Annotated in this window: 50 protein-coding genes (1 of these 50 only partly in view); 39 read left to right on the forward strand and 11 right to left on the reverse strand. The window is 53.1% G+C overall.

From position 1 onward, the window contains the following. Window positions 1-142: the 3' portion of a magnesium transporter gene (gene mgtE, locus IM313_RS17920; protein WP_028013894.1), read on the forward strand. The gene continues 1,295 nt to the left of window position 1, outside the view; only the last 142 of its 1,437 coding nucleotides appear in the window; its start codon lies beyond the left edge, outside the window; it ends in the stop codon at window positions 140-142. Here the strand turns inward: mgtE and IM313_RS17925 are convergent. Then, a complete protein-coding gene (locus IM313_RS17925) occupies window positions 105-1,394 on the reverse strand; it encodes a SulP family inorganic anion transporter (protein WP_192971380.1) in 1,290 nt (429 codons plus the stop codon). The genes mgtE and IM313_RS17925 overlap by 38 nt on opposite strands. 188 nt (window positions 1,395-1,582) lie before the next feature. Between IM313_RS17925 and mqo the strand changes: the two genes are divergently transcribed. Beyond that, window positions 1,583-3,232, forward strand: a complete 1,650-nt coding sequence (mqo, locus tag IM313_RS17930) for a malate dehydrogenase (quinone) (RefSeq protein ID WP_028013892.1) — start codon at window positions 1,583-1,585, stop codon at window positions 3,230-3,232. Between the two features lie 80 nt (window positions 3,233-3,312). On the opposite strand, the gene eco is transcribed toward mqo, so the two are convergent. Beyond that, complete coding sequence (gene eco, locus IM313_RS17935; RefSeq protein ID WP_028013891.1) at window positions 3,313-3,816, reverse strand: serine protease inhibitor ecotin; 504 nt, start codon at window positions 3,814-3,816, stop codon at window positions 3,313-3,315. 209 nt (window positions 3,817-4,025) lie between these two features. Here eco and IM313_RS17940 point away from each other — a divergent pair, with 209 nt between their 5' ends. The 3 genes from IM313_RS17940 to IM313_RS17950 all read left to right on the forward strand — a co-directional run bounded on the left by IM313_RS17940 (window position 4,026) and on the right by IM313_RS17950 (window position 6,505). Next, the gene (locus tag IM313_RS17940; protein ID WP_008500962.1) at window positions 4,026-4,286 is read left to right on the forward strand and encodes a DUF2534 family protein; all 261 of its coding nucleotides are present in this window, start codon (window positions 4,026-4,028) and stop codon (window positions 4,284-4,286) included. A gap of 123 nt (window positions 4,287-4,409) precedes the next feature. After that, entirely contained in the window at window positions 4,410-5,597 is a 1,188-nt protein-coding gene (locus tag IM313_RS17945; RefSeq protein WP_192971278.1) for an MFS transporter, read from the forward strand. Window positions 5,598-5,827: 230 nt separating this feature from the next. Next, on the forward strand, window positions 5,828-6,505 hold the full coding sequence (locus tag IM313_RS17950; protein WP_193045077.1) for a hypothetical protein: 678 nt from the start codon (window positions 5,828-5,830) through the stop codon (window positions 6,503-6,505). Here the strand turns inward: IM313_RS17950 and IM313_RS17955 are convergent. The 9 genes from IM313_RS17955 to IM313_RS17990 form a co-directional block, all read right to left on the reverse strand. After that, window positions 6,498-7,679 (reverse strand): phage integrase Arm DNA-binding domain-containing protein, encoded by a 1,182-nt coding sequence (locus tag IM313_RS17955; protein ID WP_193045079.1) that lies wholly within the window; start codon window positions 7,677-7,679, stop codon window positions 6,498-6,500. The two genes, IM313_RS17950 and IM313_RS17955, sit on opposite strands and share 8 nt — an antisense overlap. 2 nt (window positions 7,680-7,681) lie before the next feature. Further along, entirely contained in the window at window positions 7,682-7,891 is a 210-nt protein-coding gene (locus IM313_RS17960; RefSeq protein ID WP_047055370.1) for a hypothetical protein, read from the reverse strand. A 47-nt stretch (window positions 7,892-7,938) separates the two neighbouring features. Next, window positions 7,939-8,508, reverse strand: a complete 570-nt coding sequence (locus IM313_RS17965) for a 3'-5' exonuclease (RefSeq protein ID WP_193045081.1) — start codon at window positions 8,506-8,508, stop codon at window positions 7,939-7,941. Continuing rightward, window positions 8,505-8,789, reverse strand: a complete 285-nt coding sequence (locus tag IM313_RS17970) for a hypothetical protein (RefSeq protein WP_193045083.1) — start codon at window positions 8,787-8,789, stop codon at window positions 8,505-8,507. Before IM313_RS17970 ends, IM313_RS17965 begins: the two co-directional genes overlap by 4 nt. Next, the gene (locus IM313_RS22620; protein WP_016247400.1) at window positions 8,786-8,983 is read right to left on the reverse strand and encodes a hypothetical protein; all 198 of its coding nucleotides are present in this window, start codon (window positions 8,981-8,983) and stop codon (window positions 8,786-8,788) included. The genes IM313_RS17970 and IM313_RS22620 overlap by 4 nt, the downstream gene beginning before the upstream one ends. Next, window positions 8,971-9,510 (reverse strand): HD family hydrolase, encoded by a 540-nt coding sequence (locus IM313_RS17975; RefSeq protein ID WP_193045085.1) that lies wholly within the window; start codon window positions 9,508-9,510, stop codon window positions 8,971-8,973. The genes IM313_RS22620 and IM313_RS17975 overlap by 13 nt, the downstream gene beginning before the upstream one ends. Window positions 9,511-9,645: 135 nt before the next feature. Further along, window positions 9,646-10,476 (reverse strand): YfdQ family protein, encoded by an 831-nt coding sequence (locus tag IM313_RS17980; protein WP_193045087.1) that lies wholly within the window; start codon window positions 10,474-10,476, stop codon window positions 9,646-9,648. A 53-nt stretch (window positions 10,477-10,529) separates the two neighbouring features. Further along, window positions 10,530-10,901 (reverse strand): hypothetical protein, encoded by a 372-nt coding sequence (locus IM313_RS17985; protein ID WP_016247397.1) that lies wholly within the window; start codon window positions 10,899-10,901, stop codon window positions 10,530-10,532. Between the two features lie 628 nt (window positions 10,902-11,529). Next, the gene (locus IM313_RS17990; protein WP_193045089.1) at window positions 11,530-12,156 is read right to left on the reverse strand and encodes a LexA family transcriptional regulator; all 627 of its coding nucleotides are present in this window, start codon (window positions 12,154-12,156) and stop codon (window positions 11,530-11,532) included. 99 nt (window positions 12,157-12,255) lie between these two features. Between IM313_RS17990 and IM313_RS17995 the strand changes: the two genes are divergently transcribed. From IM313_RS17995 to IM313_RS18160, 34 genes are all read left to right on the forward strand, one after another. Further along, entirely contained in the window at window positions 12,256-12,471 is a 216-nt protein-coding gene (locus IM313_RS17995) for a Cro/CI family transcriptional regulator (protein ID WP_193045091.1), read from the forward strand. A gap of 22 nt (window positions 12,472-12,493) precedes the next feature. Next, window positions 12,494-13,042, forward strand: coding sequence for a YmfL family putative regulatory protein (locus IM313_RS18000; protein WP_193045094.1), 549 nt, complete (start codon window positions 12,494-12,496; stop codon window positions 13,040-13,042). 172 nt (window positions 13,043-13,214) lie between these two features. Next, the gene (locus IM313_RS18005; protein WP_193045096.1) at window positions 13,215-13,394 is read left to right on the forward strand and encodes a DUF4222 domain-containing protein; all 180 of its coding nucleotides are present in this window, start codon (window positions 13,215-13,217) and stop codon (window positions 13,392-13,394) included. Further along, a complete protein-coding gene (locus IM313_RS18010; protein WP_193045098.1) occupies window positions 13,384-14,247 on the forward strand; it encodes a conserved phage C-terminal domain-containing protein in 864 nt (287 codons plus the stop codon). The genes IM313_RS18005 and IM313_RS18010 overlap by 11 nt, the downstream gene beginning before the upstream one ends. After that, window positions 14,244-15,143: a phage N-6-adenine-methyltransferase gene (locus IM313_RS18015; protein ID WP_370528619.1), complete on the forward strand. Its 900-nt coding sequence runs from the start codon at window positions 14,244-14,246 to the stop codon at window positions 15,141-15,143. Before IM313_RS18010 ends, IM313_RS18015 begins: the two co-directional genes overlap by 4 nt. Next, complete coding sequence (locus IM313_RS18020; protein ID WP_193045100.1) at window positions 15,136-17,073, forward strand: DNA cytosine methyltransferase; 1,938 nt, start codon at window positions 15,136-15,138, stop codon at window positions 17,071-17,073. The genes IM313_RS18015 and IM313_RS18020 overlap by 8 nt, the downstream gene beginning before the upstream one ends. Before the next feature lie 14 nt (window positions 17,074-17,087). Beyond that, entirely contained in the window at window positions 17,088-17,780 is a 693-nt protein-coding gene (locus IM313_RS18025) for a phage antirepressor KilAC domain-containing protein (RefSeq protein WP_110915309.1), read from the forward strand. Next, window positions 17,777-18,838 (forward strand): DUF968 domain-containing protein, encoded by a 1,062-nt coding sequence (locus tag IM313_RS18030; protein WP_193045102.1) that lies wholly within the window; start codon window positions 17,777-17,779, stop codon window positions 18,836-18,838. The genes IM313_RS18025 and IM313_RS18030 overlap by 4 nt, the downstream gene beginning before the upstream one ends. Before the next feature lie 21 nt (window positions 18,839-18,859). Beyond that, a complete protein-coding gene (locus tag IM313_RS18035; RefSeq protein WP_193045104.1) occupies window positions 18,860-19,552 on the forward strand; it encodes a bacteriophage antitermination protein Q in 693 nt (230 codons plus the stop codon). A gap of 147 nt (window positions 19,553-19,699) precedes the next feature. Further along, window positions 19,700-20,302, forward strand: a complete 603-nt coding sequence (locus IM313_RS18040; RefSeq protein WP_193045106.1) for a hypothetical protein — start codon at window positions 19,700-19,702, stop codon at window positions 20,300-20,302. A gap of 170 nt (window positions 20,303-20,472) precedes the next feature. Next, window positions 20,473-21,525 carry a DNA methyltransferase gene (locus IM313_RS18045; RefSeq protein WP_193045108.1) on the forward strand — a complete coding sequence of 351 codons (1,053 nt, stop codon included), beginning with the start codon at window positions 20,473-20,475 and terminating at the stop codon, window positions 21,523-21,525. Between the two features lie 70 nt (window positions 21,526-21,595). Continuing rightward, on the forward strand, window positions 21,596-21,811 hold the full coding sequence (locus tag IM313_RS18050; protein WP_000286102.1) for a class II holin family protein: 216 nt from the start codon (window positions 21,596-21,598) through the stop codon (window positions 21,809-21,811). Further along, on the forward strand, window positions 21,811-22,347 hold the full coding sequence (locus tag IM313_RS18055; RefSeq protein WP_193045134.1) for a lysozyme: 537 nt from the start codon (window positions 21,811-21,813) through the stop codon (window positions 22,345-22,347). The genes IM313_RS18050 and IM313_RS18055 overlap by 1 nt, the downstream gene beginning before the upstream one ends. Next, complete coding sequence (locus tag IM313_RS18060; RefSeq protein WP_193045110.1) at window positions 22,344-22,859, forward strand: hypothetical protein; 516 nt, start codon at window positions 22,344-22,346, stop codon at window positions 22,857-22,859. Before IM313_RS18055 ends, IM313_RS18060 begins: the two co-directional genes overlap by 4 nt. Window positions 22,860-22,969: 110 nt before the next feature. Further along, entirely contained in the window at window positions 22,970-23,512 is a 543-nt protein-coding gene (locus tag IM313_RS18065) for a hypothetical protein (RefSeq protein WP_097534552.1), read from the forward strand. Between the two features lie 196 nt (window positions 23,513-23,708). Continuing rightward, complete coding sequence (locus IM313_RS18070) at window positions 23,709-24,197, forward strand: DUF1441 family protein (RefSeq protein ID WP_020884621.1); 489 nt, start codon at window positions 23,709-23,711, stop codon at window positions 24,195-24,197. Further along, complete coding sequence (locus tag IM313_RS18075) at window positions 24,197-26,299, forward strand: phage terminase large subunit family protein (RefSeq protein ID WP_193045112.1); 2,103 nt, start codon at window positions 24,197-24,199, stop codon at window positions 26,297-26,299. Before IM313_RS18070 ends, IM313_RS18075 begins: the two co-directional genes overlap by 1 nt. After that, window positions 26,296-26,511, forward strand: coding sequence for a hypothetical protein (locus IM313_RS18080; RefSeq protein WP_001704123.1), 216 nt, complete (start codon window positions 26,296-26,298; stop codon window positions 26,509-26,511). Before IM313_RS18075 ends, IM313_RS18080 begins: the two co-directional genes overlap by 4 nt. Next, window positions 26,508-28,007, forward strand: coding sequence for a phage portal protein (locus IM313_RS18085; protein ID WP_193045114.1), 1,500 nt, complete (start codon window positions 26,508-26,510; stop codon window positions 28,005-28,007). Before IM313_RS18080 ends, IM313_RS18085 begins: the two co-directional genes overlap by 4 nt. After that, window positions 27,934-29,967: a ClpP-like prohead protease/major capsid protein fusion protein gene (locus tag IM313_RS18090; RefSeq protein WP_193045116.1), complete on the forward strand. Its 2,034-nt coding sequence runs from the start codon at window positions 27,934-27,936 to the stop codon at window positions 29,965-29,967. Before IM313_RS18085 ends, IM313_RS18090 begins: the two co-directional genes overlap by 74 nt. Window positions 29,968-30,049: 82 nt before the next feature. Beyond that, window positions 30,050-30,376, forward strand: coding sequence for a DUF2190 family protein (locus tag IM313_RS18095; protein WP_193045118.1), 327 nt, complete (start codon window positions 30,050-30,052; stop codon window positions 30,374-30,376). 25 nt (window positions 30,377-30,401) lie between these two features. After that, window positions 30,402-30,644, forward strand: a complete 243-nt coding sequence (locus IM313_RS18100; RefSeq protein WP_230852446.1) for a DNA breaking-rejoining protein — start codon at window positions 30,402-30,404, stop codon at window positions 30,642-30,644. 9 nt (window positions 30,645-30,653) lie between these two features. Next, complete coding sequence (locus tag IM313_RS18105) at window positions 30,654-31,232, forward strand: phage tail protein (protein ID WP_193045120.1); 579 nt, start codon at window positions 30,654-30,656, stop codon at window positions 31,230-31,232. Next, entirely contained in the window at window positions 31,229-31,630 is a 402-nt protein-coding gene (locus IM313_RS18110; protein ID WP_001704117.1) for a phage minor tail U family protein, read from the forward strand. Before IM313_RS18105 ends, IM313_RS18110 begins: the two co-directional genes overlap by 4 nt. A gap of 9 nt (window positions 31,631-31,639) precedes the next feature. Further along, window positions 31,640-32,383, forward strand: coding sequence for a phage tail protein (locus tag IM313_RS18115; protein ID WP_193045122.1), 744 nt, complete (start codon window positions 31,640-31,642; stop codon window positions 32,381-32,383). Between the two features lie 10 nt (window positions 32,384-32,393). Then, the gene (gene gpG, locus IM313_RS18120) at window positions 32,394-32,825 is read left to right on the forward strand and encodes a phage tail assembly chaperone G (protein WP_193045124.1); all 432 of its coding nucleotides are present in this window, start codon (window positions 32,394-32,396) and stop codon (window positions 32,823-32,825) included. A gap of 50 nt (window positions 32,826-32,875) precedes the next feature. Next, window positions 32,876-33,148, forward strand: a complete 273-nt coding sequence (locus tag IM313_RS18125) for a phage tail assembly protein T (protein WP_010429901.1) — start codon at window positions 32,876-32,878, stop codon at window positions 33,146-33,148. Next, window positions 33,132-36,269: a phage tail tape measure protein gene (locus IM313_RS18130; RefSeq protein ID WP_193045126.1), complete on the forward strand. Its 3,138-nt coding sequence runs from the start codon at window positions 33,132-33,134 to the stop codon at window positions 36,267-36,269. The genes IM313_RS18125 and IM313_RS18130 overlap by 17 nt, the downstream gene beginning before the upstream one ends. Next, window positions 36,266-36,604, forward strand: a complete 339-nt coding sequence (locus tag IM313_RS18135; RefSeq protein WP_032620574.1) for a phage tail protein — start codon at window positions 36,266-36,268, stop codon at window positions 36,602-36,604. The genes IM313_RS18130 and IM313_RS18135 overlap by 4 nt, the downstream gene beginning before the upstream one ends. 55 nt (window positions 36,605-36,659) lie before the next feature. Beyond that, window positions 36,660-37,397 carry a phage minor tail protein L gene (locus IM313_RS18140; RefSeq protein WP_016063063.1) on the forward strand — a complete coding sequence of 246 codons (738 nt, stop codon included), beginning with the start codon at window positions 36,660-36,662 and terminating at the stop codon, window positions 37,395-37,397. Between the two features lie 2 nt (window positions 37,398-37,399). Next, entirely contained in the window at window positions 37,400-38,119 is a 720-nt protein-coding gene (locus tag IM313_RS18145) for a C40 family peptidase (protein ID WP_193045128.1), read from the forward strand. Beyond that, window positions 38,112-38,729 (forward strand): tail assembly protein, encoded by a 618-nt coding sequence (locus IM313_RS18150; RefSeq protein ID WP_032623287.1) that lies wholly within the window; start codon window positions 38,112-38,114, stop codon window positions 38,727-38,729. Before IM313_RS18145 ends, IM313_RS18150 begins: the two co-directional genes overlap by 8 nt. A gap of 84 nt (window positions 38,730-38,813) precedes the next feature. Continuing rightward, entirely contained in the window at window positions 38,814-39,293 is a 480-nt protein-coding gene (locus IM313_RS18155) for a hypothetical protein (protein ID WP_128755120.1), read from the forward strand. Between the two features lie 64 nt (window positions 39,294-39,357). Beyond that, on the forward strand, window positions 39,358-42,590 hold a 3,233-nt coding region (locus IM313_RS18160; RefSeq protein WP_193056103.1), incomplete at its 3' end, for a host specificity protein J.

The following is a 42,590-nucleotide window of genomic DNA, read 5'->3' on the forward strand; positions in this document are numbered from 1 at the left end:
GATGATGGGCGTCATTATCCCGCTGACGATGACCAAACTGGGGCGCGACCCCGCGGTGGGGTCGAGCGTGATGATCACCGCCATCACCGATACCGGCGGTTTCTTTATTTTCCTTGGGCTGGCAACGATTTTTCTGCTTTAACCCGACGCTTAATGCGGGCGGGGATCAGTGTCATGACGATAATCCCGCCCAGCACGCCAACCGCCAGATTGCCGGTTGATACCGTGGCGGCTACCGTCACCAGCATCACCACCGTTTCGGCAACCGGGGCATTTTTTATCGTGGCGGGCTGAAGGCTGTGCCAGCTGAAGGTTTTGACGGCAACAATCGCCATAATCCCCGCCAGCACCGCCATAGGGATTTTGGCCATCACTTCGCTGAGCGCCGTTACCAGGAGCAGCAGCACGATGCCCGCCGCAATGGTTGAAATGCGGCTTCGTCCTTTCCCCATCTCCACGTTAACGATGGTTTGTCCGATCATCGCGCAGCCCGCAATGCCACCGTAGAGCCCGGCCATGATATTCCCCACGCCCAGTCCGATGCTCTCGCGACGCTTGCTGGAGGGCGTAACCGTCAGTTCATCCACGAGTTTTGCCGTCAGCAGGGACTCCAGCAGACCGACGAAGGCAATACTCAACGCGCACGGCCAGATAATGTTCAGCGTCTGTAAATTAAGCGGCACCAGCAGCTCGGTAAATCCAGGCAGACCGCCAGTCATTGAGCCTTCATCACCGACAGTCGGCAGGATCTGACCGGTGGTGACGGTGAAAAGGGTTAACAGCACAATCGCAATCAGCGGGGAAGGGACGCTTTTAATATAGCGCGGCACCCACAGCACAATCAGCAGCGTCAGCACGAACAGGCCCACAATCAGCGGGCTTCGGCTCCAGAAATGCGGCACCTGAGCGAAGAAAATCAAAATGCCAAGGGCGTTAACAAATCCGGTCATCACCGACTGGGGAATAAAGCGCATCAGCCTTGCCATGCCCAGCACGCCAAACAGAATCTGGATCACGCCAGCCATCAGCACGGCGGGAAGAATGTATTGCACCCCGTGCTGATGCACCATCGGGCCAATCACCAGCGCTACGGAACCGGCCGCAGCCGTGACCATCGCCGGACGACCGCCCAGCACGGAGAGAGCAAGACACAGCACCACGGAGGCGATCAGGCTGACCTTAGGGTCAACGCCCGCCACCACGGAAAATGAGATCACTTCGGGGATCAGCGCCAGAGCGGTAATCACGCCCGCCAGCGTTTCACGCGCCAGTTGTTTAGGGGAGTGCAGCACGCTGGCTACACTGTCTTCAGGGGATACGGCAGAATGAGGTAAGGACATAACAGTTCGCTGGTTAGGGCAGGCTTCCGTGCGCGCGATCACAAAGTGCAGCATAGTAGCCATAAATTCCTCCTTATACCAGTTGCGCGCCGCAATCCCCTACAAACAATCCATCATTAAATTTCACAATTACAATAATTTCGTAACCTTTAAACAATATTTAAAAGTTGTTACCGTGCCCACGCAGCTTTTTTCACCTGCAATTTCCACGCATCAAGCACTTTTACACTAAGGCATAAATTATGAAAAAAATGACTGCCATGCTCTTTTCTCTGGCCGTCGGGCTCAACGCCGTCTCAATGGCAGCGAAAGCAGACGCACCAAAAGAGCAGGAAACGGACGTCCTTTTAATTGGTGGCGGCATCATGAGCGCCACGCTGGGAACCTATCTGCAAGAACTGCAGCCGGACTGGTCCATGACCATGGTCGAGCGCCTCGATGGCGTGGCGCAGGAGAGTTCGAACGGCTGGAATAACGCTGGTACGGGCCATTCGGCACTCATGGAACTGAACTATACGCCGCAGAAAAAGGACGGTTCCATTAGTATCGAGAAGGCGGTAGAGATCAACGAAGCGTTCCAGATCTCGCGTCAGTTCTGGTCTCACCAGGTCAACAGCGGCGTGATGCACGACCCGCACTCCTTCATCAATACCGTGCCGCACATGAGCTTTGTGTGGGGCGAGCAAAACGTGAATTTCCTGCGCGCGCGCTACGCTGCGCTGCAGCAGAGCACCCTGTTCCGCGGGATGAAATACTCCGAAGACCACGCGCAGATTAAAGAATGGGCGCCGCTGGTCATGGAAGGCCGTGACCCGAACCAGAAAGTGGCGGCGACCCGTACCGAAATTGGCACCGACGTGAACTACGGCGAAATTACCCGTCAGCTGGTGGCGTCCCTGAAGAAGAAAGATAACTTCAATTTGCAGCTCAGCACCGAAGTGCGCGGCTTTAAGCGCAATGCGGACAACAGCTGGAGCGTGACGGTTGCCGATCTGAAAAACAATGAAGCCGAGCACGTCATTAAGGCGAAATTTGTCTTCATCGGTGCGGGCGGCGCGGCGCTGAAGCTGCTGCAGGAGTCCGGTATTCCTGAAGCTGACGACTACGCGGGCTTCCCGGTCGGCGGCCAGTTCCTGGTGTCCGAGAACCCGGAAGTGGTGAACCGTCACCTGGCAAAAGTGTACGGTCAGGCTTCCGTCGGTGCGCCACCGATGTCCGTCCCGCATATCGATACCCGTATGCTTGACGGTAAACGCGTGGTGCTGTTCGGACCGTTCGCGACCTTCTCAACCAAGTTCCTGAAAAACGGCTCCCTCTGGGATCTGCTGAGCGCGACCACCACCTCTAACGTCAAACCGATGATGGACGTGGGCCTGGATAATTTCGACCTGGTGAAATACCTGATTAGCCAGGTGATGCTTTCTGATGAAGAACGCTTCGAGGCGCTGAAAGAGTACTATCCGCAGGCGAAGAAAGAAGACTGGCGTCTGTGGCAGGCGGGTCAGCGCGTGCAGATCATCAAGCGCGATCCGAAAGAGGGCGGCGTGCTGCGTCTGGGTACCGAAGTGGTGAGCGATAAGGATGGCACGATTGCCGCGCTGCTGGGTGCGTCACCGGGTGCATCTACCGCTGCGCCAATTATGCTGCACCTGATGGAAAAAGTGTTTAAAGACAAAGTCGCCAGCCCGGAATGGCAGGCGAAGCTGAAAACCATTATTCCATCCTACGGCACGAAGCTGAACGGTAACGTGGATGCGACGGAACAAGAGCTGGAGTACACCAGCCGTGTGCTCCAGCTGCAGTACGTGAAGCCGCAGGCTGCGGATGCTGCGCCGAAGGCGGAGCTGAAGCCTCAGCCGGAAAACAAGCCGGTTGCGGATATCGCGCTGTAAGGTAAAAGCAAAACGGTAACATCTGTTACCGTTTTTAGTTTAGCAGGTCGGGTAAGGCGAAGCCGCCACCCGACTTGTTTTTAACGTACTACCGCTTGTCCGACCGTCTCTTCTGCCTTCCACACGCGATATTTTACTTCCACGTTTTCAGGCGTATATACCACGATCGGCAACTTGCTGTTGTAGCGCAGCAGGCTGTTGTCGCCCAGATAGGCCGTCACAAATTTCTTCTCTTTCTTGCCGTCCGGGCAGGCCATCATGGTAGAGACCGGAGAGGTCACTTTATCAAAGACGTAATAGTCATAACCCCAGCCTTCCAGGGTTTTGCTTTCCAGCTGGCCGCCCAGACGATGCTGATTGCAGTCCACTTCCAGCGTCTTGCCAATTAACAGTTCGACTTTGTAATTCGCTTCGTCCTGCTGAACCGGCAGTTGAATCACCTGACGCTTCATGCCTTTTTCCGCTTGCGGATAGGGTGCAACTTTTTCCAGCGGCTGCGCTTTTTGGGCGTCGCTGGCGAAAGCGCTGGTGCTGACGCACGCGGCGGCGAGAAGCGCGATGGCAAATTTAGGTGCGTTTTTCATTGTCATTCCTTTATGTCAAAACGGTCCTGAACAGACTAACATAACGAGTATGAATGATTGGTGTGATTTACTTACATTTTCATTATATGCAGCGTAATAAACTTAGAATTAACCTTTTTGGCAGGTGTTTGTACTGGTGTGGAGTGTGACGGGCGTTCGTGTTATTTTAGTCCATCGATAATGTTATTCATCTGTGAAAGGGAAGAGAGATGGTTCGTGCAAAACTGAAAACACCTGAAGGCCGCAAGTTCCTCCTGGCGCTACTCGTCGTGTTTATGATTGCTGCCGCGTGCGTCGGGCGGGCCACCATTGTTGGCGTCATTGAACAGTACAACATTCCTCTCTCCGCCTGGACTACCAGCATGTATGTGCTGCAGTCGGCGATGATCTTCGTTTACAGCCTTGTCTTCACCGTTCTGCTGGCCATCCCGCTGGGCATTTTCTTCCTGGGCGGACGTGAAAAACACTGAGCATTCACCTGCTATAAGAAGCCAGCCTGCGGGCTGGCTTTTTTATATGTGATGATATTTATTCGCATTTCCAGGGTATTCTGTGTCGAACAAGGTCGTTCGACATAAAGCAGGAGATGTTCAATGTTATCCCGGTTTGCAACGCTTAGTCGGATCCCGAAAGGCGTCTGGGTTGTGGGTGGGGTCAGTATGCTGATGGATATCTCCTCGGAGATCGTTCACAGCCTGCTGCCGCTGTTTATGGTCACGACGCTGGGAGCCAGCGTGATTTTCATTGGCTTGATTGAAGGCCTGGCTGAAGCCACCGCGCTGTTTATCAAAGTTTTTTCCGGTGCCATCAGTGACTACCTGGGTAAACGTAAAGGACTGGCGGTGCTGGGCTACGGTCTTGGCGCGCTGAGTAAGCCGCTGTTCGCTATCGCCTCTTCGTCGGGCATGATTCTGGGGGCACGCTTAATCGACCGGGTAGGGAAGGGGATCCGGGGCGCACCGCGCGATGCGCTGGTCGCTGACGTTACGCCGCCGGAACTTCGCGGCGCGGCCTTTGGGCTGCGTCAGTCGATGGATACCGTCGGCGCATTTCTCGGGCCGCTGCTGGCCGTAGGCTTAATGCTGCTGTGGAACGATGATTTCCGTACTATCTTCTGGATCGCAGTGATCCCCGGCGTCCTCGCCGTTGCACTGCTTTTTTTCGGCCTGCATGAGCCGAAAACGCCCGTCGAACATAAACGCACGAACCCCATCAAAAAAGAGAACCTCAGGCGCCTCGGGAAAGGCTGCTGGTGGGTTATTGGCCTGGGCGCCATCTTCACGCTCGCACGTTTCAGTGAAGCCTTTCTTGTCCTGCGCGCACAGCAGTCGGGGGTGCCGCTGGCGCTGATCCCGCTGGTGATGGTGGCCATGAATTTGCTCTATTTTCTGTCAGCCTATCCGTTTGGCAAGTTATCGGACGGGATAAGCCACACCCGACTACTGCAGTGGGGCCTGGTGATGCTGATTGGGGCAGATATTGTGCTGGCGCTAAGCACCCACTGGGCTGGAATGCTTCTGGGCGTTGCGCTTTGGGGAGTGCATATGGGGATGACGCAGGGGCTGCTGGCGGCAATGATCGCAAAAACGGCACCTGCGGATCTGCGCGGTACCGCCTACGGCATTTTTAGTCTGGTCAGCGGCGTGGGATTGTTAGTCGCCAGCCTGGGCGCCGGGGCCATCTGGGAAAGGTTTGGCGCGGAATATACGTTTTATGCCGGAGCCGTGATTTGTCTGGTTACACTGATGTACCTGCGCAAAACACCGGACGAGGCAAAATAAAAAACCAGCCGTAATAGGCTGGTTTTCAATGTGTTTTTGGTCGGCACGAGAGGATTTGAACCTCCGACCCCCGACACCCCATGACACCAGTGTAAAATGCTTCTAAGCCGCGCCAATTCTGGGATGTAGCTTATTAGACTGTGTATGCAAACAGGGAAATTTTTACATAATATGCACTTTATACATCAATGAGTTATGATGTGTTTTACCCCGAGTGAAGAGGAAGTTGAGTGGATCAGAATCTTAGAAACATTCATGAAAACATGATTAATTTGGGATGCGGATCTTTAAGGCATGCCAATTATCTGGGTCATTTTTACGATATGGTTAATGATTATTGGGAGGAATTATCTGTACTCCAAGCTGCACACGCCTGCGAAATATTCATGAAAGCTAGACTAGCCCAAGAGCATCCATTATTAATTTTCGATACCATTCCAAAATCAACCAGTAAGCATGTTGATAGTGCTGGCCTGCTTAATTTCGAAAGTTTACTACAAGATGGCAGAACGATTGATTATTCTGACTTACCAGAGAAAGTATGGGCTGCAACAGGTTTGAAATTTACACCTGAACAATTACGGATTTATAGGGAGTTCGGTTATCTTCGTAACAAAATACAACATTTCGCCTCTCCCAAGGGTGACATTCAAAGTCAAATTACAAACTATATCTATGGTTTCATAGACCCGTTCATAAATTCGCAATGGGGTTTGTATGCAATTGATTTTTGCGACGATACCGAACCGTATGAAAACCTTGTTCCTACACTGGCTTGCGACGATGTGGAGTTTTTGATCTCTCCAGGTTTAGGGGGGAATGTCATGCAATTAATAGAGGCTGGATCGCCTGCCTACATTCGTAAAATGAGAAAGCAGGCGATCGAAAAGGGTTATATTACTAGTTGATGGCTTTGATCTCTCCATGGGGAACCATAACCCAGTCGATATGGTTACTGGTGTATATTTTGGTTGATTTGGCGTCACTGTGCGCCATCCTACCTTGTGGATCGATACCTTGGCTATCAAATAGGTATGCAGCAAGAGCTCTTATCTCGTGGAATGTTGGTCTTTCTTCCATGCTAAGATGATTGTACAACCCAAGCTTATCACGTAGCGAAGAAAACGAGCGGCTCAGATAATCAGGTGCAATTTGAGTTGGATGAGAAACCTCTTTGCTACGTTTGTTGTTTCGTTCAGGCAGTCGATGGACAATGTATGGACTGGCTACATTGTCTCTGCTGTCTTCAATTATTCTCTTTAGCTCTTCTCCAATAGGGATCGCAACATGTGAGGCCTCTTTTTTTTGCACCTTCTGACGATGAATGTACAAAGTGCCGTAAATTCCATTCACAGGTTGCTCGAACCATACACATCCACATACTCCATTTTTCGGTTCCTTGATAGAATATCTTATTCGCGAAACCTCTAAGCGAGCATGTGTCGTCTGTAAGGCTAAGTCCATCGCGGTTCTTAACCACGGCGTCGCAGCACGACGTATAGCCATGAAATACTCTAGCGACAGTCGTTGCCTTTTCTTCTCTTCGGTTCTGCGCATTTTCTTCCTGGTCGCTGGATTGTCGAGCATCAAGGATTCATCGACCGCATACGAAAAAAGCTTTTTTAGAAAGCTGACTTTTCTGTTTTGCACGTTGGCGGACGCGCCGGCATGGTATTTGTTGATGTAGGCGTTCACGTGCTCCAGTTCGATATCGCAAGCTGGAATACTAGTGAAGAACTCTTTCACGCGTAATGCGTCATTATTCCAATCATCCAATGTACTCTGAGAAGGGCGTTCGTCTTCAACAGCCCGAGCCATGATGTGATCCACGTGATCTGCAAATGGTTTGGCTTCTCCAGTAACCCCGCCGGATTCTCTAATGAGATTATCAACGGATGGAGAAAGTTCAGGTCTCATTCTAAGGTTGTACTCACGGGCAATAGCTATGGCCATGGCCCGATCCTTACCTATATTCTTCTTCTTGCCTGTTACAAGCGTGAATTTATAAACACCGCGATCTTTATCAAAAAATAAATAATCTGGCAGGTGTCGGTATTCTCTTTTTCTTGGTCTTGCCGCCATGGTTAGCCCTCATTAATCAACTGGCGAACTGCTTGACTAACCATTGAGTCGACGCCCCATTTTTCTGTTTCGCAGACAAAAACAGATCCGTCCACGATACGCCCCATGAGTAAACCATTCTCGACCCAACGTTTAATCGTTCGGTTATCAGGAACAGAGTCATCGGTGAACTCTCGGCGTCCCCATTGACTCGCTTTCATCAGCTTTGCCATGGTTTCCTTCTCCATAAAGCCCGGCTGCACCCGGGCTGACTGGTTTACTATTCGGTACTGGTGGCAGGGATCAGTTTCTGCCAAATTGCTGACACATATTTTGCCTGATGGCGCGCATCAGCTAGTGCATTGTGCACATCGCCAATGAAAAGCATGTCACGCTTTGGATCGAAACCGACATTGCGTCCGAGGGTAACAATCGTGCGTACATCATGATCGTTCCAGAATTCCCACGGGCAAATGTGTCCGGCGCGTTCGTAAGCTCCGCGCAGAATTACATTGTCAAAGGTGGCCCCGTTACCCCAGACCTTCATGTATTTGAGATTATATGCATGCCGGTGAATGAAATGGCTAAGTTCCGACAGTGCATCAGTGATAGGCATCGTGTCATCAACACAAATAGCTGAGCGTGCTTCAGGGCTTTGTTTTAGCCACCAAAGAATCGTATCTCCATCCGGTACGGCGCCTTGATCCATTGCGCTTTCAAGCGAGACGGCCGTGTAGAACTCTTGGCCAAGTTCACCTGTTTGAGGGTTAAAAAAGACGGCACCAATTGAGACAATCGGCGCGTTTGGCTTTTTGCCCATTGATTCGAGGTCAATCATTAAGTCGTTCAATTGCTTTCTCCATTGTTGATTCTGGGCTTTTGATTCACTGGGCTGCTGTAGCGCGTGTTGGCGTTGACATGGCAATAATGAGCCCCATCAGGACGAGTGCAAATTGTCCCGCACCTATCACATGCCAATACTGCTTCCAGCTTTGCGATCCGCTCTTCTGCTTTGGCCAGCTGATTGAGAAGTTCTTCAGCTAACGTCACACGCATCACTACCTTCTGACATTCATGGCGTTTGGCTCTGGCGATTGTGGTGCGCAGAGTCGCATATTTGTTGGGCGTCATTGGACTGACTCCTGACGAAGATGGTTTATTTCAGCGTCAAGGCTCATTCGCTGGTCCATCGATTCCGTCAAGGCGGCAAATGTAACGTCCAGGCGAGTGGCTACCTCACGCATCAGAGAGGCTTCTGCTGGTGGCAGTTTCCCCGCCGCAGCATGGGCTGCGGCTACCAGTTCTTTTATCTTCATGCGAGGCATGCGCGTGATTCCGTAAGCTCATTGAAACGGTTAATGAACAAGCCATATGCCTGGCCTGGGCGAAGTGGAACGATCTGGATAATGTCGCTGGCCGGAATACCTTCGAGGCATGGCCAGAGTGAGCCGTCGTCGATATCAAGATCGCGGCGTTCCGTGGCAAGCATCACTAGATCGGCGTATTTCACTACCGCTGACATATCAGGGGTGATGCTGAATTTGGACCGAATCAGCTGTTCTACCCGCTCTTCAATGCGACGGTAATCTGGGAGCAATGCTTTCAGGGGGGCAGGGATGTCCTGGCAATAGGCTTCAGCTGCGTCATGCATCAGGGCTTCAAAGGCAAACTCTGGCGGCACAATTTGGCTGCACAGTACCGAGTGCTGGGCCACGCTGTAAAATTCCGGCAGATGACCACTGAAGCGGCAGATGTGGGAAAGTGCGGTCGCAATATCCTCGATCTCTACGTCGTCAGTGGTTGAATTGAGGTAATCGAATTTCTTACCTGAAAGTGTCTGGATATAACTCATCGTATTTTCTTCTCCATATTTGGCAGCTGCACCTGCGCCAGTTTTTGGTTGTACGAATCCCTCGCCATTGGCGATTAATAAAGGGAATTACGCTTCAATAAATCCCCGCGGCGCCGGGGATTTAATGCAGAGAAATTACGCTTTAAAGTTACCGATAAAGGTTTCAACCGGCTTGTCTGTGAACTTCTCGATCAGCAGGTCACGGAACTCGTTGGCGATAGCTTCTTCCTGGGCTTCCAGTTGAACGATGCGGAGTACAAACACCGGTTCCCCGCTTTTAAGCAGGCTGTTACGCAGGCTAAAGCGGCGTTCGCCTAGGCCTTCATATGGCACGCATTTGAACTCGAAGGCGACAGGCATCACGTCTTTACTGCTGGCTTCAACGCTCTGCATCAGGGACTTTCTGCCGCCAAAATCTTCGTCTTCATGAGCTGCTTCCGAGACTTGTTTGATATTGACGCGACGAACGGCACCAGCTGCCTGCGCGATGGACAACACTTTCCCGTCGGCATCAAATGCGGTCAGGAAGTCGGCCCAGTCCTCCAGCCATTCAGCAATTTCTTTCTGGCCCAGACGATCACCGTTCACCTGAAGCAGGGCTCGGAATGGTGCTGTCTTTTTGAGGGTGATTGAAGCGACGTTATCAGCATGGCCAGGGTTAGCCAGCGTACCGATATTGAAGACGGAGCGTGCGGTCATGTTGTCAGCATCGATAAAACATCGCGCTGGTTCGGCTTCGTTGGCATAGCCAGCTGCATAACGCACAAAGTCAGGAATGCTGGTTGTGGTCATGGCACCGCGGAAACGAAAACGCTCCAGGTCGAAACGCTCAAGGCTTTCTACGTTTACACCACCAGGGAGCAGGGCAGTAGGGCATGCCGTTTCTTTAACTGCAGTAAGGTGGTAACCGGACAGAATAAGGTCTTTTACCTGCTGCAGGGCATTGCCGTCTAAAATCTGGGACATAAAATTTCCTTAATATGTGGTCATAGGGATGTCAGTGATTTGTCTGCTGCGGATCACTGTGCCGCTTTAAGCTTTCCGTCAACGCCGCCGTTGATCCCGAACAGCTGCCCCTGATCTTCCTGCAGGATGGTCAGCTTGCCGCCTTTGTTAACCCACATTGGTGTTTCGGTGGTGTCTTCTTCGGAGGCTTTACCGCGCGGAGTTGGGGTGACGTAGTTCAGCTTGTGCTTGATCTTGACGCGCTTCTCTTCGACGGAGTTACCCATACGCTCAATATCAAAGGTGAGGACTACTTTGCCTTTGGTACCGTTGTTCAGAACGCCAAGCGCGGTCGTGTTTAAAGCTGCCGCGATCTTGTTCATGAACACGCCGGCATCCAGTTCGCCCAGGAAATCGGGCACTACGGTCATGCGGTCATTACTCATGGTTTAACCCTCTGTGAGGCGGCTGCCACCGCCAGTGGAACTTCTCCATACACAACAGAAAAGGGCACCTGCGCTTCGGCTATGGGTAGGAGGTCCATTTCCATAGCGCCCGGGTGGATTGGGGAATGAGCCCGTCGCCCGGTGATGCCCTTGTCTCTTGTGTAAAAAAGGTGCCCACCGATGTGATGGGCAAAGACTACACACAGCAATGAATTTGTTGTGGCGGTGGTGCCTCCACCTGCCGGACCGGCCAGAACCGGCGACGCTACACCTCAAGAAACGTATTCATTTCAAAAGTTGAAATAAAAACTTGTTGGCCTCGTCACGTGCGCAGAGCCGCATTACCACAACTGGAAGCGCACTACTTCGGTAACAAACCTGCCCCCGCAGTGAAAGAGAGAAGGAGTGCGCTTTCACGCTATGCCCTTAAAAAGCTGGCTGTCACCCTCAAGGGGAAAGTGAGCAGCCAGAACAGGGAACACGTCTTATTGCTTTGGCCTGCTTTTAACCACATCAGGCGCGGTGGTTTGGTGTCGACAGAAAAAAATCTAACTTAACTTAGTTTATTGGTCAAGTGAAAACATCAAACTAAACTTAGCTTGATGCTTAGAGGAAGAGCGGGAAGGGATTAGAGTTCGTACTGAACGCCTTTAACTACGCCAATAATGAGGCAGTTACCATTGATCGGGATGTTGGGGTAGCGAGGATTTAGTGGGACTAAAAATTTTTGTGGGCCATCAATGACCAGTTTTTTAACAGTCGCTTCGTTAGTGCCATTAATACGCGCAACAACAATCTTGCCATGAAGGGGTTCGGCATCTGGATCAACAATAACGGTTGCCCCTTCAGGGATTGTTGGGAGGCCATTTGGATTGGTCATTGAATCCCCTTTGACCTCTAAAGCGAACGAGCTATCCCCAATGCGTAGTGATGTTTCAACCCATTTATCAACATCACTGAATAACTCAGCGGCCTTACATTCCGTAAACTGCCCAGCTTGAACCCAGGAAATCACGGGTACACGCCTCATTTTAGTTATGAGGGTACCTTCAAATTCAGTGCCGTAAAGAATGTAATCTATTGATGTATTGAAGAATTTAGCCAGCTTAACCAGCGATTCTCCGTTTGGGATATTCACATCCTTTTCCCAATAACCCACCGCTACGTCACTAACCCCGCAGAACTTACCCAGTTCTTTTTGAGAGGTTTTTGTAACCCTGCGTAGGGCTTTAATGCGCTGACCAACCGTTTCCATGAAAGCACCAAATTTAAAAAAGACTAAGTAATCTTAGTTTTTATTGACCAAAGTTAGATTGGTTATTAATATCTAACCAAACTTAGCTAAGGAGGCTTCATGACAACCGACGAGATTGAACAACATTTCGGCAGCACTGAGAAAGTTGCCGAATTTTTTGGCATCACCAGTGAGGCCGTTTACCAGTGGCGTAATCGCCCCGGACGCTTAATCCCTAAAGGACGAGCTGCTGAAGCTGCGTATCGAACTGCTGGTGAACTGGAATTCAACCCAGAACGTTATGGCAAGAATACATTGCCTAACGATCAGAAATAACCACAGAAGGGAGGACCTAGCCGTGGGTATAGAACCTGAATGGAAAGTAGATAAGCAGCCAGCCTGGCTGGTGGCCGCAATCAAAAAAACGATCACCGAACTGCCTGGCGGATATTCAGAAGCTGCTGAGTGGTTGGGTGTGACCGAGAACGCGCTGTTTAACCGGCTGCGTACCGATGGTGATCAGATCTTCCCGCTCGGTTGGGCGATGGTGCTTCAACGTGCTGGTGGTTCAAACCACATAGCGAACGCTATTGCACTTCACTCGAACGGTGTTTTTGTGCCATTGGCTGATGTTGAAGAGATTGAGAACGGCGATATCAACCAGCGTCTCATGGAGTCAGTTGAGTGGATCGGCAGGCATTCACAATACGTTCGTAAAGCTACCGCTGACGGCGTTATTGATGCTCAGGAACGCGCCCAGATCGAAGAGAACAGCTATCAGGTGATGGCTAAGTGGCAGGAACATTTGACGCTGCTTTTCCGTGTGTTTTGTGCGCCGGAAAACAATGACGCCCGCGAGTGTGCAGCTCCGGGCGTCGTGGCAGACAAATCTTGTATGGAGAAGTAATCCGCATGACCAGTTTAACGGCTTTTAACCGTTTGCCGCAACTCAGGATGATCCCGGTACCGGGCGCTCCGTTGTTTCGGTATGAACGCAGAATAGCAAACCGCTGGGTGCCATGTAACCACAGTCGGGCGATCGCAATTGTGGGGGTTTACTACAGGAAGGCGAAACGCTTATGGGCGAAGTTAACCGAAGGTTCAAAGACCACAGAGGGATCCCCGTTCGGGTTATCAGGTGGGAGCCAGAGACTCAAAGAGTTATCTACCTGCGGGATGGTTATAACCACGAATGTTTCAGCCCGCTCGAACAATTCAAGCGCAAGTTTACAGAGTTAAAGGACGACCATGAGCACTAAATTAACGGGTTACGTTTGGGACGCTTGTGCCGCTTCTGGCATGAAGCTGTCCAGCGTTGCCATCATGGCGCGTCTGGCAGACTTCAGCAGTGATGAAGGGGTTAGCTGGCCTTCCATCGCTACCATCGCGCGCCAGATTGGTGCCGGTGAGAGCACGGTTCGAACAGCCATATCTCAACTGGAAAAAGCCGGGTGGTTAACCCGCCAGCAGCGTCGTAAAGGCAACCGCAATGCATCGAACGTTTACCAGCTCAATGTTGCGAAATTACAGGCTGCTGCCTTTTCTCACCTGTCAGATTCTGACGCATCAAAATCTGATGCCTCAAAAACCGACGCGTCAAAATCTGAGGCATCAAAAAACGATGAAAAAGGCGGTTTTCACCCGTCAGAATCTGGGGGGGATCCGTCAGTAAATACAACTAATGATCCATCAGATAAAAAACATTCTTGTCCGGTTGCTGCGCAACCCGACCCTGTGGTGGTTATCACCGATCAGGCGAAGCAGGTTTTATCACATCTGAACAAGACCACCGGATCACGGTATCAAGTCTGCAAATCATCCTTGGAAAACATCCGGGCTCGCCTGGCTGACGGGTTTACGCCCGATGAGCTGCTGTTGGTGGTGGATTACAGCGTCGAGAAGTGGGGCGAGGATCTGAAAATGGCCGAATATCTGCGCCCAACAACGTTGTTTCTGCCATCAAAATTCCCAGGTTACCTGCAGTCCGCAAATAAGTGGGACGCAGCAGGACGTCCAGAACGACAGTACTGGGGCTCAATCCGTAAGCATGATCCGATGAAATTTGGTGGACCAGATAAAGCCATTCCAGCTGGCTTCAGGGGAGCGAAATGATGAGCATGAATGCTGATAACAAATATTGCCGCGCGCTGGCTCAACTGCGCTCTAAACCAACCCACGAGTTGAAAGAGGTCGGCGATCAATGGCGCACTCCGGATCTGTTGTTTTGGGGGATCAATGCGATGTTCGGCCCTCTGGTGTTGGACCTTTTTGCCGACGACAGCAACGCGAAGTGTCCTGCATGGTATACCGCAGAAGATAACGCGCTTACTCAGGATTGGTCTGAGCGTCTGGCAGAGCTCGGTGGCGCCGCGTTTGCTAACCCTCCATACAGCCGATCGCAGTACCATCAAAAGCAGGCTGTTACGGGGATGACCCACATCATTAACCATGCTATGGCAATGCGAGAAAAGGGTGGTCGGTACGTTTTTCTCATTAAGTCTGCGACGAGTGAGACGTGGTGGCCTGAAGAGGCAGATCACGTCACATTTATCCGTGGCCGCATTGGTTTCGATCTTCCTGAATGGTTCGTTCCCCTGGATGAAAAGCAGCAGCCTACCAGCGCGTTCTTTGCTGGTGCAATTGTGGTGTTCGACAAGGCTTGGCGCGGTGAGCGCTTCAGTTACATCAATCGCACCGAGTTGGAAGAAAAAGGGCGTGCCGCGATGGCACTGGCAAAATTTGCCGCGGCAAAATTTTCTCCACCTGCAACATCGAAAGAAGCCACACCTGCCCCTGTTGATCAGCCTGAGGAAGAATCGCGTATCTGGCCGCTTGAAGTCAGTCTGGTATTTAGTCAGGTAGAGGGCGCGGATTCTCTGGCGCTGGGTCAGCAAAATAAGTTGAAGGCAAATATCAATCAGCTCTGGCTTGAGCGGATGTCCACAACCGAAATCATCACAATCGCTGGTGGTTTGGTTAGCAGCATGCAGGGGGCCGCCAATGCGTGAGATCATCGTTGATAACTTTGCTGGTGGCGGCGGCGCGAGTACTGGCATTGAGCTGGCGATCGGGCGTAGCGTGGATATCGCTATTAACCACGACGAAAACGCTATTGCGATGCATAAGACGAATCACCCGGACACGCTGCATTATTGCGAGTCGGTATTTGATGTTGACCCAATCGCAGCCACCAGCGGTAAACCTGTCGGCCTGGCCTGGTTTAGCCCTGACTGCCGCCATTTTTCCAAAGCGAAGGGCGCTAAGCCAGTTAAGAAAGAGATTCGCGGGCTGGCGTGGATTGTTCTGCGCTGGGCGCTGGCGGTACGTCCCCGCGTCATGATGCTGGAGAACGTCGAAGAATTTAAAACATGGGGCCCGCTGCTGAATGAAGAATTACGCCCGGATCCTGAGCGTGCTGGTGAAACATTCGAGGCATTTGTCGGCATGCTGTCGACTGGTATCGCGGCGAATCACCCTGCACTGGCTGAGGTTTGTGAATTCCTTGCCATTGAGCCGCACGGCCAGCAGGCGCAACAGCTAATCGCCGGGCTTGGTTATGAGGTTGATTATCGGGAGCTGCGCGCATGTGACTACGGCGCGCCGACGATCAGAAAGCGTTTCTTCATGGTCATGCGCTGTGACGGCCGCAAGATTCATTGGCCTAAAGCGACTCATGGGGATCCAAAATCACTGGAAGTACAAAGCGGCAAGCTGGCGCCATGGCGTACCGCGGCGGAGTGCATTGACTGGAACATCTCGGCCCGTTCCATCTTCGACCGCAAAAAGCCACTGGCGGAAAATACGCTCAAACGTATCGCGCGCGGCATCCAGCGCTTTGTTATCGAAAGCGCATCACCTTTCATCGTGAAGTGTAACCACACCACGACGAAAGGAGGTTATGACTGTTTCCGCGGGCAATCGTTGTTAGAGCCATTGCAGACCATCACTAAAAAGCATGGCTACGCGCTGGCGGTACCGCATCTTACTAAATTCCGCACCGGGGCCACCGGGCAGCCAGTGACCGAGCCGGTTCCAACTGTCACCGCTGGTACGTCGGCGCGCCCGGGCGGGAATGGGCATGCGCTTGGCGTAGTTGAGGCCGCCCTGACACCGTTCCTGGCTGGCAATGGCGGCAGTGAGTACCAGGCAAAGCCACGCCCGCTGGATAAACCCGCTCATACAATCCTCAAGCAGTCCCGCGCGTGCGTGGTTGCGCCGGTCATCGCCCGCCAGTTTGGCGCCAGTGTTGGGCACAGGGCTGACGAACCGAGCGCGACGATTACTGCAGGTGGTGGCGGTAAGTCGCAGTTGGTAACCCCAACACTGATCCAGATGGGGTACGGCGAACGCCCAGGGCAAGAACCGCGTGTTCTTCAACTGAATAACCCGCTCGGCACGGTCACTGCTGGTGGTAATAAGTTCGCAACAGTGAGCGCGTTCCTGGCGAAGCACTATGGTGGGAATTACACGGGGCCGGGTGTTGGCATGGATGAGCCTGCCCACTCAGTCACTACTGTTGATCATCACGCGGTAGTTGCGTCGCACCTGGTGAAGCTGCGCGGAACCTGCCGCGACGGTCAGACCATGGATACACCTATGCCGACGATTACCGCTGGTGGCCAGCACGTTGGCGAGGTCCGGACATTCCTCGAAACCTACTGCGGTGATAGCGAGGATGAATGGCTGGTGACGATCGAGGGGGTTAAGTACCAGATCGTCGATATCGGAATGCGCATGCTGCAACCGCATGAGCTTTATAAGGCGCAGGGCTTCCCTGACGGCTACGTTATCGATCAGGACTATCGCGGCAATCGTTACGCCAAAGACAAGCAGGTAGCGCGCTGTGGTAACGCAGTACCGCCGCCGTTCGCTCGTGCGCTGGTAGAAGCAAATCTTCCTGAATTATGTGCAAATCAAAAGGCGGGTGCAGCCGCCTGATATGGAGAAATAGCATGAATCAGTTAACCGCAAAGGGTGTTGTGACAATGTCCAGCCGTGAAATTGCCAGGCTGGTGCAGAGCAAACATGGTGATGTAAAGCGCTCAGCTGAGCGCCTTGCATCTGCTGGTATTTTAACCGCGCCGTTGGCGCACACCCCCTACACACACCCGCAAAACGGGCAAACCTACGAGGAGTATTGGTTCAACAAACGTGATTCTCTGGTGATCGTCGCCAGGCTATCGCCAGAATTTACCGCCGCTGTTGTCGATCGCTGGCAAGAGCTGGAGAATAGCCAGGCCGTAAGTGTCCCGCAAACATTGCCGGAGGCACTACGTCTCGCCGCGGATCTGGCCGAGCAGAAAGAACAACTCAGCCAGCAGTTAGCCGCTGCCGCGCCGAAAATTGAGTTTGTCGATCGGTATTGTACTGCCAAAGGCTCAATGTCTTTCCGCCAGGTGGCAAAGTTGTTGCAGGCCAAAGAGACCGATTTCCGCCTGTTCCTCATTGAGAGCGACATTATGTACCGGCTCGGCGGAGTGCTGACACCGCGGCACCAGCACATTGCAGCCGGGCGGTTTGAAGTTAAAACTGGCACTTCGAGCGAAACTAATTACGCCTTTAGCCAGGCACGCTTTACACCCAAAGGCATCGAGTGGATCGGTGGCCTGTGGACGGCACACATCGCTAAGGGGCATGCCGCGTGAGAGGACTGTTTACAGCCGAGACTGTTCCGCGCCTGGGGCTTGTGGTGTTAAAGCCGGGTAGCGAACTGATGTCTCTCTTTCAACAGGGGCGTGTGCTGGTGGAGCCTCAGCCAAAAAGCATGGCTGGACTTCCGTCGGGGCTCGTCCCTGATGCCAGGCAGCCGCTGGCAGAAGATGAGTCCCTCGAGGGGTTCTTCACCGACGAGAGAGTTATCCGTGCAGCAGGCGGTTTGAACGCGTTGGAATCCTGGTTAGAGCGTAACGTGAAGGAATGCCAGTACCCGCACACTGATTATCACCATCATGAGCTGGTAACGATGCGACATCCCCCTGGATCAATGTTGCTCTGTTGGCATTGCGATAACCAGTTGCGCGATCAAACCACCGCGGCGCTGGCAGAACTGGCCCGGCGTAATCTCATTAACTGGCTGATCAGTTCCATCCTGTCATCGCTTGGCTATAACAACGAGCGTGAATTATCCCTCGGTGAATTGTGCTGGTGGGCCGTTTATTCAGGCATTGCTGATGCAATCACGGAAAGGATGGCCCAGCGTGCGCTTCGCTTACCGGACGAGCCGTTTTTATCCGTATATCGAGAAAGTGACATTGTGCCGATGCCCCCCGCAAAAAGCATTTTGCAGAAGAAGGTCACCCCTGCGGTCACGGCTGCGAAATTAAAGCATGGAGCAAAGCAGGAAGCGGTCTATGACCAGCCAAAGGTTCTGGCTCTGCATGCGGATCCTGAATCCCCTGAATCATTCATGTTGCGCCCAAAACACCGCAGGTGGGTGAATGAGGACTATACCCGGTGGATTAAAACCCAGCCCTGTGAAGGTTGCCGGCGGCCAGCGGATGATCCACACCATGTCATTGGTCACGGCATGGGCGGTACCGCCACTAAAGCCCACGATTTGTTCGTGATCCCTCTGTGCAGAGAGTGTCACGACAAATTACATGCTGATGTTGCAGCGTTCGAGAAAAAACACGGTACCCAGCTGGAGCTGCTATTCCGGTTTATGAATCGAGCGCTGGCGATCGGCGTAATAACAAAAGCGTAATTGTATGGAGCGCTGAGCATAATGAATTTACAAGAACTGGAATTTACGCGGATTGAACTGCGCCGCGCGCTGGCGGATTTATCAGGATCGTCCAAAGGCCAGCTGCAGGCGTTTAGTGAGCATCCACCAGCAGATAAGAACAAATACCCCCGGCGCCATCCTGAAATCGTTATGGAGGGTGGGGAAGGTTGTGGATCCAAGGTTGTGAAAACGATGGCCACTCCACTTTATGTTCTTGAGACAAGGAGCCGTCGCCGACCTTTACCGCCTATTAAGGATGCGGAGTTCGCTTGTTCAGCATGGCGTCGTTCGGTCAATGATCTGGGGGAGCATCTGCAGGCATGGGTGCGGTACTGCTATGGGCATGACCTTGCTTTCCGGTACCAAAGGTTAATGTGCCAACACGTATGGGAAGAGTTTCAGCGTCAGCATAGTGGCAAAAAAATCCAGGACCGTGTCACTAAAAAACTGATAGGGCTTGTCTGGCTTGCGGCGCAAGAAGTTGCTGCCTCGCGTAATAACGATACCTATCAGGAGTATGCTGGTGCAGCTCTGGCGCGCATGGTCAGTGTTGAGCGTTCAACCTGGCTCAGAGTGTATTCAGGACATTGGGCGGCTTTCAAAGCGTCGTTTGCTGAAATGGACAGTGAGGCACTAAGTGAAATTTTGTCACGGTATGAAGAGTACCAAGAACTGAAAGTGGCGAAAATGTGAGATAACTTTCACTAACTCCCTCAATTAGGCTTGCAAAATGCAACAAAATGAGCCATATTTGAGGCTAATTTGATACGTTGCCAAAATTTTAATGACCCGCTGAGTGGCGGGTTTTTGTTATTATAGCCTGTCAAAAAAGGGGGCTATATGTGGCAAGGTATACCATTCAAATTCATGTCCAGTGATTTACTGGAGTCTTCTAATTTAATTATTCAAAAAATTCCACATATTTTTGTCGAAACATCGCCAGATTACATTGGGGCAATAGCAACTGCTTCAGGTACATTAGTTGCCGGGTGTTTATCAGCATTTGTCGCTTGGTATGCTATTAAAGCTAACAGAAAACAAATGCTACAACAGCAAATGATTATCGATAAGCAAACATTTACTAATGAACTAAGAACTAGAATGTCCACTTTTCTAGCAGATTTAGAAAAATTGTCATTGATGTTAAAGCCAGATATTTTTGGGCATAAACTGTCAATAGCTACTATGAGTATAGAAAGAAGGGTGGCCCTTGATAAGTTGGCTTATGACCTTGATTTGTGCCGTTATCACTTATTGCTAATGATTGATGAGAAACCACAGTTTTCAAGAGTTAGAAGTCTAATTGATCAAGTTACTGAGGATATAGAATTATCGATTAGTAATGTTGAGTATTATGGAACAGATGAAGTAATAAAGGAGTTAATCAAAGCGACAATAAGTTGTATTGATTCAGAATGGAAGTCAGTGACCAAAAATATATAAATCATCAACGTGCCTCTAACGTGAGGTGTTCTTGCTGTGAAATGGGCGGCTGGTGGGTGTTGTAGCACCCAACCAGCCATTAGCTCATGCTTTCAGGTCACAAGCTAACCAAGGCCCACTGCTTTAGCGCAAAAGCATAGTGAGCCTATCAGAGTTACGCTTACGGATCTATGAAAAATACTGTAAATATAAACAGTGTTGAGCTTGTCAACGCTGACTGCCTGCAATACCTCGCAACCGTCCCAGATAACACCATTGACCTTATTGTTACGGATCCGCCGTACTTCAAAGTGAAACCCAACGGCTGGGACAATCAATGGAAAGGGGATGAGGATTATCTTCGCTGGCTTGATATGTGCCTCGCACAATTCTGGCGAGTGCTTAAACCTGCTGGCAGTCTTTATCTTTTCTCCGGTCACCGCCTGGCGGCAGACATTGAGATCATGATGCGTGAGCGGTTCAACATCCTGAACCACATCATCTGGGCTAAACCGTCGGGTCGCTGGAATGGCTGTAATAAAGAGAGCTTGCGCTCCTACTTCCCTGCAACAGAGCGCATCCTGTTCGCTGAGCATTACCAGGGGCCGTATAAACCAAAGAGCGACGGGTATGCTGAGAAGGGAAGCGAGCTGAAGCAGCATGTAATGACTCCCCTAATTTCTTATTTCCGGGATGCACGTGAAGCGCTTGGCATATCCTCAAAACAAATAGCCGATGCGACTGGAAAGAAGAACATGGTGTCTCACTGGTTCAGCGGTAGCCAGTGGCAATTACCGAATGAATCAGACTACCGGAAACTTCAGTCCCTTTTCACGCAGGTAGCCATCGAAAAACACCAGAACGGTGAATTGGCAACACCACACCATCAGCTGGTGGCACTGTGGTATTCGTTGTATCGCAAATATTCAGAGCTGCTCGAAGAGTACAAATCACTTCGGCGGTATTTCTCTGTGACAGCTGCCGTGCCATATACGGACGTATGGACCCATAAACCAGTCCAGTTCTATCCAGGCAAACACCCGTGCGAAAAACCCGCTGACATGTTGCGGCAAATCATCAACGCCAGCAGCAGGCCCGGCGATGTGGTAGCTGATTTCTTTATGGGCTCGGGATCAACTGTTAAAGCAGCCATTGAACTGGGCCGCCAGGCTATCGGCGTAGAACTGGAAGAGGAACGTTTCAACCAGACGGTAAGTGAGGTAAGGCAGCTGACAGGGGAATAAAAGCTTGGGTCGCTATCGCGGCCCTTTTTATTACCTCAACTGGACACCCGCAACGTAGCGAGGTGAGAGCATGTATCGAATGGAAAAAATCACGACGGGTATTGCATACGGCGCATCAGGAGGGGGGACCGGATACTGGTTGCTTCAGCTCCTCGATAAAGTCTCCCCATCTCAATGGGCGGCCATTGGTGTGCTCGGTAGCCTCATGTTTGGTTTGCTGACGTGGTTAACGAGTCTGTACTTCCAAATCAAAGCGGATCGCCGCAAAGCTGCGCGGGGTGAATGATGTCGAACAAAGCAAAGCTCAGCGCAGCAGTGCTGGCGCTAATCGCGTCAGGGGCATCTGCTCCACTCATTTTCGACCAATTTATCAGCGAGAAAGAAGGCAATGCGCTGGTGGCCGTTGTTGATCCGGGTGGGGTCTGGTCTCTATGTCACGGCGTGACCGTTATCAATGGCAGGCGTGTTGTTAAGGGCATGACGGCCACTGAGGAACAATGCCGGAAGGTTAACGCTATTGAACGCGATAAGGCATTAGCCTGGGTTGATCGCAATATCAAAGTGCCTCTGACAGAGCCACAGAAGGTGGGTATCGCATCCTTCTGCCCGTATAACATCGGCCCCGGTAAATGCTTCCCATCGACCTTCTATAAGCGCATCAACGCAGGTGACCGCATCGGTGCATGCGAGGCAATCCGCTGGTGGATTAAAGACGGTGGGCGTGATTGTCGACTAACCAAAGGGCAGAAGAATGGCTGCTATGGGCAGGTCGAGCGGCGCGATCAGGAAAGTGCGCTGGCGTGCTGGGGGTTGGATCAATGAAAATAAATCCGGGTCTTATCGGCGTTCTCGTTATAGCTGGCCTGTCAGTCGTCCTCGTTAAGAGCTGCTCAGACGCCAGCAGCCTTCAGAGCGAAAACGACGTTCTGCGAAGTGACAACTCTTTGCAGGGGCAGGTGATCGCCTCACAAGCACTCAACTTCAATCGGTTCAATCAGGTTGCCGAACATGCCAACAGGCTTAACTCCCTGATCGACACCAGCACTGAAGAAACCGTTATCGAATACCGGGAGATTCTCCGTCGTGAAAAAACATGTGATCTGCCTGTTCCTGCTGACATTGCTGGTGGGCTGCTCGAATACGCGCACCGTTTACGTGCCAGCGCCTTGCACACCGATACCGGCGGACCTGACGCAGCCGATGATCGTACCGCTGCCGCCAACACAATAACGTACTGCCAGGCTGTGCTCTGGATTAAACCGCTGCTGGCCGTTATTGAAAAGGGTAACAATAATTTGGAGGGCATCAGGCAGATTGAGAAGGAGCGTCAATGATACTTATCCCATCCAACGGATAATTGTTCTCTTTTTGCAGGTAGGAGAGATTATCACTAGGTGCTAGTGAGTCGCCTTTCTTATACACTCACTCAAAAAGTGAGGAATCTATGGATGAGAAAGTGATGGCTATAGCCACCCTCAATGCTGCTCGAGATGCGGCTGACTGGGCGTTTTGGTCTATGATAGGAACTTGGTTTGCTGGTGTAGCAACCTTTTTAGCAGTTCTAACTTCTCTTTATATAGCTTTTAGGGATAAAAAGTCCTTTATCGGGGGGAAGGTAAGGCTTGGACATATATTTTCTGATGTCGACGATAAATCAGTTGTAGCTATATCGGTAGTTAATCGTTCTCTTCATGCAGTTAAATTGAAATCAATTTTCTGGGAAGTTAATGGTGATTATGAATTTCAGCAGTTATTTAGAAATCCAGCATCTGATCCGCTTCCAATTCGCTTGGAACATGGCGATGAAGCTCATTATCGAATAATTCTTAACGAAGATGATGATTGGCTAAAAAGAATTGCTATGAGAATAAGTAAGGTGAATTCATCACCTGAAAGGCTACGTTGCGTTGTTGCGCTTTCTACTGGCGAGAGGGTGCGTTTAAAAATAGATAAGCGTATAAAAAGTAAGATAAAACAATTCATGTAACTACATTGAAAGGTCGCTCAAGCGGCCTTTTTTCTTATGGGTCCTCCCGGCAGGGTGGCCTGCCACGGGGCGGCGCGCTCGCGGGAAACGGCTAGTTTTTCGGATCCAGGGTCATCATCATCATGTGCATAGGTCTTTGATTTAATTAGAGGCCATTTTCGCAAGATGTCGAATCGTTCAAAAAGTGTTCACCATCATGGACCAGGAAATTGCCACTTTAAAACTCAATATCAACCAGCTGGCAGGGATAACCGGCGTACACCGTCAGACGGTTGCCGCGAGACTGAAAAATGTTGAACCTGCTCCAGGCAGCAACAGCAAGTTAAAGCTCTATCTGGTGACCGACATTCTGACCGAACTGATGATCCCTACCGTTTCGGCCAACATCGATGATATGCCCCCCTCTGACAGGCTGTCCCACTGGAAAGCAGAGAATGAGAGGCTGAAGTTCGAACAGGATACGGGGCAGTTAATACCCGCAGATGAAGTGGCGCGAGAATTCTCATTGATGGCGAAAGCCGTCGTCATGGTACTTGAAACCCTCCCGGATGTGCTCGAGCGCGACTGTGCTTTAACGCCTGCTGCGGTAGTTCGTGTGCAAAGCGTTATTGATGATCTGCGCGACCAGATGGCGGAGAGGGTGCAGGACGCTGAAAAAGAGGAGGAAGAGCCTGAGGAGGACTGATGGCAAAGCGGGCATCCGCCAGGGACATCCGCCGCGATGTCTCCGATATTTTACGAGCCCCGCGTCGTATGCCGGTGGCCGATGCGGTCAGTACTTATATGCGCGTGCCAATGGGGGCGGGAAACTCAGTTCCATGGGATCCGGATCTGGCACCCTATGTGATTGAGCCGATGAACTGCCTGGCATCGCGTGAATACGACGCGGTGGTGTTTGTGGGCCCGGCGCGAACGGGTAAAACCATCGGGCTGATTGACGGCTGGATTGTTTATAACATTGTCTGCGATCCGGCAGATATGCTTGTGATTCAGGTATCTGAGGAAAAAGCGCGCGAGCATTCCAAAAAACGCCTGGACCGTACTTTTCGCTGTAGCCCTGAAGTTAAAACCCGGCTAAGCCCAAGACGTAACGATAACAACGTCTACGACCGTACATTCCGCGCCGGTAACTATCTGAAGCTTGGCTGGCCATCCGTCAATATCATGTCGTCCTCGGACTATAAGAGTGTGGCGCTGACGGATTATGACCGCTTTCCGGAAGATATCGACGGGGAGGGGGATGCTTTTTCACTGGCATCGAAGCGTACCACGACATTCATGTCCTCCGGGATGACGCTTGTTGAGAGCTCGCCCGGGCGGGATATCAGAGACACAAAATGGCGGCGCTCCACGCCCCATGAAGCCCCTCCGACCACCGGAATTTTATCGCTCTATAACCGTGGTGACCGCCGTCGTCTTTACTGGCCATGCCCGCATTGCGGCGAATATTTCCAGCCGGAAATGGACAATATGACCGGATACCGCGACAGCAGCGATCCTGTGCTTGCCAGCGAAGCGGCGTTTCTTCAGTGCCCTGCCTGTAAAGGCAGGATCACACCGGACATGAAGCGTGCGCTGAACATGAAATGTGTCTGGCTCCGGGACGGGCAAACCATCGACAGTAAAGGCCATGTTAGCGGTGATGGCCGTCGTTCCCGTATTGCCTCCTTCTGGATGGAAGGTCCGGCAGCTGCTTACCAGACCTGGGCGCAGCTTATTTATAAGTTCCTGACCGCAGAGCAGGAATATGAATCCACGCGCAGCGAAGAAACCCTGAAGACGGTGATCAACACCGATTTCGGCAGGCCCTATTTGCCGCGGGCCAGCATGGAGCAACGTAAAAGTGAATTGCTTGAGCAGCGTGCCGAAGAAGTCCCAAAACGCTCGGTACCGGACGGCGTGCAGTTTCTCACTGCGACCGTGGACGTGCAGGCCGGGCGCAACCGGCGCTTTGTTGTGCAGATTACGGGCTATGGAAGTATGGGTGAGCGCTGGATAGTTGACCGTTACAACATCCGGCATTCGCTGCGCTGCGACGGCAACGGGGAAAGCATTCAGGTGGACCCGGCGAGCTATCCGGAAGACTGGGATCTTTTACTCACCGACGTCTTTGATAAAACGTGGCCACTCGCAACTGACCCGTCAAAGGGCATGCGGCTGATGTCGATGGCCGTCGACTCAGGGGGCGAAGATGGCGTGACGGATAATGCCTACAAGTTCTGGCGCAGATGTCGCCGTGAGGGGCTGGGTAAGCGTATCTATCTCTTCAAGGGGGACAGCGTCAGGCGCAGCAAACTTATCCAGCGAACGTTTCCAGACAACACGGGCAGATCAACGCGCCGCGCACAGGCGACGGGTGATGTGCCTCTTTATCTTCTCCAGACCGATGCCCTTAAAGACCGGGTGAATAATGCGCTGTGGCGTGATTCACCCGGTCCTGGCTATGTGCATTTCCCCGCCTGGCTGGGCAGTTGGTTCTATGACGAACTTACGTATGAGGAACGCTCGAATGAAGGGAAATGGAGTAAGCCCGGCCGGGGCGCAAACGAAGCATTTGACCTGCTCGTTTATGCCGACGCGCTCGCCATTCTTAGTGGTTACGAAAAAATCAAATGGCCGTCTGCTCCTGAGTGGGCACGGCGGGAAACGTGGATCGAGGAGACGCAGACGGAAGCTGGCGAAATGCCATCCCCGCCGCCTGCGCCGAAATCTAAATCAAAACCAAAACGTGAAAAGCCCGTAACCGAGCAGGCTAATCCGTGGTCTTCGTCAGGAGGTTGGGTGTGAATCCAGCAGATATTCAAAACATGATCGACCGCTACGCTGCAGCCGAGCTGTCTGTTCTGGAGGGGAAATCAATCACTTTCAACGGGCAGCAGATGACGCTCGAAAACCTGTCGGAAATCAGAAAAGGCCGTCAGGAATGGGAGCGACGACTGGCAACGCTCAATAACAAACGCCGCGGGCGACCCGGCTACAGGCTGGCGAGGTTTGGATGAGTTTTTTAGATGATGCGATTGGCCTGTTTTCACCAGGCTGGAAAGCCTCACGCCTGCGTGCCCGTGCGGTTATTAAGGCGTATGAGGCGGTAAAGCAAACGCGTACCCATAAAGCCCAGAAGGAAAATCGTTCAGCCGATCAGCTCAGCCAGATGGGGGCGGTTTCACTGAGGCAGCAGGCGCGCTGGCTGGACAACAACCACGATCTGGTGATTGGCGTTTTCGACAAGCTGGAAGAAAGGGTGGTGGGTGCGAAGGGCATCATAGTTGAACCGCATCCGATGCTGAGTAACGGGAAGATCGCTAAAAAGCTGGCCACTGATATCCGCAGAAAGTGGGGCGAATGGTCCGTAAGACCCGATGTTACAACCCAGTTTACCCGCCCCATGCTGGAGCGGCTGATGCTTCGAACGTGGCTCCGGGACGGTGAGGTATTTGCTCAGCTGGTTCGCGGTACCGGAAATGGTCTTCAGCCGGTTGCTGGCGTGCCGTTCTGGCTGGAAGCGCTGGAGCCGGACTTCGTGCCGATGAACAGCGATGCCGCTACCCAGCTCAATCAGGGCGTTTTTGTCGATAGCTGGGGGCGCCCGAAAAAATATCAGGTTTATAAAAGCCTGCCAGTATCCGGGCGTCAGTTTGATACCAAAGAGATAGATGCAGAGAACATGCTGCATCTCAAATTCACACGACGCCTGCACCAGACCCGCGGAACGTCTCTTTTGTCAGGTGTTCTGATGCGTCTGAGCGCGCTGAAAGAGTACGAGGACTCGGAGCTTACCGCTGCCAGAATTGCTGCGGCACTCGGCATGTATATCAAAAAAGGCGACGGACAGAGCTTCGATTCTGATTCCGGCAGCGATGACCGCGAGCTGATGATCCAGCCCGGTATGCTCTATGACGAACTGCAGGCCGGGGAAGAAATCGGGATGATTAAATCCGATCGCCCGAACCCTAACCTCGAGTCGTTTCGTAACGGACAGCTGCGTGCCGTGTCCGCCGGCAGTCGCCTCAGCTTTTCCAGCACATCCAGAAACTACAACGGAACGTACAGTGCCCAGCGGCAGGAGCTTGTCGAGTCAACCGACGGATATCTGATTCTTCAGGACTGGTTCATCGGTTCAGTGACCCGGCCCATGTACCGGGCCTGGCTGAAGATGGCTATTGCTGCCGGAGAAATCAAGCTGCCGAGAGGCATCGATATGGACTCGCTTTATAACGCGGTTTATTCGGGGCCCGTTATGCCGTGGATTGATCCCGTTAAAGAAGCGAATGCCTGGAAAACGCAGATCCGCGGCGGTGCTGCTACTGAATCCGACTGGATACGTGCCAGCGGTCGCAACCCGGATGATGTTAAGTCACGCCGTAAAGCGGAGGTTGACGAGAACCGTGAACAGGGCCTGGTGTTTGACACCGACCCCGCCAATGATAAAGGAGGCACCAGTGCCGAAGCCAAAGAACCGGGCGCGCCACCGTCCGAAAGCCAGCGCAAAAAGTAATTCGTGGTTCCGCATGCAGGCCAGCAATAACAGCGAGGCCGACATTTTTATTTATGACGAAATCGGGTACTGGGGCGTAACGGCGAAACAGTTCGTCAATGATCTCCGGGCACTTGGGGACGTCACCCACATCAACCTTTATATCAACTCGCCCGGTGGTGATGTCTTCGACGGTATTGCTATTTATAACGCGCTGAAGCACCACGGCGCGGCGATTACCGTGCATATCGACGGTCTGGCGGCCTCCATGGCCTCGGTGATTGCGATGGTAGGCAATCCGGTCATCATGCCTGAAAACACGATGATGATGATCCATAAGCCCTGGGGGTTTGCTGGTGGTGACGCGAGCGATATGCGCGACTATGCGGATCTTCTCGACAAGGTTGAATCCGTTCTTATCCCGGCTTATGCGCAGAAAACCGGAAAATCCACCGAAGAAATTGCGGCAATGCTGGAGGACGAAACCTGGATGAACGGCAGCGAGTGCCTTGAACTGGGTTTTGCCGACCAGGTGACACCATCCCTTCAGGCTATGGCCTGTATTCATTCAAAACGTATTGAGGAATTTGAAAAAATGCCAAAAAGCATTCGCAACATGATCACCCCGCCGCGCAACACTACCCAGCGTGACCCGGTTATTACCCAGCCTCAGGCACCGCAGGCAAAAACAGACCCGGCACCGGATGAAAATGCGATCCGCGCGCAGGTGTTGGCTGAGCAGAAAGCCCGTGTTAACGCTATCGGCGATCTCTTTGCCATGTTCGGCAATAAGCACATGGATCTGCAAAATCAGTGTGTGGCCGACCCTGATTGTTCCGTCGATAAGGCGAAAGATTTGCTGCTGGCAGAACTCGGTAAAACGGCCACGCCGTCCAATAAAACCACCCAGCCGCATATTCATGCGGGCAACGGTAACTTCGTCGCGGATGGTATTCGCCAGGCACTGATGGCGCGTGCCGGGTTCGAAGGTCAGGAGCGGGATAACGTTTATAACGGTATGACGCTGCGCGAGTATGCGCGTATGGCCCTGACAGAAAAAGGTATCGGCGTGGCCAGCTACAACCCGATGCAGATGGTTGGCCTGGCGCTGACCCACAGCACCTCTGACTTTGGCAACATTCTGCTTGATGTTGCGAACAAAGCGCTGATTCAGGGCTGGGACGAGGCACAGGAAACCTTCGAACAGTGGACCAAAAAAGGCCAGCTGTCGGACTTCAAAACGGCGCATCGTGTAGGCATGGGTGGTTTCCCTTCTCTGCGACAGGTTCGCGAAGGGGCTGAGTACAAGTACATCACTACCAGTGACAAAGGCGAAACCATCGCGCTTGCCACGTATGGTGAAATCTTCTCAGTAACCCGCCAGGCAATCATCAACGACGATCTGAACCAGCTTACCGACGTACCGATGAAGATGGGGCGCGCGGCGAAAGCAACGATTGGCGATCTGGTTTACGCCATTCTGACCAAAAACCCGAAACTCTCAGACGGAAAGGCGCTGTTCCATGCCGATCACAAGAACCTGAGCTCGGGCGCAATTTCTGTGGCCAGCCTGGACGAATCGCGCAAGTTGATGCGTCTGCAGAAGGAGGGGGAGCGAACCCTTAATATCCGTCCGGCCTACATGCTGGTGCCCGTCGCTCTGGAAACTCTGGCAAATCAGACCATCAAGTCGGCCAGTGTTAAAGGTGCAGACATAAATGCCGGGATCGTTAACCCTATCCAGAACTTTGCAGAAGTCATTGCCGAACCACGCCTGGATGAAGCTGATGCAAAAGCCTGGTATCTGGCTGCCGCGAAGGGCACCGACACCATCGAGGTCGCTTATCTCAACGGCGTCGACACGCCATACATCGATCAGCAGGAAGGCTTCACCACTGATGGTATCGCCACGAAAGTGCGTATTGATGCAGGTGTGGCGCCGCTGGACTATCGCGGCATGACCAAATCCTCTGGTCAGTAAAAAACAGTCCTGACAAACAGACGCCCGTAAGGGCTTTTTTTATACCTGAAACCAGCCCCGCAAGGGGCTGAATGGAGAAGTTATGGCTAAGAACTATGCGCAGGACGGGAAAACGATCCCTCTGGTAAACAGTGGTGCAACCGATGTTCACAGCGGCGACCCGGTTGTTGTTGGAAAACTTATCGCGGTTGCAATTACCGTTATCCCGGCTGGCGATACCGGGGACGGTTTTACTGAGGGGGTTTTCCTCCTGCCAAAAGTTTCCGCAGATGCGGTTACTGCCGGGGCGCAGGTGTATCTGAAGGACGGCAAAATCACGATCGAAGAAACGGACGCTGTTGCCGCCGGCATCGCCTGGGAAGATGCAGGGGCAAACACCACCGTTGTCGAAGTTAAGATCAATGCCTAACCCCTTTGACCGGATGGCGGCACGCATGGACGCGGCCACCATAAAAAAGATGGGAAAGACAGCGATCATAAATGGCAGCAGCTATGACGTTGTTCCCGCAGAGCAGCTCGAGGAAATGGGGCCATTGTCGGGAACGGGTACTTCTCTGGTAGTTTTCTCTGAGCTTTACCAGCCACGCCGAAACGACAGCGTCGATTACGACGGTAAGAACCTGACCGTTACCCGCTATGACATGTTCAACGGAAAACCCCGCATCCATCTCGAATGAGGAGGCGCTATGTCTGTGAAAGGACTGGAAAGGGCTATTCAGAACCTGAACAGCCTCAGCCGGTTAATCGTTCCTGAGGCAACCGCAAAAGCACTTAACCGGGTGGCCAGCAGAACGATAAGCCAGGGGAGCAAAGCTGTAGCGAAAGAGGCAAAGGTGGATGATAACCGGAAAAAGGGGCTTCCGGTTCGTCTGGTCCGCCAGCGTTCCCGTCTGCGCAAGGCCCGTCACGATCGCCCGGTCGCGTCGATAAAAATCAACCGCGGTAATCTTCCTGCGATAAAGCTCGGCACGGCGCGCGTCCGGCTCTCGCGTAAAAAAGGGGCCAGAAACGGAGCGGGTAGCGTCCTCAAAATCGGACCCTATACCTTTCGTAACGCTTTTATTCAACAGCTTGCGAACGGGCGCTGGCAGGTCATGCGGCGCGTAGGTCAGGCCCGTTATCCGATTGAAGTGGTCAAAGTTCCTCTTGAGACACCGCTCACCCTGGCATTCACCGCTATTTCAAAGCGCCTTATTGAAAGCGATATGCCTAAAGAACTTTCCGCAGCCCTGAAAAACCAACTGAGGATCCACCTGAAGCGATGAACAGACACAGCGCAATTCGTGCAGCCATTCTGGCAAAACTGAAAGCCGAGATCACCGACACGGTCACCTGGTTTGACGGGCGCCCTGTTTTTCTTGAAGAGCAGGATCTCCCTGCCGTGGCTGTATACCTTTCTGACGCGGAGTACACCGGCGATTCGCTTGACGAAGATTCGTGGCAGGCGGTTGTTCACATCGAGGTATTTCTTAAAGCCTCCAGCCCCGACAGCGCGCTTGATTCCTGGATGGAAGAGAAAGTGTATCCGGCAATGGCCTTCATCCCGGGCCTGACCGAACTGGTCGAGACGTTCACCCCGCAGGGTTATGACTATCAGCGGGATGATGAAATGGCCACCTGGGGTTCAGTCGATTTCACGTACTTAATCACCTATTCAATTTAAGAGGTACTTATGCCTACTCCAAACCCGCTGGCCCCCGTGAAAGGTGCCGGTACCACCCTCTGGCTTTACACCGGAACAGGCAACGCTTTCGCTAACCCACTCTCGGATATCGACTGGAACCGCCTGGCGAAAATTAAAGAGCTGACGCCGGGCGAAATGACCGCCGAATCGTATGACGACACTTACCTCGACGACGAGGATGCCGACTGGAACGCGACGGCCCAGGGGGCAAAATCTGCTGGCGATACCTCGTTCACCCTCGCCTGGAAGCCGGGCGAAGAAGGGCAAAAAGACCTGGTCGCATGGTTTATTGATGGCTCAGTACGCTATTACAAAATCAAATACCCGAACGGTACCGTAGACGTTTTCCGCGGCTGGTGCAGCAGCCTGGGTAAAGCCATTCCGGCAAAAGAGGTCATTACCCGTACAGCGAAAATCACCAATACCGGCAAGCCGGAACTGGCAGAAGAAAGCGGGACCCCGAATATCCCCGTGACCGGCGTTACGCTCGATAAAGCCACGGCAAGCGTGGCCGTCGGCGCAACCACAATGCTCAATGTGACGGTTAACCCTGCCAGTGCCTCAGATACCTCGTTCCGCGTGGCAACCTCCGACGGGGCAAAAGCAACGGTCACCGTTAGCGGCAACGCGATCACCGTCACCGGCGTGGCGGCAGGCACCGCTGACGTTATTGTTATGACCAGCGACGGTAATTTCGTTGCGGTCTGCAAAGTCACCGTAACTGCAGCGTAAGGAAGGACGCATGTTTCTGAAAAAAGAGAAGTTCACCTGGCAAACAGAATCCCTGACCATCTTCGAGCTGTCGGCGCTGCAGCGTATTGAGTACATCACGTTTATGGCCGCAGAGGAAAAGGCCGTCAGTGCTGACAGCGACGGCATCAGCGATCAGGAAATGACGGCCAGGCTGATAGGCTCAAATATTCGCTGCGGTGCGCGTTTGATTGCGATGTCTTTGTGGCATAACGATCCGGCTGGCGCGGATGTGGAAACGCTTTATCAGCAGGTGCTTAGCGGCTGGCCGCCAGAGGCGATCGGTAAAGCAGAAATGGAAATAAAGCTGCTCTCCGGCATGCTCGTTCCGGTTGAGGATGACAACGTTGCCGATCCGGATGCCTCAGCGGAGGCCGAAAGCGCTGAACCCGTTACGGCGGAAAAGCCCTTGCCAGCGAGCTGAAGTTTGTCCTGAATCTGGCGCGCGAGTTCGGGCGACCCGACTGGCGCGCCATGCTGGCTGGAATGACTTCCAGTGAGCTGGGCGACTGGCACCAGTTCTACCGGGAGCATTATTTTCAGGACGCGCAGCTCGATGCGCATTTCTCAGAGCTGCTTTATTCCATCTCCACTCTTTTCTTCCGCGACCCGGAACTTACCCCCGCACATTTCAGCCTGCTTTCTCCTTCCGGTATCGTCATCAGCGATGACGAGCCGGATGATGATGCGCTGATGGCCGCAGCTGAGGGGATAACAGGAGGTATCCGATATGGCCCAGCAGATTAGCGATCTGGTCATCAACCTTGACGTCGACAGCGCCACGTTTAGTGAGCAGGTTGCCCGCATAAAGGGCCAGCTAACCGGGATGGCTGAGGACTCTGAAAAAGTCCAGACGCGAATGCAGCGCGCTTCCGAGCGGCAGGCGGCTGCGTTTAAAACTGTGGGCGACGCTGGCGCGGCGGCTGCCGCAGATATGAAATCCCGCCAGTCGGCCGCAACGGAAGGGCTGACCAAAGACTGGCAGAACGTTTCCAGGTCCGTTGATGAAACTCACCGCCGCGTGACCGAGCTTAATCAGCGCATGCGTGAGAATGACGGGCAGGCCGCAGCGCTTGCCCGTCGACAGGATGAACTGGCGGCATCATTTTTCCGCCAGATTGACGGCGTTCGCCAGCTCAATGGTGAGACACAGTCGCTTGCGAACGTGCAGGCTCGCTTTCGCGCAGCGAGGGCACAGGGCAACATAACCCAGCAGGATTATCTCGCCCTTATTTCCCGCACCACGGCCCGGCAAAAAGAACTGCAGATCGTGGAGGAAAAATCGGCCGCAGCGCGCACGCGATTCCTCAGCCAGCTGAAGCAACAGGTTGCAGAGCAAAAGCTCTCCGGTACCGAGCTGCTGCGCTTGAAGGCGGCGCAGGTCGGTGCCAGCGATGCGGCTGAGGTCTATATCCGCAAACTTGAAGCTGCCAAAGTGGCCACGCACGGTCTGGGGCTGCAAAGTGCTGCTGCCCGGCAGGAGCTGGGCGTACTTATAGGCGAGGTCATGCGCGGTAACTTCGGTGCACTGCGCGGGTCCGGGATCACGCTGGCGAACCGGGCAGGATGGATAGACCAGCTGCTGTCGCTGCGCGGCCTGGGGATCGCCGGCCTGGTTGGTGGGATTGCCGCGGCGGTATTCGGGCTGGGTAAGGCCTGGTATGACGGCAGCAAAGAGTCTGAGGAATTTAACAGGCAGCTGATCCTGACCGGGAACTACGCGGGGAAAACGTCAGGGCAGCTTCAGGCGCTGGCGCGCTCGCTGGCCGGTAATGGCATCACGCAGCATGCCGCTGCAGGCGTGCTGGCACAGGTCGTTGGAAGCGGCGCGTTCAGCGGGAATGACGTCAGCATGGTCAGCAATGTTGCCGCCAGGCTGCAGCAGGCTACCGGGCAGGCCGTTGACGAAACCATAAATCAGTTTAAACGCCTGAAGGATGATCCGGTTAACGCGGTCGCTACGCTCAACGATTCCCTTCACTTTCTGACGGCCACCCAGTATGAACAGATAGCTTCTGCTCAGGCGCTGGGGGATTCGCAGAAAGCTGCCGAGCTGGCCATGCGGGCATATTCCGACGCGGTCATTCAGCGCGCCGGGGCGGTCGAGGATAATCTTGGCTCCCTCGAAAAGGCCTGGAACTGGGTGAAGAATGCCGCCTCCGGCGCATGGGATGCGATGCTTGGCATAGGGCGTAATCCTGACTCCGCGATGAAGCGCCAGGACTCTTTTGCTGAATGGCAGGCAGCAGAGAAAGAGTACCGCGCGCTGTCCAGCAATCTTAAAGTCGACCCGGATTATGCCGGTAACAACGTTCTGCAGAAAGCTGATGCGGAAAGGTTGAGAAACGCGCGCCAGCAGGTGGAGCTGAAAAAGCAGGCTTACGATCTTGCCGATCAGCAATACGCCCAGGAAGGGCTGGCAGCCGCGCGGGAAAAAATGCGGATGGACCGGCAGGCTCAGGCAATCCGCAGCCAGCAGCAGTTTAATCAGCTGGTGGAGACCGGCGCGACGGCGGCAGAAAAGCGGGCTTCAGCAGAGAAAAAGCTCAGTCAGCTTATTGAGAAAAACCGCCAGGATGCGAAAGACGGTGTCGCCACGCTGTGGACTGAAAAGGACATTGCCGCGGCCCGCGCCGGGATTGAAAAGCAGTTTAAGGACGTAAAAACGCCGAAAGGCAAAAGCTATTCAACGCCCGCCGGAGACAAGGCTGAGGAAAAGGCCCAGGCCGAACTTCTCACCCTTCAGGCCCAGCTTAAAACGCTCGAGCAGCATTCCAGCGTAAACGACGTCATAAGCAAACAGCGTCAGGATCTCTGGCAGACTGAAAATCAGTTCACCGTTCTGCAGGAGGCCGCGGGGCGTCGTCAGCTTACGGCGCAGGAAAAATCCCTGCTTGCGCACAAGGAAGAAACTCTCGAGTACAAGCGGCAGCTGGCCGACCTGGGCGATAAGGTTGCCAGCCAGCAAAAGCTCAACCAGCTGGCCGATCAGGCCGTGAAGTTTGAGCAGCAGCAAAAAGCCGCCAGGGCGGGCCTGCAGGCTCAGTCTGAGGGGGTATCCACCCGGGAAGCAGGGCGACAAACTTCGCTGCAGCGCCTCAACGAAAGCTATTCGTACAACCCTCAGGCGCAGCAAAAGGTTCTTGAAGAGCAAAGGGCAACGTTCGAGGCTGAAGATGCCCTGCGTGCAAACTGGCTGGCCGGAGCGAAACAGGGCTGGGCCGAATATCAGGATTCAGCGACAAACGTTTTCAGCTCTGTTCAGCAGATTTCGCAGGCAACGTTCAGCGGGCTGGCGGGCCAGCTTACCAGCCTGACGACAACCGGGAAGGCGAGCTTCCGGGATTTCACCAGCTCGATCCTTAAAATGATTGTGTCCGTTATCAACCAGCTGCTGGTGGCTTATACCATCCAGAGTGCAATGGGCTGGGTGAGCGGCGGGGCGAAAACATCCTCTGCAGGTCAGTCACTCGCGGTCCCGTCTTACCGACCAAGAGGCTTTGACACAGGCGGGTTTACCGGGCACGGCGGCAAGTACGAGCCAGCCGGTATCGTTCACCGCGGGGAATTCGTCTTCACCAAAGAATCAACCAGCCGCATCGGTGTGGCTAATCTCTATCGCCTGATGCGCGGGTATGCCTCGGGCGGTCTGGTCGGCGGCGGGAGCGCAGCCGGTGCTGGCATGGGCGGGATCAGTGTTTATGCCCCAGTTAGCATCAGCCAGCAGGGGAGTGACGGAAGCATAAATCAGGCGAACGCCACGGGGACGGCGAAACAGCTGCAGGCGATTGTTCAGCAGACAATCACCGAGCGACTGAAAAAAGAAATGTCCGCAGGCGGCGTGCTTTATTCGAGGAGGACACCGTGACAGACACGTTTACCTGGCGCACGAGAAAAACAGCGCAGGGCTCTGAAACAGCCCGAACGCTGCAGGCCCAGTTCGGGGATGGCTACAAACAGATAGCAGGGATGGGGATCAACGACAAACAGGAAACGTGGAATCTGGACTGGACGGGAACCAGACAGGAGGCGGCTGCGCTGCGCGCTTTTCTGATGTCTCACGTTACTAAATCGTTCTGGTGGACCACGCCATGGGGTGAAAAAAAGCTGTTCAGAATGAAAGCTGATTCGTTCAGCGTTTCTTTCCCTACCGGGAAAAAAGCCACTGTGGCCTTCACTTTTGAACAGGCGTTCGCGCCCTGATTTTCTCGACAAACACTGAAAGCTGTCTCCGGGCGGCTTTTTTTATGGGGGGAGTATGAGTTTTACGGCAGACATTCAACAGCTTGAGCCCGGCAGCGTTATTCAGCTGATTGAGATCGACGGCACTGAATTCGGTATGGATCAGGTGCTGCGTTTTCATGCGCACAATATTCAGGAAGAAGGGTGGGCAGCCTTCGCCGCAGAAAATCTGCCCGCCATTATCTGGCAGGGAAACCAGTACGATCCCCATCCCTACGAACTGAAGGGGATGGAGTTGTCGAGTACAGGTTCCCAGCCAACGCCCACGCTGTCCGTCGGGAACGTCGGAAACTATGTCACCGCACTGTGTCTTGAATATGACGATATGGTCAGGGCTAAGGTCAAAATCCATACCACGCTTTCGAAGTATCTCGATGCCGCCAACTGGAAAAACGGTAATCCGGGTGCCAGCCCTGCCGATGAGCGCGTACAGCTCTTTTACGTCAATGCTAAAACCGCAGAGACGCGGGTACAGGTTGATTTCGAGCTGTGTTCTCCTTTCGATATTCAGAGCCTGCAGCTACCGACACGGCAGATTACTCCTGTCTGCACCTGGTGTATGCGGGGCTGGTATCGAAGCGGGACCGGATGCGATTACAACGGCACGAAATACTTTACCAAAGACGGTACGCCGACCGATGACCCGTCGAAAGATGTTTGTGGCGGCCGCCGGCAGGATTGTCAGGATCGTCACGGTCCGGACGCGCCGCTGCCGTTCGGTGGTTTTCCGGCCGCAAACCTGCAGGGTAAATAAAGATGCGTGAAAAATTGCTGGATGCTATCCGTCAGCACGTCGCTGCTGAATACCCCAAAGAAGCCTGCGGTCTGATTGTTCAGTCAGGCCTGCAGCAAATCTATATTCCCTGCCGCAACATTGCAGATAAGCCTGAGGAGACATTCACGCTCTCCCCGGATGATCAGCTCGCTGCGCGCGCGCGCGGTGAGATCATCATGCTCATTCATTCCCATCCGGATGTGGTTCGGCTGGTGCCCTCGGAGCTGGACCGGATCCAGTGCGACTGGTCGGGGATTGAGTGGGGGATCATGTCCTGGCCGGACGGGGATTTTTGTACGATTTCCCCGCGTGAAGACCGGGATTATGCCGGGCGGCAGTGGGTACTGGGTTACGCCGACTGCTGGTCGCTTATCAGTGAATTTTATCTGCGCGAATACGGCATTGTTCTCGGGAACTATTCAGTACCTTACGAATGGTGGGAGAGCGGCAAGGAGCGGCTCTACGACGACAACTGGGAGCGCGAAGGATTTGTTGAGATTGCCGCCGGTGCCATGCAGCCCGGTGACATCATCATGATGAGTGTGCAGGCATCGGTTACTAATCACGCCGCGGTATATGTGGGTGACAACATCATTCTCCATCATCTTTTCGGGCATCTTTCTTCGCGAACGCCTTATGGAAAATATTATCGCGACAGAACGGTCCGGGTGGTCAGGCATAAGGATCGAATGCATGGTTAAGACGCTTATTCTCGAAGGGAAAATGGCTAAAAAATTCGGTAAACGCGTTCAGTTTGATGTTGCCGACTTGCGCGAAATGCTCAGAGCCATGTGTTCACAGGTTCCCGGATTCAAAAAATATATGTCGGAAGCTCACATGAAGGGGATCCGTTTCGCATTTTTTAACGGTGACAACAATATTGGGCTGGAAGAGTTTGATATGACCCGTGGTGGAAACGTGTACCGGATCGTGCCCGTTTATGAAGGGGCCAAAAATTCGGGTGTCCTGCAGATAGTTGTTGGTGCCGTTGCGCTTGTTGCTGCATTCTTTACCGCCGGTGCGAGCATGGCAGCCTGGGGGGCTGCGATGAGTGCAACAGCCATCAGCGCCACGTCAATTTTGACCGGGGTCGGGGTGTCAATGATGCTGGGTGGCGTTGTCCAGATGCTCACACCACAACCATCCTTCGGCGCAGGTAAATCCTCCAGCACGGACAACACGCCTAACTACGCCTTTGGTGCGCCGGTCAATACCGTCGCGATGGGGCACCCAGTCCCCTTGGCCTACGGTCTGATCGAGGCAGGGGGAGCCATAGTCAGCGCCGGTATGTACTCGAGTGATCAGCAATAGTGAAATGCAACCGAACTAGGATGAACGTTACATTGCAGTCACCCTTGGTTATCATGTCCAAAATGATGCCTCAAGGAGATGAAAGTGAAAAAATACGGTTTGGTCTTATTAGGTCTGCTCTTTATTTCAGGCTGTGCCCCACAAAATCAGAACAACAATTTACAGAAGCAATATGCTGACTTAGCAAATTGTCAAGAGGATAACATTACTATGCCCAAACAAATGCCGCATAGTAAAAAGGAGTTTGCGGAGTTTTTATCCAAAGAGGCGCTTAATGCCTCGGCGGATCAGTTTGTTACTCAGAAGCGTATTGAGATTCTGCAATTAGTGGGATGGGATAATTCGGTAGCTGATGCAATAACGACATGTGGCGCTACCAGAAAGAGCAAGCTGAAAGAAATTGGGTCGAATGTGTTTGAAACAATGAAAGCCAATACTAAAGACACAGAGGAACGCCGTGCTCTTGTTGAGGCTTATAGTTCGTGGGAAGCTTATGTAACCAGCCAAACACCACTCGCAAAACAGGACTTTGACTCAAAAGTTAGTTATTACAAAAACATGTAATAAGACGCCATCATTAACACAAACAAATAACCCAGCTCAGGCTGGGTTTTTTAATGGGGTAAAAATGCAACTTCTCCATGGTGAAACCATCATAAAGGGTGCAAAAGGCGGTGGTGGCAGCGCGCATACTCCGGTTGAGCAACCTGACGATCTGCTGTCGGTCGCAAAATTAAAAATGCTCATTGCCGTTTCTGAGGGAGAAATACAGGGCGACCTGACCGCTCAGGATATTTTTCTCAACGATACGCCGCTGGCGAACGACAGCGGGGAATACAACTTCAGCGGCGTGAAATGGGAGTTCCGCAAGGGCACACAGGACCAGACCTATATTGCCGGGATGCCCCAGGTCGATAACGAGCTGGCGGTGGGCACAACTGTCACCACCACCGCGCCCTGGACGCGCCAGTTTACCAATCTTTCCCTGGATGCCATCCGCATCAAGCTCAGCCTTCCGGTCCAGTATCTCTATAAAGATAACGGCGATATGGTGGGCACGGTCACCGAGTATGCGATCGATTTATCAACGGACGGCGGCGCCTGGAAAACGGTTGTAAACGGCAAGTTTGACGGAAAGACCACGACGGAATATCAGCGTGACCATCGTATCGATCTGCCAAAATCCACGTCCGGCTGGTCTGTCAGGGTCAGGCGTATTACGGCTGATGCTAGCGGATCAAATTCGAAACTGGTTAACGCCTTCAAGGTGTTTTCGTATGCGGAAGTCATCGACAGCAAGCTTCGTTATCCTTTAACCGCGCTACTGTATGTCGAAGTGGACAGCAGCCAGTTCAACGGCAGCGCGCCGAAAGTGACCTGTAAGATAAAAGGCAAGCTGATTAAGGTTCCGGATAATTACGATCCGACAACCCGAACCTATTCTGGCTCATGGTCCGGCGGGTTCAAAATGGCCTGGTCCAATAACCCCGCCTGGATATTTTACGATCTGGTTCTTGATGAAATTTACGGCATGGGCACGCGCGTGGATGCGTCCATGGTGGATAAGTGGGCGCTGTATTCAATCGCCCAGTACTGTGACGAAATGGTTTCCGACGGGGCCGGTGGCACCGAACCGCGTTTCACCTGCAACGTTTTCATTCAGAGTCAGGAGGACGCCTGGCAGGTACTTAACGATCTCGCCGCGGTATTTCGTGGAATAACGTTCTGGGGCAACGATCAGATTTATGTCCAGGCAGACGTCCCGCAGGACGATGTTGACTGGGTTTATAACGTCTCAAACGTTATCGATGGGCTGTTTACTTATGCTGGCGGCTCATACAAAAATCGCTACAGCTCCTGCCTGGTGTCCTGGTCCGATCCGCAGAACCATTACAGCGATACCGTTGAGGGGGTCTATGATTCGGCGCTTGTAGAACGTTACGACGTCCGGCAGACGTCCCTGACCGCAATCGGCTGCACCTCGCAAAGTGAAGCGCACCGACGCGGTCGCTGGGTATTGCTCTCTAATGCCAAAGACGGGACCGTATCGTTTGGCGTGGGGCTGGACGGTTATATCCCTTTGCCCGCTGAAATTATCGGTGTCGCCGATCCTTTCCGTTCTGGTAAGGAGAACGGGGGGCGCATAAGCGCGGTCAACGGCCGCCAGATTACCCTTGATCGAGAAATAGACTACGCGGCGAAAGACCGGCTGGTGGTTAACCTTCCCGACGGAAAAGCCCAGACGCGGACAATCAGCGCGGTGAGCGCCGATAAAAAAACGGTTACGGTGGCTACGGCATTCAGTCAGGTTCCTGTGGCGGGCGCTGTCTGGGCGATAGATAGTGATAACCTCGCAATACAGTACTTCAGGGTCACCTCAATCTCGGCTAACGACGACAGCACAGGCGGTTTCACTATTACGGCCGTTCAGCACGATCCAAACAAATACCGTTACATCGATGACGGCGTTCGGGTAGAGTCGCCCCCGATCACCGTCACGCCGATAAGCGTCCTGTCTGCTCCGAAGAATATCGTGGTGACTGAGAGCGATCATGTGTCTCAGGGGCTGACTGTCGCAAGCCTGGACGTGTCATGGGATAAGGTAGAGGGTGCAATCCGGTACGTTGCCCAGTGGCGTAAGGACAACGGGGACTGGATAAACGTTCCTGTTACCAGCGCGCAGGGTTTCTCGGTTCAGGGCATTTATTCGGGCAGCTATGACGTGCGCGTCCGGGCGCTGAATGCGCAGGATACGTCGTCACCATGGGGATACGGTGAAACAACTTATCTCTCCGGTAAAACGGGCAAACCGGGTACTCCGCTCAACTTCCTGGCGACCGAAGATGTGGTCTGGCATATCGACCTGACCTGGAAATTTCCGGATGGCTCAGGCGACACGGCCTATACAGAAATTCAGCGCGCCACAACTGCCGACTACGCCAATCCTGAACTGCTGGTCCTAGTGCCGTACCCGGCTGCAGATTATCAGCATGGCCCCATGCCTGCCGGCGTTCGCCAGTGGTACCGCGCGCGCCTTATTGACCGTATCGGTAACGCCGGGGACTGGACCGACTGGGTCATGGGCACGTCCTCGATAGATGTCAGCGAAATAACCAATGACATTCTGGAGGACATGAAAGATTCCGACACGTTCAAAGACCTGATCGAGAACGCTGTGGACAGCAACGAAAAAGTTGCAGGCATGGCGGATGACATCAAAAAGCATGCCGACGAACTCGAGCAGCAGGCGAAAGATATCCAGGAAAACGCTGACGGGCTGGCGCAGGCCGAAGTGAAGATAGACGAGATTTCTGTGTCGATGGACGGCATGACAGGAGGTGTGAAGAACTCGGCAATTGCGATAATCCAGGCCAACCTCGCTCAGGTGGCCACGCGTAAAACCCTGTCGGCATCGGTTGCCGGTAACAGCGCGCAGCTGGACCGCATTGATGAGGTGATCGTCAATGACAGGGAGGCAACGGCACGTGCATTGCTGAGCTTGCAGACGAGCGTCAACGGTAATACGGCATCCATCAACAGCCTGAGCCAGACGGTTTCGAATTATCAGCAGGCCACGGCGACGCAGATAAACGCCATCACTGCGACCATAAACGGTAATACGGCGGCGATAACAACGAACGCCCAGGCCATTGCGAACGTAAACGGCCAACTCAGCGCGATGTACAACATCAAGGTTGGGGTAACGAGCAATGGACAGTATTACGCCGCGGGGATGGGGATCGGTGTGGAGAATACGCCATCAGGGATGCAGTCACAGGTTATCTTCCTGGCCGACCGTTTTGCCGTTACCTCCCAAGCTGGCAGCACTGTTTCTTTGCCATTTGTTATCCAGAACGGGCA

The organism is Enterobacter cloacae complex sp. P2B (assembly GCF_014895985.1).
Lineage (GTDB): Bacteria > Pseudomonadota > Gammaproteobacteria > Enterobacterales > Enterobacteriaceae > Enterobacter > Enterobacter bugandensis.

Bases quoted from the DNA above. Each gene is read 5' to 3' on its own strand.
- IM313_RS17925 (WP_192971380.1), bottom strand. From the start codon at position 1,394: ATGCTGCACTTTGTGATCGCGCGCACGGAAGCCTGCCCTAACCAGCGA.
- mqo (WP_028013892.1), top strand. From the start codon at position 1,583: ATGAAAAAAATGACTGCCATGCTCTTTTCTCTGGCCGTCGGGCTCAAC.
- eco (WP_028013891.1), bottom strand. From the start codon at position 3,816: ATGAAAAACGCACCTAAATTTGCCATCGCGCTTCTCGCCGCCGCGTGC.
- IM313_RS17940 (WP_008500962.1), top strand. From the start codon at position 4,026: ATGGTTCGTGCAAAACTGAAAACACCTGAAGGCCGCAAGTTCCTCCTG.
- IM313_RS17945 (WP_192971278.1), top strand. From the start codon at position 4,410: ATGTTATCCCGGTTTGCAACGCTTAGTCGGATCCCGAAAGGCGTCTGG.
- IM313_RS17955 (WP_193045079.1), bottom strand. From the start codon at position 7,679: ATGGCGGCAAGACCAAGAAAAAGAGAATACCGACACCTGCCAGATTAT.
- IM313_RS17960 (WP_047055370.1), bottom strand. From the start codon at position 7,891: ATGGCAAAGCTGATGAAAGCGAGTCAATGGGGACGCCGAGAGTTCACC.
- IM313_RS17970 (WP_193045083.1), bottom strand. From the start codon at position 8,789: ATGACGCCCAACAAATATGCGACTCTGCGCACCACAATCGCCAGAGCC.
- IM313_RS22620 (WP_016247400.1), bottom strand. From the start codon at position 8,983: ATGCCTCGCATGAAGATAAAAGAACTGGTAGCCGCAGCCCATGCTGCG.
- IM313_RS17975 (WP_193045085.1), bottom strand. From the start codon at position 9,510: ATGAGTTATATCCAGACACTTTCAGGTAAGAAATTCGATTACCTCAAT.
- IM313_RS17980 (WP_193045087.1), bottom strand. From the start codon at position 10,476: ATGTCCCAGATTTTAGACGGCAATGCCCTGCAGCAGGTAAAAGACCTT.
- IM313_RS17985 (WP_016247397.1), bottom strand. From the start codon at position 10,901: ATGAGTAATGACCGCATGACCGTAGTGCCCGATTTCCTGGGCGAACTG.
- IM313_RS17990 (WP_193045089.1), bottom strand. From the start codon at position 12,156: ATGGAAACGGTTGGTCAGCGCATTAAAGCCCTACGCAGGGTTACAAAA.
- IM313_RS17995 (WP_193045091.1), top strand. From the start codon at position 12,256: ATGACAACCGACGAGATTGAACAACATTTCGGCAGCACTGAGAAAGTT.
- IM313_RS18005 (WP_193045096.1), top strand. From the start codon at position 13,215: ATGGGCGAAGTTAACCGAAGGTTCAAAGACCACAGAGGGATCCCCGTT.
- IM313_RS18010 (WP_193045098.1), top strand. From the start codon at position 13,384: ATGAGCACTAAATTAACGGGTTACGTTTGGGACGCTTGTGCCGCTTCT.
- IM313_RS18015 (WP_370528619.1), top strand. From the start codon at position 14,244: ATGATGAGCATGAATGCTGATAACAAATATTGCCGCGCGCTGGCTCAA.
- IM313_RS18020 (WP_193045100.1), top strand. From the start codon at position 15,136: ATGCGTGAGATCATCGTTGATAACTTTGCTGGTGGCGGCGGCGCGAGT.
- IM313_RS18025 (WP_110915309.1), top strand. From the start codon at position 17,088: ATGAATCAGTTAACCGCAAAGGGTGTTGTGACAATGTCCAGCCGTGAA.
- IM313_RS18035 (WP_193045104.1), top strand. From the start codon at position 18,860: ATGAATTTACAAGAACTGGAATTTACGCGGATTGAACTGCGCCGCGCG.
- IM313_RS18040 (WP_193045106.1), top strand. From the start codon at position 19,700: ATGTGGCAAGGTATACCATTCAAATTCATGTCCAGTGATTTACTGGAG.
- IM313_RS18045 (WP_193045108.1), top strand. From the start codon at position 20,473: ATGAAAAATACTGTAAATATAAACAGTGTTGAGCTTGTCAACGCTGAC.
- IM313_RS18050 (WP_000286102.1), top strand. From the start codon at position 21,596: ATGTATCGAATGGAAAAAATCACGACGGGTATTGCATACGGCGCATCA.
- IM313_RS18055 (WP_193045134.1), top strand. From the start codon at position 21,811: ATGTCGAACAAAGCAAAGCTCAGCGCAGCAGTGCTGGCGCTAATCGCG.
- IM313_RS18060 (WP_193045110.1), top strand. From the start codon at position 22,344: ATGAAAATAAATCCGGGTCTTATCGGCGTTCTCGTTATAGCTGGCCTG.
- IM313_RS18065 (WP_097534552.1), top strand. From the start codon at position 22,970: ATGGATGAGAAAGTGATGGCTATAGCCACCCTCAATGCTGCTCGAGAT.
- IM313_RS18070 (WP_020884621.1), top strand. From the start codon at position 23,709: ATGGACCAGGAAATTGCCACTTTAAAACTCAATATCAACCAGCTGGCA.
- IM313_RS18075 (WP_193045112.1), top strand. From the start codon at position 24,197: ATGGCAAAGCGGGCATCCGCCAGGGACATCCGCCGCGATGTCTCCGAT.
- IM313_RS18085 (WP_193045114.1), top strand. From the start codon at position 26,508: ATGAGTTTTTTAGATGATGCGATTGGCCTGTTTTCACCAGGCTGGAAA.
- IM313_RS18090 (WP_193045116.1), top strand. From the start codon at position 27,934: ATGATAAAGGAGGCACCAGTGCCGAAGCCAAAGAACCGGGCGCGCCAC.
- IM313_RS18095 (WP_193045118.1), top strand. From the start codon at position 30,050: ATGGCTAAGAACTATGCGCAGGACGGGAAAACGATCCCTCTGGTAAAC.
- IM313_RS18100 (WP_230852446.1), top strand. From the start codon at position 30,402: ATGGACGCGGCCACCATAAAAAAGATGGGAAAGACAGCGATCATAAAT.
- IM313_RS18105 (WP_193045120.1), top strand. From the start codon at position 30,654: ATGTCTGTGAAAGGACTGGAAAGGGCTATTCAGAACCTGAACAGCCTC.
- IM313_RS18110 (WP_001704117.1), top strand. From the start codon at position 31,229: ATGAACAGACACAGCGCAATTCGTGCAGCCATTCTGGCAAAACTGAAA.
- IM313_RS18115 (WP_193045122.1), top strand. From the start codon at position 31,640: ATGCCTACTCCAAACCCGCTGGCCCCCGTGAAAGGTGCCGGTACCACC.
- gpG (WP_193045124.1), top strand. From the start codon at position 32,394: ATGTTTCTGAAAAAAGAGAAGTTCACCTGGCAAACAGAATCCCTGACC.
- IM313_RS18125 (WP_010429901.1), top strand. From the start codon at position 32,876: ATGCTGGCTGGAATGACTTCCAGTGAGCTGGGCGACTGGCACCAGTTC.
- IM313_RS18130 (WP_193045126.1), top strand. From the start codon at position 33,132: ATGGCCCAGCAGATTAGCGATCTGGTCATCAACCTTGACGTCGACAGC.
- IM313_RS18140 (WP_016063063.1), top strand. From the start codon at position 36,660: ATGAGTTTTACGGCAGACATTCAACAGCTTGAGCCCGGCAGCGTTATT.
- IM313_RS18145 (WP_193045128.1), top strand. From the start codon at position 37,400: ATGCGTGAAAAATTGCTGGATGCTATCCGTCAGCACGTCGCTGCTGAA.
- IM313_RS18150 (WP_032623287.1), top strand. From the start codon at position 38,112: ATGGTTAAGACGCTTATTCTCGAAGGGAAAATGGCTAAAAAATTCGGT.